At 73.7% G+C, this 57671-nt stretch carries 39 protein-coding genes, 1 pseudogene and 1 riboswitch (2 of these 41 cut by a window edge); of the genes and pseudogenes, 15 read left to right on the top strand and 25 right to left on the bottom strand.

The annotated features are described in order from the left end of the window. From IE241_RS03965 to cobN, 5 genes are all read right to left on the bottom strand, one after another. A protein-coding gene (locus IE241_RS03965) for a hypothetical protein (RefSeq protein WP_190020131.1) crosses the window boundary here: on the bottom strand, positions 1-547 show its 5' portion. Its footprint begins 317 nt before the window's first position; only the first 547 of its 864 coding nucleotides appear in the window; the start codon lies at positions 545-547; its stop codon lies off the left edge, out of view. Further along, positions 547-2619 carry a hypothetical protein gene (locus IE241_RS03960; protein WP_190020130.1) on the bottom strand — a complete coding sequence of 691 codons (2073 nt, stop codon included), beginning with the start codon at positions 2617-2619 and terminating at the stop codon, positions 547-549. The genes IE241_RS03965 and IE241_RS03960 overlap by 1 nt, the downstream gene beginning before the upstream one ends. Next, positions 2616-3482 (bottom strand): hypothetical protein, encoded by an 867-nt coding sequence (locus tag IE241_RS03955; RefSeq protein ID WP_190020129.1) that lies wholly within the window; start codon positions 3480-3482, stop codon positions 2616-2618. Before IE241_RS03955 ends, IE241_RS03960 begins: the two co-directional genes overlap by 4 nt. A 143-nt stretch (positions 3483-3625) precedes the next feature. Continuing rightward, positions 3626-4330, bottom strand: a complete 705-nt coding sequence (locus IE241_RS03950) for a Crp/Fnr family transcriptional regulator (RefSeq protein WP_190020128.1) — start codon at positions 4328-4330, stop codon at positions 3626-3628. A 57-nt stretch (positions 4331-4387) separates the two neighbouring features. Further along, on the bottom strand, positions 4388-8011 hold the full coding sequence (gene cobN / locus IE241_RS03945; RefSeq protein WP_190020127.1) for a cobaltochelatase subunit CobN: 3624 nt from the start codon (positions 8009-8011) through the stop codon (positions 4388-4390). 112 nt (positions 8012-8123) lie between these two features. Beyond that, positions 8124-8197, bottom strand: a riboswitch (cobalamin riboswitch). Between the two features lie 185 nt (positions 8198-8382). Here cobN and IE241_RS03940 point away from each other — a divergent pair. The 3 genes from IE241_RS03940 to IE241_RS03930 all read left to right on the top strand — a co-directional run bounded on the left by IE241_RS03940 (position 8383) and on the right by IE241_RS03930 (position 12069). Continuing rightward, entirely contained in the window at positions 8383-9828 is a 1446-nt protein-coding gene (locus IE241_RS03940; RefSeq protein ID WP_229898727.1) for a ferredoxin-like domain-containing protein, read from the top strand. Positions 9829-9931: 103 nt separating this feature from the next. Next, positions 9932-10558 carry a precorrin-8X methylmutase gene (locus IE241_RS03935; protein ID WP_190020125.1) on the top strand — a complete coding sequence of 209 codons (627 nt, stop codon included), beginning with the start codon at positions 9932-9934 and terminating at the stop codon, positions 10556-10558. After that, positions 10555-12069 (top strand): precorrin-2 C(20)-methyltransferase, encoded by a 1515-nt coding sequence (locus tag IE241_RS03930; RefSeq protein ID WP_190020124.1) that lies wholly within the window; start codon positions 10555-10557, stop codon positions 12067-12069. The genes IE241_RS03935 and IE241_RS03930 overlap by 4 nt, the downstream gene beginning before the upstream one ends. A gap of 366 nt (positions 12070-12435) precedes the next feature. Here the strand turns inward: IE241_RS03930 and IE241_RS03925 are convergent, their stop codons facing one another. Continuing rightward, a complete protein-coding gene (locus IE241_RS03925; RefSeq protein WP_229898726.1) occupies positions 12436-13200 on the bottom strand; it encodes a cobalt-precorrin-6A reductase in 765 nt (254 codons plus the stop codon). Positions 13201-13305: 105 nt separating this feature from the next. Here IE241_RS03925 and IE241_RS03920 point away from each other — a divergent pair, with 105 nt between their 5' ends. After that, a complete protein-coding gene (locus IE241_RS03920; protein WP_190020122.1) occupies positions 13306-14517 on the top strand; it encodes a cobalt-precorrin-5B (C(1))-methyltransferase in 1212 nt (403 codons plus the stop codon). Here IE241_RS03920 and IE241_RS03915 read toward each other — a convergent pair. The 3 genes from IE241_RS03915 to cbiE form a co-directional block, all read right to left on the bottom strand. Then, the gene (locus IE241_RS03915; RefSeq protein ID WP_190020121.1) at positions 14514-15740 is read right to left on the bottom strand and encodes a serine hydrolase domain-containing protein; all 1227 of its coding nucleotides are present in this window, start codon (positions 15738-15740) and stop codon (positions 14514-14516) included. The two genes, IE241_RS03920 and IE241_RS03915, sit on opposite strands and share 4 nt — an antisense overlap. A gap of 74 nt (positions 15741-15814) precedes the next feature. Then, on the bottom strand, positions 15815-16579 hold the full coding sequence (gene cobM, locus IE241_RS03910; RefSeq protein ID WP_190020120.1) for a precorrin-4 C(11)-methyltransferase: 765 nt from the start codon (positions 16577-16579) through the stop codon (positions 15815-15817). Beyond that, positions 16576-17895, bottom strand: a complete 1320-nt coding sequence (cbiE, locus tag IE241_RS03905) for a precorrin-6y C5,15-methyltransferase (decarboxylating) subunit CbiE (protein WP_190020119.1) — start codon at positions 17893-17895, stop codon at positions 16576-16578. The genes cobM and cbiE overlap by 4 nt, the downstream gene beginning before the upstream one ends. 121 nt (positions 17896-18016) lie before the next feature. Here cbiE and tsaD point away from each other — a divergent pair, with 121 nt between their 5' ends. Then, entirely contained in the window at positions 18017-19081 is a 1065-nt protein-coding gene (tsaD, locus tag IE241_RS03900) for a tRNA (adenosine(37)-N6)-threonylcarbamoyltransferase complex transferase subunit TsaD (protein WP_190020448.1), read from the top strand. Between the two features lie 233 nt (positions 19082-19314). Here tsaD and IE241_RS03895 read toward each other — a convergent pair whose 3' ends face one another. Together IE241_RS03895 and IE241_RS03890 are read right to left on the bottom strand one after the other, a co-directional pair. Next, on the bottom strand, positions 19315-19995 hold the full coding sequence (locus IE241_RS03895; RefSeq protein ID WP_190020118.1) for a PhzF family phenazine biosynthesis protein: 681 nt from the start codon (positions 19993-19995) through the stop codon (positions 19315-19317). Between the two features lie 6 nt (positions 19996-20001). After that, entirely contained in the window at positions 20002-21522 is a 1521-nt protein-coding gene (locus tag IE241_RS03890) for an SDR family NAD(P)-dependent oxidoreductase (RefSeq protein WP_190020117.1), read from the bottom strand. A 257-nt stretch (positions 21523-21779) separates the two neighbouring features. On the opposite strand from IE241_RS03890, the gene IE241_RS03885 reads away from it, so the two are divergent. Further along, positions 21780-22067: a chaplin gene (locus tag IE241_RS03885; protein ID WP_190020116.1), complete on the top strand. Its 288-nt coding sequence runs from the start codon at positions 21780-21782 to the stop codon at positions 22065-22067. A 351-nt stretch (positions 22068-22418) separates the two neighbouring features. Here IE241_RS03885 and IE241_RS03880 read toward each other — a convergent pair whose 3' ends face one another. Then, positions 22419-23228 (bottom strand): SigB/SigF/SigG family RNA polymerase sigma factor, encoded by an 810-nt coding sequence (locus IE241_RS03880; protein ID WP_190020115.1) that lies wholly within the window; start codon positions 23226-23228, stop codon positions 22419-22421. Positions 23229-23635: 407 nt separating this feature from the next. Here IE241_RS03880 and IE241_RS03875 point away from each other — a divergent pair, with 407 nt between their 5' ends. Continuing rightward, positions 23636-26032, top strand: a complete 2397-nt coding sequence (locus tag IE241_RS03875) for a phosphoketolase family protein (protein ID WP_190020114.1) — start codon at positions 23636-23638, stop codon at positions 26030-26032. 34 nt (positions 26033-26066) lie between these two features. On the opposite strand, the gene IE241_RS03870 is transcribed toward IE241_RS03875, so the two are convergent. The 3 genes from IE241_RS03870 to IE241_RS03860 are packed head-to-tail and all read right to left on the bottom strand — an operon-like array spanning position 26067 to position 31946. Then, positions 26067-26672 carry a hypothetical protein gene (locus IE241_RS03870; RefSeq protein ID WP_190020113.1) on the bottom strand — a complete coding sequence of 202 codons (606 nt, stop codon included), beginning with the start codon at positions 26670-26672 and terminating at the stop codon, positions 26067-26069. Further along, on the bottom strand, positions 26669-27016 hold the full coding sequence (locus tag IE241_RS03865) for a hypothetical protein (RefSeq protein ID WP_190020112.1): 348 nt from the start codon (positions 27014-27016) through the stop codon (positions 26669-26671). The genes IE241_RS03870 and IE241_RS03865 overlap by 4 nt, the downstream gene beginning before the upstream one ends. Then, positions 27009-31946 (bottom strand): HD domain-containing protein, encoded by a 4938-nt coding sequence (locus tag IE241_RS03860; RefSeq protein WP_190020111.1) that lies wholly within the window; start codon positions 31944-31946, stop codon positions 27009-27011. The genes IE241_RS03865 and IE241_RS03860 overlap by 8 nt, the downstream gene beginning before the upstream one ends. 249 nt (positions 31947-32195) lie before the next feature. Between IE241_RS03860 and IE241_RS03855 the strand changes: the two genes are divergently transcribed. From IE241_RS03855 to IE241_RS03830, 5 genes and pseudogenes are all read left to right on the top strand, one after another. Beyond that, entirely contained in the window at positions 32196-33197 is a 1002-nt protein-coding gene (locus IE241_RS03855; RefSeq protein ID WP_190020110.1) for a LacI family DNA-binding transcriptional regulator, read from the top strand. A 30-nt stretch (positions 33198-33227) separates the two neighbouring features. Continuing rightward, entirely contained in the window at positions 33228-34823 is a 1596-nt protein-coding gene (locus IE241_RS03850) for a sugar ABC transporter ATP-binding protein (protein WP_190020109.1), read from the top strand. Continuing rightward, positions 34813-36707, top strand: a pseudogene (locus tag IE241_RS33995) (ABC transporter permease/substrate-binding protein). Before IE241_RS03850 ends, IE241_RS33995 begins: the two are co-directional and overlap by 11 nt. Before the next feature lie 25 nt (positions 36708-36732). Then, positions 36733-37653 carry a ribokinase gene (gene rbsK, locus IE241_RS03835; RefSeq protein ID WP_190020446.1) on the top strand — a complete coding sequence of 307 codons (921 nt, stop codon included), beginning with the start codon at positions 36733-36735 and terminating at the stop codon, positions 37651-37653. 160 nt (positions 37654-37813) lie between these two features. Further along, complete coding sequence (locus tag IE241_RS03830; RefSeq protein ID WP_190020107.1) at positions 37814-38287, top strand: hypothetical protein; 474 nt, start codon at positions 37814-37816, stop codon at positions 38285-38287. A gap of 23 nt (positions 38288-38310) precedes the next feature. On the opposite strand, the gene IE241_RS03825 is transcribed toward IE241_RS03830, so the two are convergent. The 7 genes from IE241_RS03825 to IE241_RS03795 all read right to left on the bottom strand — a co-directional run bounded on the left by IE241_RS03825 (position 38311) and on the right by IE241_RS03795 (position 47622). Continuing rightward, positions 38311-40431 (bottom strand): SpoIIE family protein phosphatase, encoded by a 2121-nt coding sequence (locus IE241_RS03825; RefSeq protein ID WP_190020106.1) that lies wholly within the window; start codon positions 40429-40431, stop codon positions 38311-38313. Between the two features lie 222 nt (positions 40432-40653). Continuing rightward, complete coding sequence (locus tag IE241_RS03820; RefSeq protein WP_190020105.1) at positions 40654-41187, bottom strand: ATP-binding protein; 534 nt, start codon at positions 41185-41187, stop codon at positions 40654-40656. A gap of 350 nt (positions 41188-41537) precedes the next feature. Further along, positions 41538-42188, bottom strand: coding sequence for a DUF4360 domain-containing protein (locus tag IE241_RS03815; protein ID WP_190020104.1), 651 nt, complete (start codon positions 42186-42188; stop codon positions 41538-41540). Between the two features lie 668 nt (positions 42189-42856). Continuing rightward, positions 42857-44869, bottom strand: a complete 2013-nt coding sequence (locus tag IE241_RS03810; RefSeq protein ID WP_190020103.1) for an ABC transporter ATP-binding protein — start codon at positions 44867-44869, stop codon at positions 42857-42859. Between the two features lie 537 nt (positions 44870-45406). After that, positions 45407-46351 carry a D-alanyl-D-alanine carboxypeptidase family protein gene (locus IE241_RS03805; RefSeq protein ID WP_190020102.1) on the bottom strand — a complete coding sequence of 315 codons (945 nt, stop codon included), beginning with the start codon at positions 46349-46351 and terminating at the stop codon, positions 45407-45409. 257 nt (positions 46352-46608) lie between these two features. After that, the gene (locus IE241_RS03800; RefSeq protein ID WP_190020101.1) at positions 46609-47376 is read right to left on the bottom strand and encodes a CbtA family protein; all 768 of its coding nucleotides are present in this window, start codon (positions 47374-47376) and stop codon (positions 46609-46611) included. Positions 47377-47397: 21 nt separating this feature from the next. Beyond that, entirely contained in the window at positions 47398-47622 is a 225-nt protein-coding gene (locus tag IE241_RS03795; RefSeq protein WP_190020100.1) for a CbtB domain-containing protein, read from the bottom strand. A 330-nt stretch (positions 47623-47952) separates the two neighbouring features. Here IE241_RS03795 and IE241_RS03790 point away from each other — a divergent pair, with 330 nt between their 5' ends. The 3 genes from IE241_RS03790 (at position 47953) to fes (ending at position 52088) form a co-directional block, all read left to right on the top strand. Then, positions 47953-48552, top strand: a complete 600-nt coding sequence (locus IE241_RS03790) for a histidine phosphatase family protein (RefSeq protein ID WP_190020099.1) — start codon at positions 47953-47955, stop codon at positions 48550-48552. Positions 48553-48575: 23 nt separating this feature from the next. Further along, the gene (gene fhuB, locus IE241_RS03785; RefSeq protein WP_190020098.1) at positions 48576-50771 is read left to right on the top strand and encodes a Fe(3+)-hydroxamate ABC transporter permease FhuB; all 2196 of its coding nucleotides are present in this window, start codon (positions 48576-48578) and stop codon (positions 50769-50771) included. 87 nt (positions 50772-50858) lie between these two features. Then, complete coding sequence (fes, locus tag IE241_RS03780) at positions 50859-52088, top strand: enterochelin esterase (protein ID WP_190020097.1); 1230 nt, start codon at positions 50859-50861, stop codon at positions 52086-52088. 69 nt (positions 52089-52157) lie between these two features. Here fes and IE241_RS03775 read toward each other — a convergent pair whose 3' ends face one another. The 3 genes in view from IE241_RS03775 to IE241_RS03765 are tightly spaced (at most 47 nt apart) and all read right to left on the bottom strand, a layout consistent with a single transcriptional unit that may run on beyond the window. After that, positions 52158-53537, bottom strand: a complete 1380-nt coding sequence (locus IE241_RS03775) for a DHA2 family efflux MFS transporter permease subunit (protein WP_190020445.1) — start codon at positions 53535-53537, stop codon at positions 52158-52160. A 47-nt stretch (positions 53538-53584) separates the two neighbouring features. Next, positions 53585-53788: an MbtH family protein gene (locus IE241_RS03770; RefSeq protein ID WP_190020096.1), complete on the bottom strand. Its 204-nt coding sequence runs from the start codon at positions 53786-53788 to the stop codon at positions 53585-53587. A 4-nt stretch (positions 53789-53792) separates the two neighbouring features. Further along, positions 53793-57671 carry the 3' portion of a non-ribosomal peptide synthetase gene (locus tag IE241_RS03765; RefSeq protein WP_190020095.1) on the bottom strand. Its footprint extends 3327 nt past the window's final position, so only the last 3879 of its 7206 coding nucleotides appear in the window; the start codon falls outside the window, past its right edge — the gene reads right to left on this strand; the stop codon is at positions 53793-53795.

Below are 57671 nucleotides of genomic sequence, written 5' to 3'. Positions count from 1 at the left end.
CGCCCCCGCCCGCCCCCGGCAGCTCGAACGCCGGCGCCGTGGTCTCCGCGCAGCAGACCAGGCCCGTGCCCTCCAGCGGCTGCGGCCGCGACAGGTACTGGGCGACGTGGTGCGGAGTGAGCTCCTGCCCCGTGGCCCGGGCGCGCGCGGCCATCGTGTGCAGCAGGCGGTCGAGATGCCCGCTGACGGTGGCCCAGGGATCGTCCGGGCCCGGGCCGTTCAGGACCGTCTGTGCCGGGTCGGTGACCCACCAGGTGATCTCCAGCATGGCCGGCTCGGCGCCGACGGGCAGCTGCCAGACCCCGGTGCGCGGACCGGTGTCGACGAGGTACGCCTCGGCGTACCCGCCTGTCACGGCCTTCAGCAGGGACAACCGCCCCGAGGGCTCGGACCCGGCCCTCCCGCCGGTCTCGACCAGCACCAGCGCGATGTGGTCGAGGTGCGAGAGACGGAAGCGGACGAGTTCCCGGAGGGGGCTGCGCCGGGCCCGGGTCCACAGCGGCGCGGACGGGGCGGCGGCGACGGGGTGGTAGGTGGTCGTGGTCATCAGTGGCCTCTCTGTGGTGTGCCTGCCCCGCGCCACTGCGCGAGGGCCAGGCCGGCGCGTTCGGCGCCGGGGGCGGGCGCGGCGCGTTCCAGGTCGGTGAACAGCCGGAGGACCCCGCCGCGCAGGTGCGGGGCCAGTGCCTCCGTCAACCGCTCCACGACCGGTGCCCGGCGGGGATCGGCGGCCGCGCGCCGCTGCCACTCCAGGAAGGCGGCGCGGGCGGTGTCGAAGCTCGTCGGTTCCATGAGCGCGGAGCGGATGAGTTCCGCCCCCGGAGGCGCGTCCCCGGACAGCAGGTGAGTGCTCCACCACTCCCCCGGCTCCCTCGTGGTGGCCGCCGTCTTCAGCAGCTGGGCGACGGCTGCGCACGCCGTACGCCTGGCCGGTCCGGGCGGGCGCGACCACTGCAGGAGTGCCTCGACCACCCGTGGCCGGAGGGCGGGTTCGGCGAACAGCGAGAGCAGCGCCCGCCGGACCGCCGACTCGACGGCGTCGGATCCGTCGTCCCGCGCCGTCACCGTGGTGTGCAGCAGCGCCAGCGCCACCTCAGGCCGGGCCAGGCCGAACTCCGTGGCGCACGTCAGCGCCGCCGTGCAGCGCAGCGACTCGGAAGCGGCTCGGGACCAGCCGCGCAGCCGGTTCTTGACGGCGGTGGCCAGCACGGGGTCGGCCGATGCGGCGCCGAAGGCGCGGGCGGCCATGCGCCAGTCGCCGGGCCGTTCGGAGGCTGCCAGCTGTTCGAGGGGCGCCAGCGCCCGGTACCCGGAGCTCCACTGCGCGAACTGGCCGAGGATGAAACCGGCACGGTCGGCGCGACGCTGGGTGTCGGGCGTCTGCCGCAGCCATTCCACGAGCAGTTCACCGGCCTCGCGGTGCTCGCGCCAGACGTGGTCGAGTACGGCCCGGCCTTGGAGGTGCCGGGTGAAGGCCACCGGCTCGACGGCATAGCTGTAGGCGGAGTTGGCCCGTACCTCCCGGGGACCGCGGTCCGCCCCGATGGCGGCCAAGCGCTCCCTCCTGGAGCGCAGGAAGACGAATCCGGGGTTCTCCGCCGGTGTCGTGGTGTCCGCCTCGGGAGGGGCGGCGTCGAGGCGTCCGGCAGCGACTTCCAGCAGCCGCCGGGCCTCTTCCTCGATGACAGTGTGGTCGAAGTGTTCGAAGACGCAGGTGGCGAGGAGCAGGGCAAGGTCATCGGGGCTGTCACGGACGGAGTCCAGCAACTCGGGTGCGTGATCGGTGGCGTAGAGGCTCAGGTACTGGCTGATGGCCGCCGCGTCGGTCGCTCCGTCCGCGACCCGGACGATCTCGGAGACGAGCTCCACGACCTGCGACGGTCGCGGGTCACGCCGCAAGGTCTCGTCGAGGAACCCCGCGGGAAGCCCGGCGAGGACGGGCCTCCGTCGTGCCGGGTCGGGCAAAGCGGTGGCCAGCTTGGCGTCCAGGACCGCACGCGCGGACGGTGATGCCGCCCGGATGGGATCGACGTGCAGGACGCCTTTCAGGTGGGCGAGCACTTGCGTCGTCTGCTGGAGGACGATGACCAGGCAGGCCTCTGCCCGGTCGAGTTGCCTCCTCAGATTGTCCAACCCGATGCTCGTGAGGGCGAGCGTCCGTGTCTCCAGGAGGCCGTCGATCAGGTAGCCACGGGCTCCGGAGCCTCCGAGGGTCCAGGTGGCCAGTTCGACGTCCGAATCGACGGCGCGCAGGGCGAAGCTTCCGGTGTGCCGTTGCAGCAGGTTCAGCGCGGCGGTCCGGCGTCCGCTGCCCTGCTCGCCGACGAGGAAGACCACACGGCTGCGGGCCCTTTCCAGGGCTTCGGCGAACCAGTCCGGTTCGGCGAAGCCGCTCATGGCCGCGAGGGTCTGCTCGGCGGCGATGTCGCCTTCGCGGCTCTCGACCGGCTCACCGGGAGCGGCGGCAGGGGCACCCATGTGCTGACCGCCCTCGACGGTGCCCGCGACGGTGAGGAGGCCGAAGTTCCAGATGGCGGGGGGCCCGCCCATCTCCCCGAAGACCTGGGCCAGGTCCGGAGGCGGCGGGGGCTGGGCCGGGTCGCTCGGGTCCGCGTTCATCGGCCGGTGCCGTCCTGTCCCCCGGCGCCGCCGGGCCCGTGCATGTGCTGGCCGCCGCGCACGGTCTTCGCGTGGGAGAGGAAGCCGTAGTTGTTGGTCACGGCCGGTGCCGGTGCCGGTGCCGGCTCGGACTCGGGTGCGGCAGGCCGCTCCGGTTCGGCGGAGCCCGCGGCAGGCGCCTCGTCGCCCAGGATCCGCCGGTCGTAGAGGTTGCCCGAGGGGGCGGGTACGTACAGCCAGGCCCGTTGCTGGAAGTTCTTGCCCTCGACCGTGGCGGGTACCTCGATGAAGTGGTCGGGGTGGCGGCGCGTGTAGCCGGAGAGTACGGCGTCTTCGAAGACCCGCTGGGAGAGGATCGCGGCGACCTGGGTGATGCTTTCGCTCGACGCGGCCAGGATGGCCCTGACGGGCGTGGAGTCGAGGAGCCGGTGCGTGTCGTTGCGGGGCGTGCCGTTGCCGTCGCCCGGCGCTCCGGCGTCGGGCAGCGGCCCGACGTGGAGGCTGACGCGCAGACGGAGGCGGCCGGTGGCCGTGGCGTGGATGTTGTAGTCGGTGAGCAGCTCCTGCAGTTCGATCAGGAACGGGTGGATCACTCGCGGCAGGGCCGTGGGGTCGAAGCCGAAGACGAATCCGTCGCCGGTGTTGTTGGCGAACCGCTGGTCCTGCCACAGCTGCCCCAGACCGGCACGTTCCAGGGCCTGTTGCAGGAGTTGCGGGATGAGGGTCGTGATCCTGACGTGCTCGACCGCGGGCCTGCCGGTGAAGTCCTTGGCGTCCACGGCCAGAATCCCGCGGTAGGGCGGCAGGTCCCGGCTGATGCTCCACGGGGCCGCGCCGCCGGGGGGAAGTCCGGTGCTGGGCATGGGCGACTCCTGTGTCCGAGGGCTTGCCCGGCGCGCCGGATGCGCCGGGCGGGTGCCTCAGATGCTCGTGGAGCCGCCGACCGCGTTGTGCACCGCGAGTGCACAACACTTGTGTCCTGGGTCACTCACTCGCCACTCACCCGTCACTCACCCGCATCGGCTGCCACCGCCCGCAGGCCGTCGATGTCATGGATGACGATGCTCTTGCGCTTTCCGGCGACGACGCCCTCGCCGATCTCGGCCAGCCTGCTGCTGACGGTGTTGCGGGAGACGCCGAGGTACTGGGCGAGTTCGGCCCGGGTGACGGCCAGTTCCAGGCCGGTGGGGGACGGCGTCTCGCCGACGGCGGCGACGAGGGCGAGCAGCGCCCCGGCCAGGCGCCGGCAGGAGCCGCCGTAGCCGGACCGGGCGGTGTCGGACTCCGCCAGCCGGATCTGGGCGTGCTCGTGCAGGGCGGGCCACAGGCCGTGCCCGTCGACGAACTTCGTGAACCTGTCCTTCTCCACGACGGCGACCGTGCAGGCGGAGACCGACTCGACCGTGGCCAGCCGGGCGGCCCCGCTGTGGGCGGCCGCCGCCTCGCCCACCACGTCACCCGTGCCGCGGAAGGCCAGCACGCGCACCCGGCCGTCGCGCTCCACACGGGTCACCTTGACGGCCCCGCGGATCAGCGCGAGGGCGTGCGTGCCGGGATCCCCTTGCCGTAACAGCACTTCTCCGGCACGGTGCGGTCGCACGTGCCCTTCTTCGAGCAGCTCGGCCCAGGTCGCCTGCCCGATCAGCTCGGCGAAGGTCACTCCCAGGACGCGTGCCGGCCGCTTCCGTTCCTCGTGCGATTGCCCACCCATGGGGCAGCACACTAAGTGAAGCGACCGGCACGCGCCGTAGGATTGTCGGACTACTCGCTACTCGTCGCCGTCCGTCCCGCCCTCCAGATTGCCCTCCGTCTCCAGGAAGGCCTCGCGGAGGGCTGCCAGGGTGTCGGCGTCCGGCTTGGCCCACATGCCGCGGCTCTCCGCCTCCAGGAGGCGTTCGGAGATGCCGTGCAGGGCCCAGGGGTTGGCCTCCTGCAGGAAGGCGCGGTTCTCCGGGTCCAGGACGTAGGTCTGGGCGAGCTTGTCGTACATCCAGTCGGGGACGACGCCGGTGGTGGCGTCGTAGCCGAACAGGTAGTCCACGGTCGCCGCGAGTTCGAAGGCGCCCTTGTAGCCGTGGCGGCGCATGGCCTCGATCCAGCGGGGGTTGACCACGCGGGCGCGGAAGACGCGGGAGGTCTCCTCGACCAGGGTGCGGGTGCGGATCGTCTCGGGGCGGGTGGAGTCGCCGATGTACGCCTCGGGGGCCTTGCCGCGCAGGGCCTTGACCGTGGCGACCATGCCGCCGTGGTACTGGAAGTAGTCGTCGGAGTCGGCGATGTCGTGTTCGCGGGTGTCCGTGTTCTTGGCCGCGACCGCGATGCGCTTGTAGGCCGTCTCCATCTCCTCGCGGGCCGGGCGGCCTTCGAGGCCGCGGCCGTAGGCGTAGCCGCCCCAGACGGTGTAGACCTCGGCCAGGTCGGCGTCGGTGCGCCAGTCACGGCTGTCGATGAGCTGGAGCAGGCCGGCGCCGTAGGTGCCCGGGCGGGAGCCGAAGATACGGGTGGTGGCGCGGCGCTCGTCGCCGTGGGCGGCGAGGTCCGCCTGGGCGTGGGCGCGGATGTAGTTCTGCTCGGCGGGCTCGTCGAGGGACGCAACCAGCCGTACCGCGTCGTCCAGGAGGCCGATGACGTGCGGGAACGCGTCGCGGAAGAAGCCGCTGATGCGGAGGGTGACGTCGATGCGGGGGCGGCCGAGCTCTTCGGGGGTGACGGGTTCGAGGCCCGTCACGCGACGCGACGCCTCGTCCCACACCGGGCGGACGCCCAGCAGGGCCAGGGCCTCCGCGACGTCGTCACCCGCCGTACGCATGGCACTCGTGCCCCACAGGGACAGGCCCACCGACTGCGGCCAGTCGCCGTTGTCGGTGCGGTAGCGCTCCAAGAGGGAGTCCGCGAGGGCCTGGCCCGTCTCCCACGCGAGGCGGCTGGGGACGGCCTTGGGGTCGACGGAGTAGAAGTTGCGGCCGGTCGGCAGGACGTTGACCAGGCCGCGGAGGGGTGAGCCGGAGGGGCCTGCCGGGACGAAGCCGCCCGCCAGGGCGTGGACGGCGTGGTCGAGTTCGTCGGTGGTCGCGGCCAGCCGTGGGACCACCTCCGTGGCGGCGAAGGTCAGGATCGCGGCGACACCTTCACCGTGGCCGGCGGCCACGGACGCAACGGCCGCCGGGTCCCAGCCCGCTGCCTCCATGGCCTCCACCAGGGCGCGGGCCTTCTCCTCCGCCTCGTCCGCCGTCGTGCGTGTCGCCGCCGACTCGTCCAGGCCGAGGGCCTCGCGCAGGCCCGGCAGGGCGGACTTGCCGCCCCAGATCTGGCGGGCGCGGAGGATGGACAGGACGAGGTTCACCCGCGCCTCGCCGGTGGGTGCGCCGCCCAGGACGTGCAGGCCGTCGCGGATCTGGGCGTCCTTGACCTCGCACAGCCAGCCGTCGACGTGCAGCAGGAAGTCGTCGAAGCCGTCGTCGTCCGGGCGCTCCTCCAGGCCCAGGTCGTGGTCGAGCTTGGCGGCCTGGATGAGGGTCCAGATCTGGGCGCGGATCGCGGGGAGCTTGGAGGGGTCCATCGCGGAGATCTGGGCGTACTCGTCGAGGTGCTGCTCCAGGCGCGTGATGTCGCCGTAGGACTCGGCGCGGGCCATCGGCGGCACGAGGTGGTCGACGAGCGTGGCGTGGGCGCGGCGCTTGGCCTGGGTGCCCTCGCCGGGGTCGTTGACGAGGAAGGGGTAGACCAGCGGCAGGTCGCCGAGGGCGGCGTCGGGGCCGCAGGCGGCGGACAGGCCGGCGTTCTTGCCGGGCAGCCACTCCAGGTTGCCGTGCTTGCCGAGGTGGACCATCGCGTCGGCGCCGAAGCCGCCGTCCTCGGCGGAGGCGGCGATCCAGCGGTAGGCGGCGAGGTAGTGGTGCGAAGGCGGCAGGTCGGGGTCGTGGTAGATGGCGATGGGGTTCTCGCCGAAGCCGCGCGGCGGCTGGATGAGGATCAGCAGGTTGCCGCGGCGCAGGGCGGCGAGGACGATGTCGCCTTCGGGGTTGCGGCTGCGGTCGAGGAACATCTCGCCGGGCGGCGGGCCCCAGTGCTCCTCGACGGACTCGCGCAGCTCCTGCGGCAGCTTCCCGTACCAGCGCTTGTAGTCGGCGGCGGGGATGCGGACGGGGTTGCGGGCGAGCTGCTCCTCGGTGAGCCAGTCCTGGTCGTGGCCGCCGGCCTCGATGAGGGCGTAGATGAGCTCGTCGCCGTCGCCGGACTCCAGGCCGGGCACGGCCTCGTCACCGAAGTCGTAGCCCTCTTCGCGCAGGCGGCGCAGGAGCGCGACGGCGCTGGCGGGGGTGTCGAGGCCGACGGCGTTGCCGATGCGGGAGTGCTTGGTGGGGTACGCGGAGAGGACGAGCGCGATCCGCTTCTCGGCGGCCGGGATGTGGCGCAGCCGGGCGTGGCGCACGGCGATGCCGGCGACGCGGGCGGCGCGCTCGGGGTCGGCGACGTACGCCGGGAGGCCGTCCTCGTCGACCTCCTTGAAGGAGAACGGGACGGTGATGATGCGGCCGTCGAACTCGGGCACGGCGACCTGCGTCGCGGCGTCGAGCGGCGAGAGGCCCTCGTCGTTCTCCTCCCAGGCGCTGCGCGGGCCGGTCAGGCACAGGGCCTGCAGGATCGGCACGTCGAGGCCGGCGAGGGCGCCCGCGTCCCACGACTCGTCGTCGCCGCCGGCCGAGGCCTCGGCGGGCTTGGTGCCGCCGGCGGCGAGAACGGTGGTGACGACGGCGTCGGCGCCGCTCAGGGCCTCGATCAGCTCGGGCTCGGGGGCGCGCAGCGAGGCGACGTACAGCGGCAGCGCGCGGGCGCCGGCGTCCTCGACGGCGCCGCAGAGGGCGTCGACGAAGGCGGTGTTGCCGCTCATGTGGTGGGCGCGGTAGTAGAGCACGGCGACGAGCGGGCCGCCGGGGTTGTCCGCGCGCGGGGTGCGCTCCAGCTCGCCCCAGGTGGGGGCGGGGGCGGGGGGCTCGAAGCCGTGGCCCGTGAGGAGCACGGTGTCGGAGAGGAAGCGGGCGAGCTGTTCGAGGTTGGCCGGTCCGCCGTGGGCGAGGTAGGCGTGGGCCTCGGCGGCGATGCCGATGGGGACCGTGGAGGCCTCCATCAGCTGGGCGTCGGGGGCCTGTTCGCCGGTCAGGACGACGACGGGGCGGTCCTGGGCGAGCAGCAGGTCCAGGCCCTCCTGCCAGGCGCGGACGCCGCCCAGGAGGCGGACGACGACGAGGTCGGTGCCCTCCAGCAGGGCCGGGAGGTCGTCGAGGGCGAGCCGGGCGGGGTTGGCGAGCCGGTACGGGACCGGGCCGCCGTGAACAGCAGCCGCGCGGGCGCTGAGCAGGTCGGTGTCGGACGTCGACAGGAGAAGGATCACGCGGCGCTCCCCAGGGCTTCGAGGGTCGCCCGGGGTGCCCGGCACCGGAATGTGCGCATGCGGCGGCAAGCCTTCCTCGGGGTCCGCGCCCCGGGCGGTTGGAGGACGGCGGGAGTTCCTGACTCGCCCGGCGTGGGTGCCGGGCTCACAGTGGCGGGACCGTGCCGGAGTCTCACCGGCTTCCTCCCCTGTCGCCGTCGCTGGCGTTTGGCGGAGCGGCGCTCGCCGGAGCGGGCACTGTTCCACCGCTGAGCATAGTAAAGCCCTGGCAGGAGGCGGTGCGAGAGAGTGGAGGGCGTGCGGTACGGGAGAGTGCGGGGCGTGCGGTACGGGGCCGTGCGCCGGATACCGGCGTCGGTATGCTCGCCGCCATGTCCACCACCCCCGCACCTCTCCCGGACCGGGACGGCTCCGGTGCCGCCCCCGGTGCCGCCGCCGGTGCCGGTGCACCCTCCGCGGGGCCCGTCCGCGAGCGGGGCGACGCCTGCCCCGGCGCGCTGCGCCTGCATGCCGCGGACGACGGTGCGCTGGCCCGGATCCGGCTGCCGGGCGGGTTGTTGACGGTGCGTCAGGCGTCGCTGCTGGGCGACCTCGCGGAGGAGCCGGGCGACGGGCACCTCGACCTCACCTCGCGCGGCAACGTCCAGCTGCGGGGCCTTCCCGACGGCTGCGGGGGCACGATCGCCGGACGGCTGCGGGAGCTCGGTCTGCTGCCGTCGGACCGGCACGACCGGATCCGTAACGTCGCGGCCTCGCCGCTGTGCGGCCTCGACGGCCGGCGCCCGGATTCCGGTTCCGCCTCGGGCGAGGCTTCGGAAGACACGAGCGACGTCCAGGCGTGGGCCCGTGAGCTGGACGGACTGCTCTGCGCCGACGACTCCCCCAGAGATCTGACGGATCTCTCCGGTCTCTCCGGGAGGTTCCTCTTCGGACTGGACGACGGGCGGGGCGACATCGTGGCCCTCCGGCCCGATGTGACATTGATCGCAAGCGGCGCCGGGCAGGCCGTCCTGTGCTTCGGCACCGCCGGGCCCGGCCTGCGCATCCCCGCCGCCGACGCCCCGCGCGCCGCCGTACTGGCGGCGGCGGAGTTCCTGGCGGCGCGGGAGGCATCCGGCAGCGGGGCCTGGCGCGTACGGGAACTGCCCGCCGGTCAGCGGCCGACGGCCGCGCGGCTGGCGGACCGGCTCACGGCGGCGGGCATCACCTCCGCGCTGCTCCCCTCTCCCCGGATCCCCTTGGGCGAGCCGGTCGTTCCCGGCCTGGTGACGGGCCCGGACGGGCTCTGCGCCCTGTCGGTGACGGCACCGCTGGGGCGGCTGACCGCCGCCCAGTGGCGGCTCGCCACCCGCATGGCCGCTGAGAAGGGGGACCGGACGATCCGGGTGACCCCCTGGCGCGGCCTCGTGCTCCCCGGCTTCCCCGCGGAAGAGGCCCCCGGACTGCTGGCGGAGCTCGCGCACGCCGGCTTCGTCACCGCCGCGGAGTCCGCCTGGCACCGCGCGGGCGCGTGCGCCGGGCGCCCCGGATGCGCCAAGTCCCTCGCGGACGTGCGGGCGGACGCGGCCGGCTGCCTCGCGGGCGGGCAGCCTGCCGGTGCGCGGATGCTGCCGGTGTACTGGTCCGGGTGCGAGCGGCGCTGCGGGCACCCCGGGGGCGGCCCGTGGGTCGACGTCCTGGCCACGGGCGACGGCTACGAGGTCTCCCTGCGGGGAGACGGCGAGACGGACGGCCCGGTGCGCAGGGTGGCGGCCGCGGGGCTGCCCGGCGCGGTGACGGAGGCTCGGCTGGTGACGACGAGGGCGACAACGACGTAGCAGCGCACAGCGGTACGCAGCAGGACACAGCAGTACCGGCCGGCAGTACGCAGCGGCACATGACCACACGGACAGACGAAGCACCATCAGCGAGCGAGGCAGAGTGTTCGACTACGACAAGGACGGCGCGTCCATCTACCGCCAGTCCTTCGCCACCATCCGGGCCGAGGCGGACCTCGGCGGGCTGCCGCCGGACGTCAGCCGGGTCGCGGTGCGCATGATCCACGCCTGTGGGATGACCGACCTCGTCCGGGACCTCGCGTACTCCCCGCAGGTCGTGGCGCGGGCCCGCGAGGCCCTGCTCGCCGGGGCGCCGGTCCTGTGCGACGCGAACATGGTCGCCAGCGGCGTCACCCGCAAGCGCCTGCCCGCGGACAACGAGGTGCTGTGCACGCTCGCCGACCCGGCCGTGCCCGAGCTGGCGCAGCGCATGGGCACGACCCGCAGCGCCGCGGCCCTGGAGCTGTGGCGCGACAAACTGGACGGCGCCGTCGTGGCCGTCGGCAACGCGCCCACCGCCCTGTTCCGGCTCCTGGAGATGGTGGCCGAGGGCGCGCCGCGCCCGGCCGCCGTCCTCGGCATACCGGTCGGCTTCATCGGCGCCGCCGAGTCCAAGGACGCCCTGGCCGGCAGCCCGCTGGGCCTGGAATACCTGGTGGTGCGGGGGCGGCGCGGCGGCAGCGCCATGGCCGCGGCCGCGATCAACGCGATAGCGAGCGAGGAAGAGTGAGCGAGCAGCAACCGCAGACGACGGGCCGGCTGTACGGGGTGGGGCTCGGCCCCGGCGACCCGTCGCTGATGACCGTACGGGCCGTCGAGGTCATCGCGGCGGCCGACGTCGTCGCGTACCACAGCGCCCGGCACGGCCGCTCCATCGCGCGTTCCATCGCCGAACGCCACCTGCGCCCCGACCACATCGAGGAGCGCCTGGTCTACCCCGTCACGACGGAGACCACGGACCACCCGGGCGGCTACCGGGGCGCCATGGAGGAGTTCTACGAGGAGGCCGCGGCGCGGCTGGCCGTGCACCTGGACGCCGGGCGCACGGTGGCGGTGCTCGCGGAGGGCGATCCGCTCTTCTACAGCTCCTACATGCACATGCACAAGCGCCTCGCGGACCGCTACCCCACCGAGGTGGTCCCCGGCGTCACGTCCGTGAGCGCGGCGGCCGCCCGGCTCGGCGAGCCGCTGGTCGAGGGCGAGGAGGTGCTGACGATCCTGCCCGGCACCCTGCCCGAGGAGGAGCTCGCGGCGCGGCTCGCCTCCACCGACTCGGCCGTCGTGATGAAGCTCGGCCGTACCTTCCCCGCCGTGCGCGGAGCGCTGGAGCGGTCGGGGCGGCTCGCCGAGGCGCGCTACGTCGAGCGCGCGACGATGAGCGGCGAGCGCACGGGGCGGCTCGCGGACGTGGACCCGGAGTCGGTCCCGTACTTCTCGGTGGCCGTGCTGCCGAGCCGCGTGGACGCCGAGCCGGCTGCGGAACGGGGCGAGGTCGTGGTCGTCGGGCTCGGCCCGGCGGGCCCGCTGTGGCTCACGCCCGAGGCGCGCGGCGAGCTGGCGGCCGCGCAGGACCTCGTCGGCTACAGCACGTACGTGGACCGCGTGCCCGTGCGGCCGGGGCAGCGGCGGCACGCGTCGGACAACAAGGTGGAGTCCGAGCGCGCCGAGTTCGCGCTGGACCTGGCGCGGCAGGGGCGGCGGGTCGCCGTGGTCTCCTCGGGCGACCCGGGTGTCTTCGCGATGGCCACGGCGGTCCTGGAGGTGGCCTCGGAAGGCCCGTACCGCGACATCCCGGTGCGGGTGGTCCCCGGTATGACGGCCGCCCATGCGGCCGCCTCCCGCGCGGGTGCCCCGCTGGGCCACGACTACGCCGTCATCTCCCTCTCCGACCGGCTCAAGCCGTGGGAGGTCATCGCGGAGCGGCTGCGGTCCGCGGCCTCCGCGGACCTGGTCCTCGCCCTGTACAACCCCGGCTCCCGCAGCCGCGTCTGGCAGGTCGGCAAGGCCCGCGAACTCCTCCTGGAGTTCCGCTCCCCGGACACCCCGGTGGTCCTGGGCCGCGACGTGGGCGGCCCGGAGGAGAGCGTACGCATCGTCCGCCTCGGCGAACTCGACCCGGCCCAGGTCGACATGCGCACGATCCTGCTGGTGGGCTCGACACAGACCCAGGTGGTCCGCCGCACGGCGGAGGGCTCCCCGGAGGAGATCGTCTGGACGCCGCGGCGGTATCCGGAGGGATGACGGAGAAGTGACGGCGGGCCCGGCACCGCCGGGCCCGCCGTCGTGGTTACGCGCCGCGGCGGCGGATCCGAGGGCCCGGGCCGCCCCCTCGCCCCGGCGGGTAAAGGGTGGGCGGGCCTGCACTTCCTTCCGCCGCGACGGCGACCGGCCATCGCAGCGGTTCCCGGCGGTGCCGAGCTCACCTGAGGCCCGTACGGTACCTCCGGGCTCCACCCTTGCGGCTGCGCGCCGTGGCGGCGGATCCCAGAGCCTGGGCGGGCCCTCGCCCCGGCGGGTGAAGGGTGGGCGGGCCCGCACTCTCCCTTCCGCCGCGACGGCGACCGGCCACGACGTACCGGCCCGGCGGTGCCGGAGCCGGGGTGGTGGTCAGGCGCCCGGCAGGGCGAGGTGGCGGCGGAGCCACCGGACCGCATCGGCCGGGCCGCAGGCCGTCGTCACACCCGGCGGCGCCGGTGGACGCCGCACCACCACGACCGGAATGCCCGCTTCGCGGGCCGCCGTCAGTTTGGCCGCCGTTGCCGCCGCCCCGCTGTCCTTCGTCACCAGGACGTCGATGCGGTGCCGCCGGATCAGTTCGCGTTCGGCCTCGACGGTGAAGGGGCCGCGGTCCAGGAGGACCTCCATGCGCGGCGGCGCCGGCGGCTCGGGGGCGTCCACCGAGCGGACGAGGAACCACAGCCCGTCGAGGTGGGCGAAGGTGGCGAGGCCCATGCGGCCGGTGGTCAGGAAGACCCGCTCGCCCAGCGCGGGCAGCGCCGCCGCGGCCTCCTCCAGCGAGCCGGCGTCGTGCCAGTCGTCGCCCGGACCCGCGACCCAGCCGGGGCGGCGGACGGCGAGCAGGGGAACATGGACTTCTGCGGCGGCCTGCGCCGCGTTGAAACTGATCGTGCCGGCGAAAGGATGGGTGGCGTCGATGAGTGCGTCCACCTGCTGCTCGCGCAGCCACCGGGCGAGGCCGCTCGGGCCCCCGAACCCCCCGATGCGGACCTGCCCCGCCGGCAGCCGCGGCTGCGCCACGCGCCCGGCGAGGGACGTGGTCACCCGCAGCCCGGGAAGCGCATCGAGCTCGCCGGCCAGCCGGCGCGCCTCGGTCGTGCCGCCCAGGATCAGGATGTGGCGCTCGGCCCCCACGTCGTGCCTTTCTGTTCGCCTTCGGGTCGCGGCGGGTTCCACCCCGCCGGTCCCCCACATTGTGGTTGTTCGCCGTCGCGGCGGGAAATTCCTCCGGAGCGCTCCATGACCGACGTCACCGAAGCGGCCGGCACCACGACCGGCGCCACGGCCGACACCACGACCGGCAAGGCCACCGGCGGGCGCGCCGCGCAGCTGCAGCACACCGGCCTGCGCCACGGCTGGACCACCGGCGCCTGCGCGACCGCCGCGACCACCGCCGCGTACACCGCCCTACTCGCGGGCGAGTTCCCCGACCCCGTGACGATCACCCTGCCCAAGGGGCAGACGCCCGCGTTCGCGCTGGCCGCGGAGGAGCTCCGCGAAGGCGGCGACGGACGTTCCGCCATGGCCGGCATCGTCAAGGACGCGGGTGACGATCCGGACGTCACTCACGGTGCGCTGATCCGTGCGACGGTACGGATCCTCCCGCCGGGTTCCGGGGTCGTCTTCCGGGCGGGCCCGGGCGTGGGGACGGTCACGCGCCCGGGGCTTCCCCTGGACGTCGGCGAGCCCGCGATCAACCCCGTGCCGCGGCAGATGATCCGCGACCACGTCGCCGCGGTCGCGGCCCGGCACGGCGGTACGGGGGACGTCGAGGTGGAGGTGTCGGTCGACCACGGCGCGGAGATCGCGCGCTCCACCTGGAACCCGCGCCTGGGCATCCTGGGCGGCATCTCGATCCTGGGCACCACGGGCATCGTCGTGCCGTACTCGTGCTCCGCCTGGATCGACAGCATCCGGCGCGGAGTGGACGTGGCCCGGGCGGCGGGCCGCCGCCACGTCGCGGGGTGTACGGGTTCGACGTCGGAGAAGGTCGCCGTGGCCGTGCACGGCCTGCCGGAGGACGCCCTGCTGGACATGGGCGACTTCGCGGGCGCGGTGCTCAAGTACATCCGCCGGCACCCGGTGGACCGGCTCACCGTCGCGGGCGGTTTCGCCAAGCTCTCGAAGCTGGCCGCCGGTCACCTCGACCTGCACTCCGGGCGGTCCCAGGTGAACAAGGAGTTCCTCGCGGAGCTGGCCCGGCGGGGCGGCGCCGGCGAGGAGCTGGCGGCCGCGGTCGCCTCCGCCAACACGGGCCTGGAGACCCTGCGGCTGTGCGAGGCCGCGGGCGTCCCGCTCGGCGACCTGGTCGCGGTCGCGGCCCGCGAGGAGGCCCTCGCGGTGCTGCGCGGGGCGCCCGTCGCGGTCGACGTCATCTGCATCGACCGCGCGGGCACGATCGTGGGCCGCGCCGGGCCCGCGGGCCCGGGCGGCGCTCACGACCGGGGTTAGCGCAGCGTGTTGACCGCCGTCGCGGCAGCCGCCGGCTTGTCCTTCACCGGCTTGGGGAGCGCACCGCAGAACTCACCCTCGAACATGTTCTCGAACGGCGGGCTCTCGTTGAGCCAGTCGCCGTTGATGTTGAAGGTGAGCATGTGCTTGCCGTCGCGCGTGCCCGCGGACCCGCTGAGGGAGCCCCAGACGACGCCGTCGTGCCCGTACACCTGCACGCCGCAGGACAGCTTGCGGGAGATGATGCCGAGCCCGTAGGTGTAGTGCTCGCCGGTCTCGACGGTCGTGAGCATCTCGTCGAGCTGCTTCTTGGGCAGCAGCTTGCCCTGCAGCAGCGCGCTGTAGAAGCGGTTGAGGTCGCCGCTGGTGCTCACGACCTCGCCCGTGGCGCCGGACCAGGACGGCCGGTACTCGGTGGCGTCGTAGATCTCCGGGCCCGGGTTCGGCACGTAGAGCTTGGAGTAGCCGACGGGGTGCGGGGCGGGCAGCTTCGGGTCGGTGCCGGGGAAGGTGGTCTCCTTCAGGCCCAGCGGCTTGACGATGCGCCGCTCGACCTCGCGGGCGTACGGCTGCCCGGTCACCTTCTCGATGATCATGCCGCCGAGGACGAAGTTGGTGTTGGAGTAGCGCCAGCCCTTGCCGGGCTCGAAGTCCGGCCCGTACTTGATGCCCATGGCGACGATCTGCTCGGGCGTCTTGACGTCGTACCGGTGCTCGAAGAAGCCCTGGCCGTTCATCTGCTCGTTCCACTCGGGCGTGTACACCATGTCGTGCACGCCGCTGGTGTGGTTGAGGAGCTGACGGATCGTGATCTTGCTGGCGTCGTAGCCGTTGCCCTTGACGACGCCGGGGAGCCGGCTCTCCAGGGAGTCGTCGAGGCTGAGCTTGCCCTCGGCCTCCAGCTGCAGCAGGACCGTGGCGACGAAGGACTTGGTGATGCTGCCCGCGCGGAAGTGGTCGGCGGCGGTGCGCTTGCGCTTGGCGGCGGTGTCCGCGTAACCGGCGGAGCCGGACCAGGTGCCCTTGGGCGTACGGGCCTCGGCGGCCACGCCCGGCATGTCGGCGGCGACCAGGCCGTTCAGAGCCTCCTGCGTGGCGGCGTGCGCCTTGTCCGCGCCCGGCGCCGTCGCGGCGGCGGCCGGGACGACTGCCGTGCCGACGACCGCGGTCGCCGTGAGGGCGACGAGCGTGGCCCTCACGGCCTTGGATACATGCTGCGACATGCGCTTCCCCCCTGGGAAATGGTGCGGCCGGATGAGCAGCCACATGATCATTTGGGGGTAAGCATAGGCTAACCTCAGTTGGCGCAGCGGCCCTGGTGGTCCCGGTCCCGGTCCGCCGAGTAGAGGTAGCTGTCCGGGAACTGCTCCGCGGCCAGCGTGCGGCCCACGACGATGACCGCGGTACGGACCACGCCGGCCTCCTTCACCTTCCCGGCGATGTCGGCGAGCGTGCCGCGCAGGACCAGTTCGTCGGGGCGGCTGGCCATGGCGACTACGGCGACGGGGCAGTCGGGCCCGTAGTGCGGGAGGAGCTCGGCGACGATCCGCTCGGGGTAGCGCGCGGCCAGGTGCAGCACCAGCAGGGCGCCGCTGCGGCCGAGGGTCGCGAGGTCCTCGCCCGGGGGCATGGGGGTGGCCTGCCGGGAGATGCGCGTGAGGATCACGGTCTGACCCACCGTCGGCACGGTCAGCTCGCGGCCCAGCGCGGCGGCGGCCGCGGCGAAGGCGGGGACGCCCGGCACGATCTCGTACGGGATGCCCGCCGCGTCGAGACGGCGCATCTGCTCGGCGACGGCGCTGAAGACGGAGGGGTCGCCCGAGTGCAGGCGCGCCACGTCGTGGCCCGCCTCGTGGGCGCGGACGAACTCCTCGGTGATCTGGTCCAGGTTCAGCCCGGCCGTGTCGACGAGGCGGGCGTCCGGCGGGCACTCGGCGAGGAGTTCGCGCGGGACGAGGCTGCCCGCGTAGAGGCAGACGCCGCAGCGGGCGAGCGTACGGGCGCCGCGCACCGTGATGAGGTCGGCGGCGCCGGGGCCGGCGCCGATGAAGTACACGGTCATGACGGGAAGTCCCCCTCGGGAGCGGTGTGCGGGTCCGGGCCGGGGTCGGAGTTCGGGTCCGGGTCGGGATCGGGGCCGGTGGGCTTGACCGCCGACCACTGCGTCACCGGCATCGCCTGGCGCCAGCCCGTGAAGCCACCCACGGGGACGGCGTGCGCCACCGCCAGGCGGGTCAGCTCGCCTCCGTGACGCCGGTACCACTGCGTGAGCAGCGCCTCGGATTCGAGGGTGACCGTGTTGGCCACCAGGCGGCCGCCCGGGCGCAGGGCCTCCCAGCAGCCGGCCAGCAGGCCCGGCGCCGTCAGGCCCCCGCCGATGAAGACCGCGTCCGGGGCGGGCAGTTCCGCGAGGGCGGCGGGTGCGGCGCCGGTGACGACGCGGAGGGCCGGGACGCCGAGCGCGTCGGCGTTGCGGGTGATGCGGGATGCCCTTACGGGGTCGCGTTCCACGCTGACGGCTCTGCAGGTGCGGTGGGCCCGCATCCATTCGATCGCGATCGAGCCCGAGCCGCCGCCCACGTCCCACAGGAGTTCGCCGGGGGCAGGAGCCAGTGCGGCGAGCGTGGCCGCCCGTACGTGACGCTTCGTCAGCTGGCCGTCGTGCTCGAAGGCGTCGTCGGGCAGGCCGGGGGTGAGCGGGAGGCGGAGGGCGCCGGGGGCGCGGCGGCAGGCGACGGCGATGACGTTCAGGGCGTCGCCCGGCGAGTGCGGCCAGTCGTCGGCGGTGCCCTCGATGCGGCGCTCGGCCGGGGCGCCGAGCTGCTCCAGGACGGTCATCCGGCTCGGGCCGAAGCCGCGCGAGCGCAGGTGCGCGGCGACCTCGGCGGGGGTGTCCGCGCCCGCGCTGAGGACGAGCAGGTGACGGCCGTCGTGCAGGGCCGCGGTGAGCGCGGCGAGCGGGCGGCCGACGAGGCTGACGACCTCCGCCTCCTCCAGCGGCAGGCCGAGCCGGGCGCAGGCGTACGAGACGGAGGAGGGGTGCGGGAGCACGCGGAGGGCGTCCGGGCCGGCGACGTCGGCGAGGGTGCGGCCGATACCGAAGAACATGGGGTCGCCGCTGGCGAGCACGCAGACGCGGCGCCCGGCGTGCGCGGCCAGCAGGCCCGGGACGGCGGGGCGCAGCGGGGAGGGCCAGGCGATGCGCTCGGCGGAGCAGTCGCCGGGCAGCAGGTCCAGCTGGCGCGGGCCGCCGACGACCACCTCGGCGCCGCGCAGGGCCTCCTGCGAGGCCGGGGCGAGGCCGGGCCAGCCGTCGGCGCCGATGCCTACGACGGTGACGGCGGCGGGGGCGGGGCTCACGGGCTGATACCTCGGCATTCGCTGCGGGCAGGGGCACGGGAACTCTACTGACCAGCGGTGACGGGCGGACAGCCGGGCCCCGGGGCGGCTTGCTGCATAGAATGTGCAATTACTCATGGAAGGCAGGAGGCGCGGCGTGGTGCGTTCACCGGTGGTGCTGGGTATCGAGTCGTCCTGCGACGAGACCGGTGCCGGTCTGGTGCGGGACGGGAAGCTGCTGGGGCACGCGGTGGCCTCCAGCATGGACGAGCACGCGCGCTTCGGTGGCGTCGTCCCCGAGATCGCGGCCCGCGCGCACGTGCACGCCGCGGCGCCCGTGGTGCGGGCCGCGCTGGCCGACGCGGGGCTGGCCATGGGCGACATCGGCGCCGTCGCCGTCACCACCGGCCCCGGGCTCTCCGGCGCCCTCCAGGTCGGACTGGCCGCGGCCAAGGGCCTCGCCTATGCGCTGGACGTCCCGCTGTACGGGGTGCACCACCTCGCGGGGCACGTCGCCGCCGACACCCTGGAGCACGGGCCGCTGCCCGACCCCTGCATGGTCCTCATCGTCTCCGGCGGCCACACGTCGCTGCTGCTCGTACGGGATCTCGCGCGCGATCCGATCGTGCACCTCGGCGACACGCTCGACGACGCCGCCGGCGAGTGCTTCGACAAGGTCGCCCGGGTCTTCGGGCTGCCCTACCCCGGTGGGCCCGCGGTCGACCGCGCGGCGCGGGAGGGCGACCCGCGGGCGGTGCCGTTCCCGCGTCCGCTCACGGGGCCCCGTGACGACCGGTACGCGTTCTCCTTCTCCGGGCTGAAGACGGCCGCCGCCCGCTGGGCGGAACAGCACCGCACGGCGGGCCGGCCGCTGCCGGTCGCGGACGGGGCGGCGTCCCTGCAGGAGGCCGTGGCCGACGTCCTCACGCGCAAGGCCGTGGCCGCGTGCGTGGAGCACGGGGTGGGCACCCTCGTGGTGGTCGGCGGCGTCGCCGCGAACTCCCGGGTACGGGCGCTGGCACAGGAGCGGTGCGCGGCGGCGGGCGTCGAACTGCGGGTGCCGCCGCTGCGGTTGTGCACGGACAACGGCGCGATGATCGCCGCGGTGGGCGACCTCCTGGTACGGGCGGGCGCACAGCCGGCGCCCTTGGACATCTCGATCGACCCGTCGGCACCACTGGAATACGCGACGCTGCACCCGGCCGGCCGGCGGTCGGCGGCGTAACGGGCCGTCTCTCTGCACGGAACCCGCCCCGAAAATCCTCGCCGCCACGGCGAGCAACCGAGACGGCGGCATCCGGCGGTGCCGAGCCGGCCTGCCCGCCGGCTCGGCACCGCCGGACCAGCGCGTAGGGGCTGATCACCGCTGCGGCGGAAGGAGCGGGCCTCCTGCCCAAGGATCGGCGTACGCACATCCCCGCCGCCGCGGCGAGCGGACCGGCGGTGTCCCTCGATGCGTCAGCCGCCGGCGACGCGGACCCCGACGGAGTCGACCCGGCCGCCCAGGGCGACCATGTCCTCCCCCTCGTGGCGGGTGCGGATCAGGGACGCCCGGCCCTGACTGATCGTCAAGTTTCCTTCGAGCGCGGCGGTCAGGGCCAGCGCGGCCGCGCCCGTCGCCTCGTCCTCCGTGATGCCGTCGCCCCGGCGCGGGAAGCCGCGGGCGCGGACGCGGCCCGCGGTCTCGTCCTGCCAGGCCCAGGCGTAGAGCCAGCCCTCGCCGGGCGGCGGCGACGGCAGGGCGTCGACCTCGGCCGGGCTCGCGTACTGCCGGAGACGGCGGCCCGTGGCCCAGGACGACCGGGCACGGATCCACGTCACACCGTCCGCCGTCGTCCACGACGGCACGTCACCCGCCGGCGGCCGCAGCACGTCCGCCGCGTACCCGCACTGCCGCAGGAACCACGCCACGCCCACCAGCGGGTGCCCGGCGAAGGCCAGGCGCCCGCTCGGGGTGTGGATGTCGACCTCACCGCGCTCGGGATCGTCGACGAACACCGTTTCGCTGAAGCCCAGTTCCGCGGCCAGGCACTGCCGTGCCGAGGCGTCCGGAACCGCCCGGCCGTCGCGGACGACTCCCAGCGGGTTGCCGCCGGAGCCGTCCGGGCCCGTGAAGACCCGCAGGACGCGGACGTCCACGCCCGCCTACCAGCCCGCCGCGCTGTAGTCCTTGAGGAAGCAGCCGTACAGGTCCTCGCCCTGCTCACCCCGGACGATCGGGTCGTAGACCCGCGCCGCGCCGTCGACCAGGTCGAGGGGCGCGTGGAAGCCGGCCTCGGCGAGCCGGACCTTGTCCGGGTGGGGCCGCTCGTCCGTGATCCAGCCCGTGTCGACGCTGGTCATGAGGATGTTGTCGGCCTGGAACATCTCCTCGGCGCTGGTGCGCGTGAGCATGTTCAGCGCGGCCTTGGCCATGTTGGTGTGCGGGTGCCCGGCGCCCTTGTAGCCGCGGCTGAAGACGCCCTCCATGGCGGAGACGTTCACCACGTACTTGCGGCGCGCAGGCGACGCGGCCATCGTCGGCCGCAGCCGGTTGACCAGCACGAACGGCGCCGTGACATTGCACAGCTGCACTTCGAGCAGCTCGACGGGGTCGACGTCGCCGACGGCCTGGATCCAGGTGTTGGTGGCGTCCAGGTCGGGGACGAGACCGCCGGCGTCGATGGCCGTGCCGGCCTCGACGCGGGCGAGGGACGCGGAGCCGCTGGTGAGCGCGAGCTCGGTGAGGGCCTGCGGGGTGAGCGCGTCGTGCTTGCTGCCAGCGGGGGCGGGCAGCTCGGGCTGGGCGCCGCTGCCGAAGGCGCCGAAGACCTCCGAGGCGGGCAGCTCGCCGGCGGGCAGCGGGGCGGCCTCGGCGCTGATCAGCTCACGGTAGGCGGCCGGGGACCGGCGGACGGTCTGGGCCGCGTTGTTGATCAGGATGTCGAGCGGGCCCTCGGCGCTGACAGAGTCGGCGAGGGCGACGACCTGCGCAGGGTCGCGCAGGTCGATGCCGACGACCTTGAGCCGGTGCAGCCACTCCGCGCTGTCCTCCATCGCCTTGAAGCGGCGGATGGCGTCGTTGGGGAAGCGCGTGGTGATCGTGGTGTGCGCGCCGTCGCGGAGCAGCCGCAGCGCGATGTACATGCCGATCTTGGCGCGGCCGCCGGTGAGCAGGGCGCGCCGGCCGGTCAGATCCGTGCGGGCGTCACGGCGGGCACGGTTCTCCACGGCGCAGGGCTGGCAGAGCTGGTGGTAGAACGCGTCGACCTCGGTGTAGCGGCCCTTGCAGATGTAGCAGGACCGGGGGCGCTCGAGGATGCCGACGATCTGGGTGGTGGCGGTCGCGGCCAGCGGGATGCCGCGGGTCTCGTCGTCGATCCGGTCGGCGGCGCCGGTGGCCGTGGCCTCGGTGACCGACTTGTCGTGGGCGGTCTTGGCGGCCCGGCGCTCCTGGCGGCGGCGCTGCTTGACCGTGCGGTAGATGCCGGCCGTGGCCCGGCGGACGGCGATGGCATCGGGGTGGTCGACGGGCAGCTCGTCGAGCTCCTCGAGCACGCTCAGGCAGATCGCCATGCGCTCGGGATCGATGCCGGGGCCGTACTCCGCGCCGTCGCCGGGGTGGCCGTACGCTGCGCCGTTCTCCGCGCCCGCGCGGCTGTCTTCAGTGACCTCGGTGACCGTCATCGCCGCTGTTGTGTCCCAGTTCGTCTGTTCGAATGAAGCTTCCAGGGAACTGTACGTAGACAGCGGTGATGGCACCAAACCCGCAGGCTCGAGCGTTGCGGCACAGGATACGCACCCGTCACCCGCGTCGCATGCATCACATACCACTTATTGGGTCTTCCGGGTTAATTACGACCTTCAGCGTCGATATCGGGCCTTTCTCCCCAGTTACACCGGACACAATTGCCGCTCACCACCCATGAGAAAGGTTTAGAGCCATGTCGCGTATCGCCAAGGCCGCCATGCTGACCGCTGCGGCCGGGGTCGCCGTCACGGGCGCTGCCGGAGTCGCCACCGCAGGTTCCGGAGCGAACGGCGCGGCCGTCGGCTCGCCCGGCGTCATCTCCGGGAACGTCATTCAGGTCCCGATCCAGATCCCGATCAACCTGTGCGGCAACTCGATCGACATCGTCGGTCTCCTGAACCCCACCTTCGGCAACACCTGCATCAACGCCGACTCGTCGGGGCACGGATACCACCACGAGGGCCACTTCGGAGGGCACTAGCAGACCCCGCGCCCAGGTGGGACCACCGGACCCACCTGCGCGGTAGGCGCGGGAAGGGTCACAGTCAGCCGCCGGAATCCTGACCTGCGCTTTCGTGGCGCCCATCACGCTCCGTGTGATGGGCGCCATGGTCATGTCCGGCGTCCTCACCGCCCTTCCCGGCCTCCCCGCCCTCCGCCGGCGCGGGGCGGGGCCGCTGGGCTCCGGGGAGATCGGGTATCTCCACGACCGGCGGGAGGTCGGGGGTCAAGTGCGTATGCCCTGAGGTCATCGCTGGTGCCTGCCTTGTCGGAGGTCCTGGGAACAACGGGAAAGAGGGGAAAGAGGAGGGCGGGAAGAGGGGGAAGAGGGTCAGCCGGGGGCCGGGGTGCGCTGCGGGGTCCCGGCGGGCCCGGCCAGCTCTTCGCGCAGCCGCGCGCAGGTCCGGCTGAGGATGCGGGATATCTGCATCTGGGACACGCCGAGGCGCGCGCCGATCTGCTTCTGGGTGAGATTGCCGAAGAAGCGCCAGTAGAGGACGTACTTCTCCCGCTCGGGAAGCGCCCTGAGCAGGGGGGTCAGGGACTGGCGGTCGACGACGAGGTCCAGTGCCAGGTCCACGCCGCCGAGGGTGTCGGAGAGCGGGAGGTCGTCGGCGCCCAGGACCGGGTGGTCCAGCGACAGCGTGTTGTGCACGCCCTCGGCGGCAAGGCCCCGGCGCACCTCCTCCTCCGACAGGCCGCACTCCGCGGCCAGCTCGGCCGGGCTCGGCCGGCTGCGGGCGCCGCGCTGGCCGAGGGCCGCCTGGGCGGAGCGCACGGCCGTGCGCAGCTCCTGGTCCCGGCGCGGGATGTGCAGCGACCACGCGTGGTCGCGGATGTGCCGCTTGAGCTCGCCGACGATCGTGGGCACGGCGAAGGTCTCGAAGGCGTGGCCGAGCCGCGGGTCGTACCGGTCCACGGCGTTGACCAGGCCCAGCGCCGCGACCTGCCGCAGGTCCGCCGGGCTCTCGCCGCTGCTGCGGAAGCGCAGGCTGATGCGCTCCGCCATGGGCAGCCAGGCGGCGATGACGTCCTGCCGCAGCCGGTCGCGCTCCGCCCCGGCCGGCAACTGCGTCAGGCGGGCGAAGGAATCGGCGGTGTCGGGAGCGTCCCGGTTGCGCCGGCGCATCGTCTGGGCCATGGTCACGGTCCTCCTCGCTCCTGAGCAAAAGGAGTGCCTGCCGGCCTGAAGCACCTTCCGGTAGTTGCGGCTGCCCCCGCGGGGCACCTGCAAACAGGTCGGCGGAACGCCCCGGCAGTGCCGCCGGGGGCGGTGGTCCGGTCCGGCCACGCCCTTCAAGGATCACTCGGCGCGCCCGTTCCCGCGACTCGGAGCGCCGGGGGCGCCACACAGGGTGATGGTGCGCCGGGTGGCGGCGGGGCGGCAGGGGCCGGACGGGCCGCACGTCCCGCCGGACGGCCCGCGAAGCCGGCCCGGGCGGACCGCAAAGCTGGCCGGACAGGCCCTACGCGGGGACGCCGGGGTGCTGGGAGCGTTTCCCGTGCCCGGTGGCGGGTACCCGGCACCGCATCCCGAGGAGGCCGTACATGTCCGAGCACGCCGACCGCACCGCAGGGCCGCGACCGGACGGCCCCGCCGACGAGGAACTGGCGGCGCTCGACGCCCACTGGCGCGCCGCGAACTACCTGGCCGCCGGCCAGATCTACCTGCTGAGCAACCCCCTGCTGACCGTGCCCCTGGAGCCCGAGCACATCAAGCCCCGCCTGCTCGGTCACTGGGGGACCTCCCCCGGCCTCAACCTGATCCACACCCACCTCAACCGCGTCGTCAAGGCGCGGGGGCTGGACGCCGTCTGCATCTGGGGGCCCGGGCACGGCGGGCCGGCCGTGCTGGCGAACTCCTGGCTGGACGGCAGCTACAGCGAGGTCTACCCGGACGTGAGCCGCGACGCCGACGGCATGGAGCGGCTGTTCCGCCAGTTCTCCTTCCCCGGCGGGGTGCCCAGCCACGTCGCCCCGGAGACCCCCGGCTCCCTCCACGAGGGCGGCGAGCTGGGCTACTCCCTCGCCCACGCCTACGGCGCCGCCTTCGACAACCCCGGCCTGCTCGTGGCGTGCGTCATCGGCGACGGCGAGGCGGAGACGGGCCCGCTGGCCGCGTCCTGGCACGCGAACAAGTTCCTCGACCCCGTGCACGACGGCGCGGTCCTGCCCGTCCTCCACCTCAACGGCTACAAGATCGACAACCCGGCGGTGCTGTCCCGGCTGCCCGAGGGCGAGCTGGACCGGCTGCTGCGCGGCTACGGCCACGAGCCGATCCACGTCGCCGGGGACGACCCGCGGGAGGTGCACCGCGCCCTCGCCCACGCCATGGACCGGGCCCTGGACCACATCTCCCTCGCCCAGCACGTCGCCCGCGAGGAGGGCGTGACCGACCGGCCGCACTGGCCGGTGATCGTGCTGCGCACGCCCAAGGGATGGACCGGCCCGCACGAGGTCGACGGCCTGCCCGTCGAGGGCACCTGGCGCTCCCACCAGGTGCCGCTGGCCGGAGTGCGCGACGACCCCGACCACCTGCGGCAGCTGGAGCGCTGGCTGCGCTCGTACCGGCCGGAGGAGCTCTTCGACGAGGACGGGCGGCCGCGCCCCGAGGTCCTCGCCCACGTGCCGGACGGCGCACGGCGGCTCGGCGCCAACCCGCACGCCAACGGCGGGCTGCTCACCCGCTCCCTGCCGCTGCCCCCGCTGGAGCACTACGCGGTGCCCGTCGACAAGCCCGGCGCGGCGATGCACGAGCCGACCCGGGTCCTCGGCGGCCTGCTGGCCCAGATCATGGCCGACACGGCCGGCAGCCGTAACTTCCGCGTCGTCGGGCCGGACGAGACCACCTCCAACCGGCTCGACGCCCTCTACGCGGCCACCGGCAAGGCGTGGCAGGCCGAAGAGCTGCCCACGGACGAGCACCTCGCCCGCGACGGCCGCGTCATGGAAGTGCTCTCCGAACACCTCTGCCAGGGCTGGCTGGAGGGCTACACCCTCACCGGCCGGCACGGCCTGTTCTCCTGCTACGAGGCCTTCGTCCACATCGTCGACTCGATGGTCAACCAGCACATCAAGTGGCTCCGGACCGCGCGCACCCTGCCCTGGCGCCGCCCCGTCCCCTCCCTCAACTACCTGCTGACCTCGCACGTCTGGCGCCAGGACCACAACGGCTTCTCCCACCAGGACCCCGGCTTCGTCGACCACGTCCTCAACAAGAGCCCCGAGGTCGTGCGCGTCTACCTCCCGCCGGACGCCAACACCCTGCTGTCGGTGGCCGACCACGTGCTGCGCAGCCGCGACTACGTCAACGTCGTCGTGGCGGGCAAGCAGCCCTGCTTCGACTGGCTCGGCCTCGCCGAGGCCCGCGCGCACTGCGCCCGCGGCGCGGGGATCTGGGAGTGGGCGGGCACGGAGAACGGCGACCGGCCGCCGGACGTCGTCCTGGCCTGCGCCGGCGACGTCCCCACCCAGGAGGTCCTCGCGGCGGCCGACCTGCTCCGCCACGAGCTGCCCCAGCTCGCCGTACGGGTCGTCAACGTGGTCGACATGACGCGCCTGCTGCCGCGGGAGGAGCATCCGCACGGGATGACCGACGCGGAGTACGACGCGCTCTTCACCACGGACCGACCCGTCATCTTCGCCTACCACGGCTACCCGTGGCTGATCCACCGCCTCGCCTACCGCCGCACCGGCCACGCCAATCTGCACGTCCGCGGCTACAAGGAGGCGGGCACCACGACCACCCCCTTCGACATGGTCGTCCGCAACGACCTCGACCGCTACCGCCTCGTCATGGACGTCATCGACCGCGTCCCCGGCCTCGGCGTCCGCGCGGCGTCCGTACGGCAGGCCATGGTGGACGCCCGTACGCGGCACCACACGTGGATCCGCGAACACGGTGTGGACATGCCGGAGGTGACGGACTGGAACTGGCCGGGGTGACGGTGACGGCGCAGGGCCTCAAAGCCTCAGGGCCTCAGGGGCACGCCGCGACGGGCTTGACCGTGGTGCCGGGGCCCGCCGGTACGAACCGCAGTGTGCGCTCGTCGCCCGCCCCGGTCCAGATCCTCGTGCCGCGGGCCCCGCTCTCGGCGAGCTCCCCGCACGCGGTCGCGGCGCCCGTGCTCACCCGCACCAGGTGCTCCGGCGGCGCATCCGTCGCCGACCAGGCCACGCCGACGGCGCCGGCGACCAGAAGGACCCCGGTCACACAGCACACGGAGGCGGCCACCAGGCTCCTGGCCACACGGACCGCTTCCCGCCGCGTCCAGTCGCGCAGCGCCTGCCCGCCGAGGACGATCGTGTCCCCCGGCCGCCCGGACGCGGCCCGCACGGCGAGCAGCGCACCGGCGGCCAGGAGGACGAATGCGGCGGCGAGCATGCCCGTCGCGGCGTCACGGGCGGCGACGGGCAGGTCGGCGAGGTTGTCCCGGCCCTTGAGGACGACGAGCACCGCGAACAGCGCGGTGAGCCCCGTCAGCCCGGTGCGCCAGCCCTCGGCCTGCCGGCGCAGCTCGGGAAGCTGCCCGAACTCCAGCTCCCGGGCCAGCTCGGCCCACCGCCGGTCGGTCCCCGCGCTCACGGGGTGACCCGCCAGCCGGCACCGCAGCCGGTGAAGACGGCGTCGTCGGGCAGCCCGGGATGGGGGTAGCCGCACTCGCAGTAGAGCACCTCGGCGGCGAGGACGCCGTCGGCGGCGGACGCCGTCGCGGGCCGCCGCCTGAGGCGGTCGAGGACGCCCTTCGTCCCGCTGCCGGGCACACCGCGGGGGAACTCGGTGAGGGTCTTCCCGTGACAGCCGGGGCAGCGTCCTTCGACGATGACGGCACGGCCGCCGGGTGCGGTGCGCTCGGTGAAGGCGGCGGTGACCTCGCCGAGGTCACGCTCGGCGTAGGGGACGGTGAAGTCGTGGGCGGGGTCAGTCATGTTGCTCCGCATCGGAGAGGCCGGTGAGGTCGAGGGTGAACATCCGGGCGTAGAGGCGAAGCCGCCCCACGACCCACTCCTCGCTCTCCTCGATCTCGTGGGCGACGAGGCGCACGCGATCGGGATCGATCCGGCCGCCGACGGCGGGGAGTTCGCCGTCGAGGTGGAGGGAGAGGACGGCCAGGTCCTGCCAGAGGGGAAGGACATCGGGGATGTCGGGGACTTCGGGCGGGAGGGTGAGGGGCAGATAGGGCTCGATGCGCTGCCAAGTGCGGGAGATGCTCTCGCCGAGGCGGCCGGCGATGCTGACGAGGTCGAGGGGGCCGTACGGGGCGTCGGGGCCGGAGACCTTGAATTCGTCTCCGAGGGCGAGCAGATCGCGTTCGTCGGGGGAGCAGGCCCGGAGGACGTCCAGCTCATCCGCTCCCAGCTCGGGGACGAGAGCGCCCAGGGCGCGCAGAGGGACGAGGCGGTCATAGGCGGATGCGGCGTCGGTCGCCAGTCCGTGGGCGTACGACGCCAGGCGGTGCGGCGTCAGAGGCGTCCATTGCGGCGTGCCCGCCTTCTTGTTGCGCCAGGTGTTCAGCAGGACGAGCTCGTCCTTGGAGACGCGGTACTCCAGGAAATCCGCCGGCATGTCCGGCGTGCCGATGCCGAATCGCCGTGCCTCCTCACAGGCCAGCTTCCACACGTCTCCCAGAGGCTCGTGAAGGTGAGCGCAGGCGGAGAGCAGCACGGCGAGGGTCAGCACAGGAGCGGGGCACCGCAAGGCGATGCCGCCCCAGATATCCAGATGCAGAGGATCCTCGCCGCAGAATGCCACCCGTGTACGCACCGGAAGCTGTTCCCAGGCCGGCAGGAGGGCGAGGTTGTCCGGAAGCCTCACGCCTAATTGCCGCAAGTCTGCGGACATCCCGTCGAGCGCACGCGCGGTCGCTTTCAAGGACATCACGGCACTCAGGCGGACTTCTCCCTCCGCCGTGAGGATCTCTCCGTATCTGCCGGCGACTTCTGACGACGGAATCGCCTCTGCGTTGAGCGTTCCTCCCGGGACCAGCCGCTGATACGTGACGCCGAGGTGGTCGGCCCACCGCTTCACCTCGGCCTCGGCGGCGCCGAGCGAGATCCGGCGATCGGCGGCAAGGGCAAGCGCCGCCTTCCATCCCACCTCCGGACGGCCCCCTTGCGGCGTCCTCCCGTACCTGCCCAGCAGCGCGACCACCTGCGCATCCACGTCCCTCCACCGCTCCGCTTCGGCAGCGGAGAGCTCCGGCCAGCCGAGCCAGGAAAACGCCGCCATGCGTTCCAGCACGCTTTCGAGCGAAAGATTCCGGAGGTCGGCCACCTGCCGGGCCTGCCATGGACCCCGAACGGGCCGGGGGGCGAGCTTCCCGCCCCCGGGGAAGTCGAACAACAGGTCCACGTCCTCGTACGTGCACACGTAGTGCACGTACTGCTCGGGAACCCGGATTTCCGGACCACGCCAGGCATAAGCCAAGTCACGGCATTTCGCGGCGATATGACCGAGCGTCACGCCGAACTGATCCGAGATCAGCACCAGCCCCTCAAGGTCCTGGTACTCGAATCCACGGACTTCCCCGCTCAGACGTCTCCTGGCCGAATTCTGGAGGGTACGGATGATTTCCAGGTCCAGATTGTCGGGGACCCGGCCACGGTCTCCCTCGCTGCCGTGCGGTGGCGGCGTGAGCTTCCGATGGGCGATACGCATGCGCCGTAAAGCCCGCACCACCTCGCGGACCGGGAGGGGCGCCTTGGCCGCCAGGCCGACGGCCCTTTCCCACCCCGTTCCCCTGTCGTTCCCCTGCACGACGGCCGCGAAGCCGGGCTCCGGCACCGAGTAGCCGGTGAGCTCCGCCGGAAAGGCCTCCTTCTTGACGGACCGCGACTGCGCACCCCACGCCGTGAGCCGCCACGCATCGAGCAGCTCGCTCTGATGCCGTCTGCGCTGGAGCAGGCCCGCGTCGCCGCGGAACCAACCCACCGTATCCAGCGCAACGGCCGCCCCCCGGCTCCCCGCCTCCCGGGGAATCCGCAGTCCCTTGCCCCGCAGTTCCCCCCACACCACAGCGGCCACCGGCAGGCTCTTGCTCTCCAGCCCCCAGAGCCACTCCATCGTCAGACCGGGCCAGTCCGCCAGCGCGCCCGCGCCCTCCCGCAACTTCTCCCCTGCCCAGGTCTCGTCGAAGTCCAGCAGCCGGTTGCGGTCCACGCTCAGCGTGCCCGCGTGCACACCGGTGAGGTTGAGGACGTATCCGTACGGCTTCCGGTCCGTCGCGACGCCGTCGCACAGGATCGCGCCCTCCCCGTCCACCCACCACAGCACTCCCGGCACGGCCTCACACGAAGCGCGCCGCCCGCGCAGCACCCCCTGCTCCCACACTTCCCGCGCGCCGCACTCGTCCCGCGCCTCGAACCGGAAGTCGCACACCCCGATCAGTTCACGAGCCTTCGCCACGCACGACAGCCCCTCCAGCTCCTCCTCGTCCCGCAGATACAGCCGTACGCGCGTACCCCCCTCCGGAACCCCGTCCCCCGCGTCGTCGTCGTGCCGCTGTACGCGAAAGAGGCTGCCGCTGCTGGGGATGTCGACGCGCAGGGCCTCCGCCGCCACCGCGCCCGTGGGACCCACTTGGCGCGTCACGATCGTCATCTCGTCGGCCAGCATGAAGTAGCTGAGCACGCCGATGCCGAAGCGGCTGTTCGGGTACAGCCGCAGCGAGGGGTCCCGGCGCAGCCAGCTGGCCTGTTCCCGCCGGAACGCCCGGGACTGCTCGAAGCGGCTGCCCGCCCGCGTGAACGTGTTCTTCAGCTGTTCCAGGCCCATGCCGACGCCGTTGTCGCGGCACTCCACGTAGCGGCCCCGCTCGTCGCTCCCCTCCACCAGGGTGATGCGCCCGGACCACCGCGCCGGCTCCCGGCCCCGGCAGCGCAGGTAGTCCCAGCGCATCGCGCGGTAGCGGCAGGCGTCCATCGCGTTCTGGTACAGCTCGCGGAGGGCCAGGCCGGGGTCGCCGTAGAGCTGACGCCCCATCAGCAGCTCGCGGACCTCCGTCTGGGCGAGGTGGAACCGCAGCAGCGGCACCTCGTACGCCTTCCGCCCGTTCGCTCCGCGCGGGCGCAGGCCACGGGCCGTCACCCGGGCGGGCACGACGGCCAGCAGGGCGGCCTCGTCGGACGGGAGCCCGGCGGCCAGTCCGCGCGTGAGGGCCGCCAGCCGGTCGGCCCGTTCGGCGATCTCCGCGAGGGCGGCGTGCACGGCCTGGTGCGGGCAGAGGACGTCGAGGTGCAGGCCGTCGGTGTCCTGCGTCCAGTCCAGGCCGTGGCGGGCGACCTTGACGACGTCCTCCGGCAGTACGGGGTCCGTCACGGCCAGGTGGTCGGCGATGATGTCCGGGAAGGTGCGCACGTCCGCGGCCAGGGCCGCCGCGAGCCGCAGCAGTGCCGTCAGCGGCCGTACGCGCAGGGGCTGCCGGCACTCGCCCAGCCGTACCGCACCGGCCGGGCAGTCCTGCCCCTCGTCCAGCGGGACGTCGACGCCGATCCCGGCCGCGAGCGCGGCCAGTGTGGCGGAGAGCTCCTCCACGCGCGCCGGGTCGCCGTCCCCCGCGTCCAGCACCGACGCCGCGAATTCCTCGCAGAGGCTCCCCGGCACCGGCTCCTCGTCCGTCTCGAAGCGCTCCGCGATCCAGCGGTGCACCAGCCACAGGGCCAGCGCGTGCTCGTCCTCGGTGCGGCCCCGGCCGCGGCAGGCGGCCTGCTTGCGGGCGACGTGCGCGTAGTGGTCCCGCAACTGCTCCAGGTGCCTGCGCTGTTCGCCCGCGCCCTCGGTCCGCCCGGGCGTCAGCGGCCCGGCCTCCGCCGCCTGGGCCAGCCGCCACGCCCACGCGGCCTCGCGCAGGAACGGCGCCGCGATCAGCGCCGTCACCTCCACCGCGGACAGGCCGGGCGCGTGCGACAGCAGCGGCAGCAGCCCGCGCCGCAACAGCCGCACGGGGAAGTCCTCGTCGGCCCACGGGTCCGGCAGCCGCTGCTGCGCCCGGTGTGCCACCACGGCGCAGCTCTCCACCAGGACCAGCAGCGCTTCCTGCAGACGGGGAATGCACTCCTCCGCGCCGGCGAGCTTCCACAGCCGCTCGTCCCGGACGGCGTCGCGCCACTCCTCCAGCAGGCGGCGGCCGTTGCAGACGACCGCGGCGCGGGTCTCCTCCTCGCGGTCCGTGCCGTAGCGGATCCACACCCGCTGATCGAGGCCGTGGCGCCGGGCGGCCCGTTCCGTACGGGCCCGGGCGGCCTCGTACACCTTCTGGACGGTCTGCGGTGCGGAGAGCGAGCCCAGCGCGCCGGCGAGGCCGCGCGTGAAGAAGCTGCCCTCGGCCGCGTACCCGCAGCGCTGGCCGGGCGAGCAGCCCACCATCACCGCGAACCGGCTGCCGGCCGGGCCGGTGAGGATGCCGCTGCCGAAGGCGTCCTCCAGGCCCCCGGAGGGGTTGCGGCACGCGTCCACCAGCCACAGCACCGTCCCGGCCCGGGACTCCTGCAGGTACTGCCCGATGTCGGCGGACAGCAGCGTGTCCAGGTACGGCGGCTGCCACCGGCCGTCCTGCGGGGCCCTGGCGTCCGCGGGGACCAGGTAGTCCTTCCCGCCGATGCGCACGCCGTGGCCGGTGAAGTACAGCAGCAGGGTGCCGCCTTCGGGGACGCTCCGGGCCGCCTCGAAGACGCCGGTGGCCATCGCGCCGCGCCCGGGGCCGGCCAGGACGGCGACCTCGTAGCCGGACTCCTCCAGTGACGTCTGCATGGCCCGCAGATCCGCGGCGACCGGCTCGTCCAGCGGCTCGAACTCCCCGAGCGCGTCCGGTGCGGCCGGCACGCCGATCAGCAGCGCCCTGCGGGCGGGGGCATCGTCCATCGCACTCGCTCCTTGCGTGAAGCCCTCATGATGGCAGTGCACTTGGGCGCTCAGGAGCGGTTCCGCACACCTGCCCCCGGGGGCCTCCCCTTCACCCCTCTGTGGCGTGCGTCACCTCGGCGAGGTCTTGACGATCTCCCCGTGTAATCGATTACCTGAGCCCGCACGGCAGCGCGGAATCGATTACACGCACTTCGGCTGCACGCAGTTCGACTACACGCGGTCCGACGACCAGGGGAACGGGGAGCCATGGCGAACATCAAGGACGTCGCCGAACGGGCCGGAGTCTCCGTCGCCACCGTCTCCCGCGTCCTCAACGGCCGCTCCCCCGTCGCCGAGACCCGCGAGCGCGTGCTGGCCGCCGTGGCCGAGCTGGGCTACCGGCCCAACGTCGTCGCCCGCGCCCTGCGCACCGCCCGGACCCGTACGCTCGGGCTGGTCATCAGCGACCTGCGCAACCCCTTCTTCACCGAACTGGCCGACGCCGTCGAACAGGAGGCACGGCGGCTCGGGTACAGCCTGATCATCGGCAACGCCGGCGAGAGCCCGCAGCAGCAGGACGACCACATCCGCACCCTCCTCGACCGGCGCATCGACGGCCTGCTGGTCAGCTCGGCCGGCACCGGCTCGGCCATGCTCGGCGAGGCCGTCGCCGCCGGCACCCCGCTCGTGCTCCTCGACCGTACGGTGCCGGGCATCGCCGCCCCGTGCGTACGGGCGGAGGGGCGGGCCGCGCTGACGGAACTCGCCGCGCACCTGGCGGCGCTGGGGCGGCGCAGGCCGGCCGTCATCGTCGCGCCCGCCGGCACGCCCATCGGGGACGAGCGCCTGGAGCAGTTCCGGACCGCCCTCGCCCCGCACGGCATCGCCCTGCCGCCGGAGCGGATCGGCGCCTCGCCCGACCTTCGCCCGGAGGGCGGCCGGCAGGTGATGCGGCGGCTGCTGGACCTCGCGGAACCGCCGGACGCCGTGCTGGCCACCGACAACCTCATGGCGCTCGGCGCCCTGGACGAAGTGCGGGCGCGGGGGCTGCGCGTCCCCTCGGACGTAGCGCTCGTCGCCTTCGACGACGTGGCGTGGTTCGCCCACCTCGACCCGCCGCTCACCGCCGTCGCCCAGCCGACGCGCGAGCTCGGCCGGGCCGCCGTGCACACGCTGCTGGAGCGGATCGAGGGGCGCGAGGCGCCGTCGGTGCTGCTCCCCGCCCGGCTCGTGCGGCGCCGCTCGTGCGGCGAACCGGCGACCCACTGACTCAAGGAGACTCAAGGAGAGGGGCAGCGCATGACCGGCGTCGACGATGACGAACCGGGCGGCCGCGAACTGCTGCGGGTAGAAGGCGTCACCAAGTCCTTCCCGGGCGTCCGCGCCCTGGACGGCGTCTCCTTGCGCCTGCGCGCGGGAGAGGTGCACGTCCTCCTCGGCGAGAACGGCGCCGGCAAGAGCACGCTCATCAAGATGCTCTCCGGCGTCCACCGGCCCGACGAGGGACGCATCCTCGTGGACGGCCGTGAGGTGGGCATCCGCTCCGCGCAGGACGCGGAACGGCTCGGCATCGCCACCATCCACCAGGAGTTCAACCTCGTCCCCGGCCTGACCGTCGCCGAGAACATCTTCCTGGGCCGTCAGCCGCGCACCGCACTCGGGCTGATCGACAAACGCACCATGCGGGCCCGGGCGGCGGAGCTGCTGCGCCGGGTCCGGCTGGACGTCTCCCCCGCCGCGCCGGTCGCCGGGCTCGGCATCGCCCGGCTCCAGATGGTCGAGATCGCCAAGGCCCTGAGCCTGGACGCCCGCGTCCTGATCATGGACGAGCCGACGGCGGTGCTCACCTCGGAGGAGGTGGGCACGCTCTTCGCCATCGTGCGCGAGCTGCGCGACAGCGGCGTGGGCGTCATCTTCATCACCCATCACCTCGACGAGATCGCCGCGCTCGGAGACCGGGTGACGGTGCTGCGCGACGGCCGTTCGGTGACCGAGGTGCCCGCCACGACGGACGAGAACGAGCTGATCCGGCTGATGGTCGGCCGCGACATCGCCGAGCAGTACCCGCGCGAGCGGCCCGCAGAGCCTGCAGAACCCGCAGAGTCTGCAGAGCCCGGCGCGCCGCTCCTGCGCGTGCGCGGGCTGACCCGCGCACCCGCCTTCCGCGACGTCGGCTTCGACGTCCGCGCAGGCGAGGTCGTGGGGCTCGCGGGGCTGGTCGGCGCGGGCCGTACGGAGGTGGCGCGGGCGCTGTTCGGCGTCGACCGCTACGACGCCGGGACCGTCGAGGTGAACGGCCGGGCGCTGGCCCGCGGCGACGTTCGGGCGGCGATGCGGGCCGGGCTCGGGCTCGTCCCCGAGGACCGCAAGGCCCAGGGCCTGCTGCTGGACGCCTCGCTGGGCGACAACCTCACCCTGGCCCGGCTGGAGCAGGACACCCGGGGCGGGTTCGTCGACCGGCGCGGCCAGCGCCGGCGGGCGGCCGAGGTCGCCGAGCGGCTGAAGGTGCGCATGAGCGGGCTGGAGCAGACCGCGCGCACCCTCTCCGGCGGCAACCAGCAGAAGATCGTCATCGGCAAGTGGCTGCTGGCGGGCGCCCGGCTGCTGATCCTCGACGAGCCGACGCGCGGCGTCGACGTCGGCGCGAAGGTCGAGATCTACCGGCTCGTCAACGAGCTGACGGCGGCGGGCTGCGCGGTGCTGATGATCTCCAGCGACCTCCCCGAGGTGCTCGGCATGAGCGACCGGGTGCTGGTCATGACCCAGGGCCGGATCGCCGGCGAGCTGTCCGGCGAGCGGGCCACGCAGGACGCGGTGATGGAGCTGGCCGTCCGGCCGGTGAACGAGGGCAACACGTACGAAGCGAGCGCGATGGAGGGCTCCGATGTCGGCTGAGGTGCTGCGGGCGCCCGGGAGCGATCCGGGGCAGTGGTTCACGAGAGCGGTACTCCGGAACGGGCCGCTGGGCGGGCTGGTCGCCCTGGTCGTGGTGATGGCGGTGCTGTCCCGGGACTTCCTGAACGGCCAGAACCTCCTCAACGTGGGCGTGCAGGCGTCGGTGACGGCGATCCTGGCGCTCGGCGTGACGTTCGTGATCGTGTCGGCGGGCATCGACCTGTCCGTCGGCTCGGTGGCGGCGCTCTCCGCGACGGTCCTCGCCTGGGCGGCGACGAAGGAGGGCCTGCCCGTCTGGGTCGCCGTGCTGCTCGGACTCGCGGTGGGCGCGGGCGCCGGCCTGCTCTCCGGCGCCCTCGTCGCGTACGGCAGGCTGCCCGCCTTCATCGCCACCCTGGCGATGCTCTCGGTCGGCCGTGGCCTGGCCCTCGTGATCTCCGGGGGCTCCCCCATCGCCTTCCCCTCGTCCGTCGGCCGGCTCGGCGACACCCTCGGCGGCTGGCTGCCCGTGCCGGTCCTCGTGACGGTCGCCATGGGAGCGGTCGCGGCGCTGGTCCTGGCCCGTACGTACACCGGCCGCGCGATGTTCGCGATCGGCGGGAACGAGGAGGCGGCCCGGCTCTCGGGCATCGACGTCAAGCGCCGCAAGCTCGTCATCTACGCGCTCTCCGGGCTGTTCGCCGCTGTGGCCGGCATCGTCCTGGCCGCCCGGCTCACCTCCGCGCAGCCGCAGGCGGCCGTCGGCTACGAACTGGACGCCATCGCCGCCGTCGTGATCGGCGGGGCGAGCCTGTCCGGCGGCTCGGGCAAGGCGTCCGGCACCCTCATCGGCGCGCTGATCCTCGCGGTGCTGCGCAACGGCCTCAACCTGCTGAGCGTGTCGGCGTTCTGGCAGCAGGTCGCCACGGGCCTGGTCATCGCCCTGGCCGTACTGCTGGACACGCTGCGCCGCCGGAGCGCGCGGTGAAGGGGCGGGGGATCGCCATCACGGCGGCTGCGGCGCTCACGGCGGCCCTGGCGCTGTCCGGCTGCGACCGCGGCGGCGGCACCGACCTCGGGCTTGCCCTGTCCACGATGAACAACCCGTTCTTCGTCGGCATCAAGGAGGGCGCCCGGGCGGAGGCGAAGGCCCGCGGCCTGAAGATCAACATCACGGACGCGCAGAACGACCCGATCCAGCAGATCAGCCAGATGGAGACCTTCACCAGCCAGAACGTCAAGGCGGCCGTCATCAACCCCGTGGACTCCGACGCGGCCGTCCCGGCGGTCGGCGTGGCCAATCGCGCGGACGTGCCGGTGATCTCCATCGACCGCGGCGTGAACGGCGGCCGGGTCGGCTCGACGATCGCCTCCGACAACGTCGCGGGAGGGCGGCTTGCGGCGCGGACGCTGGCCGAATCCCTCGGCGGCAAGGGGAAGGTGGCGTTCTTGGAGGGGCAGCCGGGGACGTCGGCGGCGCGCGAGCGCGGCAAGGGGTTCGAGGAGGGCATCAGGGCCTACCCGGGCATCGAGGTCGTGGCCCGGCAGCCGGCCGACTTCGACCGCACCAAGGGCATGGACGTCATGGCGAACATGCTCCAGGCGCACCGGGACATCGCCGGGGTCTTCGCCGCGAACGACGAGATGGCGCTCGGCGCCGCCAAGGCGCTGGGCTCCGCGGCGGGTAAAGGCGTCCACGTCGTCGCGTTCGACGGCACGCCGGACGGGATCGCCGCCGTGCGGGCCGGCACGCTGACGGCGACCGTCGCCCAGCAGCCGAAGCTGCTGGGCCGGCAGGCCGTGGACTGGGCGGTGAAGGCCTCGAAGGGTGAGAAGCTGCCGGCAGAGGTGAAGGTGCCGGTGGTGCTGGTGGACAGGAAGAACGCGGCGGAGTTCGATGGGTGACACACAGAACGAACGGATCGAGCGGATGTACGACGTACTGGTCGTGGGGTCGGCCAACGCGGACCTGACGGTGCGGGTGGACCGCAGGCCGGGGGCGGGCGAGACGGTCCTGGGCACGGATCTGGTCGAGTCGGCGGGCGGCAAGGGCGCCAATCAGGCCGCGGCGGCGGCCCGCCTCGGCGCCCGGACGGCCCTGCTGGCCAAGGTCGGTGACGACGCCTTCGGCGAGCTGCTGCTGGAAGGGCAGCGCGAGGCCGGCACGGAGCTGCGGCACGTGCTGGTCGAGACGGGCGCCCGGACGGGCACGGCGATGATCGTCGTCGGACCGGACGGCGACAACAGCATCGTGGTCTCGCCGGGTGCCAACGCCCATCTCCTCCCCGAGGACGTCGAGGCCGCCCGGGAGGCGATCGCCGCGTCGGCGGTGGTCTCGCTCCAGCTGGAGATCCCGCCGGCGACCGTACGGGCGGCCGCCGAGACCGCGCGCGACGCCGGCACGCGGGTCGTGGTCAACCCCTCGCCGGCCCCGGACCGCCTGGATCCCGAACTCCTCGCGGCGGCCGACCCGCTGGTCGTCAACGAGCACGAGGCCCGGCACCTGACGCAGCTCGTGGACGGCACGCCCGAGGCGTGGGCCCGCTCGCTGCGCGACCAGGGCGCCCGCTCGGTCGTGGTCACCCTCGGCGCCGAGGGGGCCCTGGCCCTGGAGGCGGGGGCCGGGGAGGCGGTGGCGGTGCCGGGCGTCAAGGCCGAGGCCGTGGACACCACGGGCGCCGGCGACGCCTTCACCGGCGCGCTCGCGGCGCGCCTCGCGGCCGGCGCCTCGCTGCCGGAGGCGGCCCGCTTCGCGGTGCGCGTCGGCGCCGTGGCCGTGACCCGGCCGGGCGCCCAGCCCTCGTACCCGACGCTCGCGGAACTGCCGCCGGAGCCGGGACAGTTCACCTGATTCCGGATGTGTGACCTTCACCCGCCGGGAGGAACACCCTTCCCCGGCGGGTGAAGTCTTCGTGACGGGAATTGTGCGGGCGCCATAGGCTGGGTGGGGTGAACTCACCAGGATCGGGTACGTGGGTGCCCGACCCGTCCGTACGAGCCGGAGGTGCCCCATGCGCCTGATGCGCCGCCAAGCCGCCGTCGTGGCCGCTGCTGCCGCCGTGGCAGCCACTGCCGTCGCCGTGGCCCTGCCGTCCCCTCAACCCGCCGCGGCCGACGGGGAGAAGACCCTGGCCTGGACCGCCGTGCACCGCACCGGCAGCCCGCCCGAGCACCCCAAGGAGGGCGACACCTGGGCCGTCTACGCCGACTTGCAGGGCCCGGGCGGCGAGCCCGCCGGGGACGGCAGCGCCGTCTGCACGGTGGTGCTCACCCGGTACGAGGGCGTGGTCGCCCAGTGCCGGTACGTGCTGCGGGGCAACGACGGCACTCTGGTCCTGGAGTCCATGGAGAACCGCTTCGGGCGGGGGCCGTACCGCGCCGACGCGGCCGTCGTCGGGGGTACGGGGGCCTACGCGGGGGCCAAGGGCGAGGTGCAGCTCACGATCGAGAGCCAGCGCACGGCCTACCGCGTACGTCTGAAGTGACCTCGGAAAAGCCCTGACATGCACTACTGCCCCGGCGGGCCCGCCGCTGCGGCAGGGCTCGTCGGGACGGCCCGGGCGATGAGCAGGGCGACGTCGTCCTGGTCGTTGCCGGAGCGCAGGGAGGTCAGGAGGAGGTCGCAGGTCTCCTCGATGCCGTCGGGGGCGTCGGCCAGGACGGCGAGGAGCGCTTCGAGGCGGGTGTCGATGGACTCGTCGCGGGTCTCCACCAGGCCGTCGGTGTAGAGCACGAGGCGGTCGCCGGGCTTGAGGTCCACCGCCGTGTTCTCGAAGGGGATGCCGCCGACGCCCAGCGGGGCGCCGGCGGGGAGGTCGACGAGCGCCGGCGGGTGGCCGGGGCGCAGGACGACGGGCGGGAGGTGGCCGCCGTTGGCCACGCAGCAGGTGCCGCCCTGCGGGTCGTACACGGCGTACAGACACGTGGCGATCATCTGGTCCAGGCCACTGGCGGTCTGGTCGAGGTGGTACAGCACCCGCGCGGGGTCGAGGCCGAGCTGGGCGAGGGTGCGGGCGGCGGTGCGCAGCTGCCCCATGGCGGCGGCGGCGTTGATGCCGCTGCCCATGACGTCGCCGACGACCAGGGCGCTCTTGTCCCCGTCCTGCGGGATGACGTCGAACCAGTCGCCGCCGACCCTGCTGGCGGTGCCGGCGGGCTGGTAGCGGTAGGCGATCTCCAGGCCCGCGGGGTCCTGGGGCTGCTGGGGCAGCAGGGAGCGCTGGAGTGTGAGGGCGGTGGCGCGCTCGCGCTGGTACCAGCGGGCGTTGTCGATGGAGACCGCGGCACGGGCGGCGAGCTCGGCGGCGAGGGCGGCGTCGGTCTCGTCGAAGGGGCGCGGGTCGGTGAGGCGCTTGAGGTCCAGGGCGCCGAGCACCTCGCCGCGGGCGATGAGCGGCACCGCCATGTAGGAGTGCAGGCCGGCGCGGGCGAGCAGCCGGGCCGCCTCGTCGTCGCGGGCGATGTCCGGCAGGTCCTCGGCGCGCACGTGCGGCACCATGACCGGGCGGCCGGTGGCCACACAGCGGGCGACCAGCCGGCCGGGGTCGTACTTGGCGATCTGCCCGGGCGGGTCGGCCGCCCGCACGGCGTCCGCGGCGGCCGGGGAATCCGTGCCGCCCGCCGCGGCGACGGCCAGCGCCCGGAAGACGGCGGCCTGCCCGCCGGGGGCGGCGGCGCGGTCGGCGTCGACGACGGTGTCGAGGATGTCGACGGCCGCCACGTCGGCCAGCCCGGGCACCACGACCTCGGCGAGCTCGCGCGCGGTCTGCTCCAGTTCGAGCGTGGTGCCGATCAGCACGGAGGCGTCGGCGATCAGGGCGGTGCGGCGGCGGTCCGCCTTGTTCGCCCGGTGGCGGTCGGTGACGTCCACGGCCGAGGTGGCGACGCCGACGATGCTTCCGCCCGGGTCCTCCAGCCGGTAGTAGGAGACGAGCTGGGCCTCTTCGTCGGTGGCGGCCCCTCCGGCCCGGCCGACCCTCAGCTCGTCCAGCAGCGGGGTGCCGGTCGCCAGGACCCGGCGCATGGCGCCCTCGATGGCGTCGGCGTCCGCATGGGGCAGGGCCTCCCGGACGGTGCGGCCCACGCACGCCGCGGCGGGCAGGCCGAGCATGCGCTCCAGGGCGGGATTGACCAGCACGAACCGCAGCTCGGTGTCGAAGACGGCGAGGCCGATCGGGGACTGCTCGACCAGCCGCAGCGACAGGGCGAGGTCCCGCTCCACGCCGCGCAGGACCTCCCGGTCCGTGGCGATGCCGAGGGCGAAGAACTCGCCGTGCCGGTCCTCAAGGCGTACGTTGCGGAACTCGACCAGCCGGGTGCCGCCGTCCTTGTGCCGCGCGGGGAAGACCACGGCAAAGGTCTCCCCCTCGGTCATGACCTGCGCGAACAGCTCCAGCACCGCTTCGACGTCCTCCTCGGCGACCAGGAGGCGGGCGGCGTACTGGCCGAGGGCCTCGGCCGCGCTCCAGCCGAAGAGCTGCTGCGCCTGCGGGCTCCACAGCACGATCCGGCCCTCGCGGTCGAGGACGCCGGCGGCCACGCCCAGCACGTCCAGCAGGCCGCCGGGGACGAGGGAGGCACGGCCGGGAGGGTGGACGGGCCGGGCCCGGAACGCATCGGTCGCGCCCATCGAGGACCTCCTTCCGCCCGCCGGGGGTGGTGCGGCGGCCTCGTGCCGGCCGGACCGGCTCACCCGTCCTCGCGCCGCCGTGTCGCCGCGGCGACTTCCATGGTCTCTCCGAAACCGGTGGGTGCGCAGCCCGCGGGGCCGGGCGCGCCCGGCTGCGGGTTCACAGGTCCGGACCAGTGGCGGTGCGGTGCGGGGCAGGAGCCGGCTCCCGGGCCGGGGGCGCTAGGGGAGGCGGAGGGCGAACCAGACGGTCTTGCCGTTGCCGGAGGCGTGGTGGCCCCACTGGGCGGCGATCTGCTCGACGAGCCACATCCCGCGCCCGTTCTCGCTGTCGGGTCCGGCCTCGCCGCAGCGCGGCAGGTGCCCGCCCGCGTCGGTGACCTGGGCGACGAGGTGACCCTGGCCCCGGCTCAGCACGAGCCGGATGCCCTCGGGCGTCCCGGGGACGTGCAGCACGGCGTTGGTGACCAGCTCCGAGAGGAGGAGCGCGGTGTCGCCGGCCAGCTCGTCCAGGCCCCATTCGGCCAGCAGGCGCCGGCAGAAGCGGCGGGCGGCCGCGGCGGAGCGCTCCGTCGCCGGGAGGGAGACGGCGTGCGTGGCGTGGGCGGACGGCAGCCAGTGGGGCAGGCGTCGGGAGAGCCTGCCGTGCATGCACAGGGGGATCTGATGGCCCCAGGGACCGGGGAGCTTCCGCGGGGAGGAGGCCCAGAGGGCGACCGGGTCGGTGGCGCTGATGATGGCGTCAGCCGAATGCAAGGGACTCGCGGTGTCGCGGCTGGTTGCAAACATGTGGCTCAAGTGCAATCGGTTAGCGCGAAGGGCGCCGGACGAGAGCTCGTCCCCCACGCCGTAACGGTCCTGGGAAGCTGCGGGCCGTGGGTCTTCGCTGTGTGGTTCCCCCCACAGTCGCCTGCTTTTCACCAGAGGTCTATACCCTCTTCGTCACCGCTCCCCTGCGGAGCGCGATCACCGCAGGTGGAGGGCCATGAGGACGGCATAAATTCCCGCTGCGGCCCGGTGGCGCGGTGAGAGGCACGGAAGCGGCCGGCGGGCCCGCGCCGTTCCGCGGTCCCGCCGGCCCCTGCGCCCTCGGGCGGACGGGCCCGCTACTTTCTCGGGCACTCCTTCCAGGCCAGGTGGTAGATGGTGTTGATGTCACCATCGGTGGAGTCCATGGTCATGAAGCTGGTGGTCTTGGACGGGTCGGAGCTGCCCGCGTTGACCCGCAGCTCGGTGTTGATGTTGAAGTTGCGCTTCTCGCCGCAGGGGGCCCAGACCAGCGCGGCCACGTCGACGCGGTCGGTGGCCTGCCAGTTGTCCGCGTAGGAACCGCGGAAGACGTGGGAGCTCGGCGTGGTCGTGGAGGACCCCTGGAAGTAGTACGAGGCCTTCTGGGTGCCGGTCGCCCCGGGCTCCAGCTTCGCGTAGCCGCGGTAGTCCGCGCTCGCGATGGCGTAGGTGAAGCCCTGCGGTACGTGCACGATCAGGTTGAGCTGGCAGTTCTTGCGGAAGTCGGTCGGCTTGGACCCCACGCCGACCTGGGCGAGGTAGTCGCTGTAGGTGACCGTGAAGGCCGTGTTGTCGGGCGCGACGGCCACCGCGGCCGTCCCCGCAGGACAACCGGAGCCGTTGACCGTGGCGATCTCGATCACGATCTTGTCCGGTGGCGGGTTGACGATGATCGAGGCGTCGTACGTGGATAACGGTGTGGCGAACAGTGCCGCGAGCGCGGCTCCTGCGATAAGGGCGCCGGGCATGGCTCTCCAATCGGTTGTCCTCGGAATGAGCGGCTGCATTTCGGGCCGGGGACCCGGAGGACGCCGGACCGGAATGAGTGAGAGCGTGGATCGCTAGGGCATGGACATGCCACGCCCTGCGTCCCAACAACCCCTGGGGACGGGGAGCGTTCGAATGGTAGGAGGCGGCACCCGAGTCCGCCAGACTCCGCGTCGGACAACCGTTCCCCGGTTTTTCCGGCCGAACGGAGGCCCAGGTGACCGGGGTGGGTGCGAAGCCACAACCGCCCGGCGCCTGTAGACACTTGCTCAATACAGTGAAATGGGCGGTGTCCGAGCCTCACCCGGAACCGCGAATTCACCCCGTTTTTCCCGGCAGCCGCCTCCCGCTAAACACGGGAGGCGGCGTGATCCACACCGAAATCGGCAGCCCCGTAAGCCGTCCTGGAATTCGATACGGCTCCGGCCCGTAACCCCGGCGGCGGTTACGGCGTTCCTCTACTCACTTGGCGGCCAGTCCCGGAAAGGCCTGGCCGAGATGGACACACAGCAGGGAGATGAGAACCGCGGCCGTGATCACACCCAGACACCCCAGCACATCGCGCAAGGTGCTCGCCAGCGGACCCAGGGGATCCGGCGGCGGCACGGGCGGAGCAGTCGGCGCGGGCGGAGCGGGCGCCGCCCTGTCCTCAGGTCTGGGCGGGCTGTGCATGCGGCGAACTCTGGTGCAGAGCCGAGGAATTGGAGGAGGTGGCGGCATGGGTGGAGGCGGGCGCGCCGAAACCGTACTGGGCCGCCTGGAGCTCGTACATCGACCGGTACAGGCCGCCGTCGACGGCCATCAGCTCCTCATGCGTCCCCTCCCCCACCACCCGGCCGTGGTCGAGGACGTAGATGAGGTCCGCGGTCGCGGTCGCGGCGAGCCGGTGGGTGATCAGCAGGACGGTCGTGCCGCCGTCGGTCAGCGACCGCAGCGACTGGAACGCCTCCGCCTCCGCCTTGGGATCGAGCGCCGAGGTCGGCTCGTCGACGATCAGCAGGGGCGCGCGGCGGTAGCGCGCGCGAGCGCTGCCCAGGCGCTGCCACTGGCCGCCCGAGATCTGGGTGCCGCGCTCGAATCCCTTGACCACGAGGCTGTCCCACTGGTGCGGCAGCGAGTCGATGACGGCGGTGGCACCGGACTCGGCGGCCGCGCGCTCGATCCGGGCCTGGTCCGGCGGCGTCCCCGGGCGGCCGATGTGGACGTTGGCACGGGCCGTCATGGGCCAGCGGGGGAAGTCCTGGGACAACACGGCGACCTGGTCGAAGAGCAGATCGCGGTCGGCGTCGCGGATCTCGACCCCGTTCCAGTACAGGTGCCCGGAGGTGGGCAGGTACAGCCCGGCGACCAGCTTGGACAGGGTGGTCTTGCCGGAGCCGTTCGCACCGACCAGCGCGACGACCTTGCCCGGCGGGACGGTCAGGCTCACTTCGCTGAGCGCGGGCGCCTGTTCGCCGGGGTAGACGAAGGTGACCTTCTCCAGCCGGATCTCCTTCACGCCGCGCGCCATCGGCGTGCCACCGGCGGGGATGGCGTGCCGCTCGGCCTCCGCGCAGGCGCGCTCCAGGTCGCTGAGGTACATGGCCTCCTCGTAGAGCCGGTTGACCTGGGTGACCAGCGCGGTGAGGCTCGCGCCTGCGGCCCGTACGGCGATCACCGCGGTGCCGGCGACGGCCAGCGGCATGCCGCCCGAGGCGAGCAGCATCCACAGCGCCCCGTACACGACGAGCGCTGCCGTCCCCGAGAGCGCGGACGCCGCGGTGCGCGTGACCGCTTCGGCGCGGGCCAGGCGCTGCTGCTCCTTCTCCACGGTGGCGGCCATGTCGTCGTAGGCGCCGACGAGCATGCGGCCGGCGCCGTGCACCCGGATCTCGGCGGCGGTGTCGAGGCCGGTGAGCGTGGAGGTGATGACGGAGATGGCGCGCCGGTGCTCGATCCAGGCGTGCCGGGAGGCGTACTGCCGCCGGGCGGTGACGACCGCGCCCCAGCCCTTGGGGGCGGCCACGAGCAGCAGCATGGGCACCAGCGACGGGTGCAGCAGGGCGAGCACCCCGGCGGAGGCGGCCAGCCCCACGACGGCGTTGACGACCGTGACCGACGAGCCGATCATCAGCCGGACCGAGTCGGTACCGAACCGGCCGGCGTCGAGCAGGCGGTGGAAGTCCTTGTCCTCCAGCACCGCGAGCTCCACGCGGACCGCGCCCCGGTAGAAGCGCGCGGTGCACACCCGCTCCACCTTCGGCTCCAGCTGGCCGGCGGCCGCCACGGAGACCGCCGAGAGCAGCACGGTGGCGGCGGCGACCGTGGTGACCGCCAGCAGCGACGGCAGTGCCTCGCGCAGCCGCTCGGTGGTGGGCCCGGCGGTGAAGAGGGCGGTCAGCGCACGGTTGGCGGCAACGAGCCCGAAGGCGCGCGTCAGCCCCTGGCCCAGCTCGGCGCCGACGAGCGCGAGCAGCGCCGGGCGGTCCTCGCACCAGGCGGCCCGGGCGACGGTGGCGACCATGGCGGGAAGCTGACGGGCCATCGACCAGAACGACAGGCGCAGCAGCGGCCGTTCGTGATTGACGAAGGCCTTGTCGTGCCGCAAGGCCCCGCCGAACAGCAGGAGTTCGCTCTCCGACACGGGGATCGGGCGCGGCGGGCGCCGCGCGAAGGGCGTCATCGTCCCTCCGGTACGCGGTAGGCTCGCGGGCCGGTCACGGACGTGGGGGGAGGCGCCGCGGGGGACGCGGGGCGGGACATGAAGCCTCCTGAGGACGGTGGGGCGGGCCGGCGGGTGCGGGCAGGAGGGCGCTGATGCCTGGCGGCGAGAGGCGTCGGTGAACCGATCCGTGCCAAGGGCATGGCCGAGGAGCACGCCGTGGCTGCGGTACGCGGCGACGTGCCGTGGAGTCGGGCTGGGGTGGTGGACGGGACCCCGGCGGACGGTGGCCTGTCCGATGCCGTCGGGGTTTCCGCGGCCTTCCGGTGCCCGTTTCCGGACAGGAGGACTCTATCCGTCCCGGCTCGCGGGAAAGTTCGCCAACCCGCAGTTCCCCGCAGACTGTTCACTCGTTCAGGTATAAATCACCGCCGGTTCCTGGAAGTTGGTACAACGCGAGCCCGGACCCTGGGCGGGGTCCGGGCTCGGCGGGCCGGCGCTCCGGCGGACGTGCGGGGCGGGGCGGCGGGCGATCGTTCGGCCGGTCGGCCGGTCGGTTCAGTCCTCGTGCGCCGCGGAGGGCAGCCGACGCAGCTTCAGGGACGTGTGCTTCTTGAAGGCGTAGTCGAGCATCTCGGCGGCGTCCGGGTAGCGGTTCACGGGGTCGTTGAGGATGACGCCGACGACGTTCCGCCCGCCCTGCCGCGCGGCGAACACCAGGCAGGGCCCCGACGCCGTGGTGGTGCCGGTCTTGATCCCCGTCACGCCGCCGTACGAGCCGAGCAGCTTGTTGGTGTTGTACCAGGTGTAGAGCCGGTTGACGTTCTTCGCCTTCTGCTGGGTGTTCAGCGCGGAGACGACCGTGCGGAAGGTGGCGCTGCGCAGGGCATGCCGGGAGAGCTCGGCCAGATCCCGGGGGGTGGAGTAGTTCCTGCCGGCCGAGGAGATGCCGTCGAAGGAGTCGTAGTTGGTGCCGCGCAGCTTCAACTGCCGGGCCTCGGCGTTCATCTTGGCGATGAACGACTTCGTGCGGGCCGCCTCGTCGGGCCCCGTGCCGAAGGCGTCGGCGAGGGCGTAGGCGGCGTCGCAGCCGGACGGGAGCATCAGCGCGTAGAGGAGCTGACGCGCCGTGAGCTTGTCGCCGGTGCGGAGGTCCGCCGTGCTCGCGCCCGTCCGCTGGACGTAATCGCGGTAGGACTGCTTGATCTCGATCTGCCGCTCCAGGTCCACCCCCGGGGTGTCCAGGACCACCACCGCGGTCATGATCTTCGTGGTGCTGGCCATGGGCCGCTTGACGGTCGCGTCCTTGGCCCACAGCGGGCGCGCGGAGCGGGCGTCCATCAGATAGGCGCCCTTCGCGTCGACCGACGGGCCGGGCGCGGCGTGTGCGGCCGGTGCCGGGAGCCCGGCGGCGAAGGCCACGGCCGTCGCCGCCGCCGTGGCCGCCAGTGGCGCTCCCCACGCTCCCCGGCGGCGGTCCTGCTCTCCCCCACGTCGCTGCATCAAGGCTCCATTCCTACGCTGTCGGGTCAGGGCGAGCGGCATCGTCGCACCGTCCCTCGCACGGAAAGAAATCCGAACCACTAATGGGTGAGCGGGACTTATGAGGCTGACGGGGTGTGCGGGGCGGCGCCGGGAGGCCTGAGGGGGAGGCGCATGAGGAGACGCAATAAGGGCAAGTGGGGGCATGGGAAGAGCCCGCCCGGTTTGCCCGGGCGGGCTCTTCTCGGCGAGGGTGCGCCGGGGGCGCCGGCGTGGCCTCAGCCCGCCGGTGCCGCCGTCCGCGCCTTACCGTCCTGCACCCCGGCCCGCGGGGCCAGGAGCCGTTCGGCGAAGTGACCGAAGACGAGGCCGAAGCCGGTCCAGAGCAGGAGCTGGATCGCCAGGGCCGACAGGCGGAACTTCCACAGCAGGGCCGCCGGGAAGTCGTCGGGCAGTTCGTTGACCGAGGGCAGGAAGGCGTAGGCGAGGCCGACGGCGACCACGAAGGCCGCCCCCGCCGCGACCGTCGCGTTCCAGTTGCCCAGCCGGGGCGCGAGGCGCTTGCCGAGGATGACCGCGCCGACCGCCAGCAGGACGCTGAGCGCGATCATCAGGAAGTAGAGCGCGGTGCGCTTGCCGATGGAGTCCGGGTCGCCGACGGAGGGCGGGTTGGCCGGGTACTTCAGGAACGGCACCACATAGACGGCGAGGAGCGCGCCGAGCGAGACCAGCGCTGCCGTGGCCCGGGGGCCGAAGCGGCCGATGCGGCCCAGGGCGACGCAGAAGACGAGCGAGGCGATACCGCCCAGCGCGACGCCGTAGACGAGGATGCCGGTGGCCAGCCCTGCGGTGGACTGCATGGTGCGGCTGACCGGATCCTCACCGCCGTCGCCGTGGTCGTGGGGGCTGTGCGCCTCCTCGAAGGCGATGGCGGAGTCCACATGGGGCTCGCCGAGCAGATAGGCGACGACGAGGGCCAGGACGCCTGCGGCGAGGCCCGCGAGCATGCCGCGGACGAGCAGGGCTCTGACGGAGATCGAGTTCACGGTGGTTCCCCCGGCAGGTCGTCAGTGGCAGGGGAAGCCGAGCAGGTGGCGCCCGTCGTGGACCCACTCGTGCACGTTCTCGCCGGAGATGAGGGAGGTGGCGCCCTGCTCGGCGCCGACGAAGTACAGCAGGACCAGCATGAGGATGCCGACGAAGAGCGCCCAGGGGGCGATCTCCTTGAGCGAGATGGGGGCGACCGCGGGTATGGCGGACGAGGCGGCGGCGGGGGCGGCGGACTGAGCCATGACAGAACCTCCTGGGGAACACGCGTCCCGATCATTGGGGCCTAGGACGACAGTGCGGGGTCTGACTTCCCTGCGGGGCTCCGCCGGGTACACAGTGGCGCGACCGTGCCGGGATCTCACCGGGCTTCCGTCACACCGTCGTCATTGCCACGCGACCGTACCGCGCGCGGGTGACCTGCGCTACGGCGTGCGGATGCTCACCCCGGCGCACGGGCCCGGCGGTGCCCGTGATCTGCTGATTCGCGGCGGACGCCGCCCGCTGACATCCCGTTGGCCGACAGCCCCGTTGACAGAACTGACAGACCCGTTGCCAGAGGGGACGAGAACACCGTGACCGTCCGTGTGATGCTGATCTCACCCGCCGCCGACGCCCCCGCGCACGAGGCCCGGTTCGGCGACGACGGGCCGCTCGGCGCGGCGGGGATGCGCCGTACGCGAGCGGCGGCCGGTTCGCTGCCGGCCGCCGGGCAGGTGCTGACCGCGCCGTCGGCCCGCTGCGCCGCGAGCGCGGCGGCTCTCGGCCTGGCCGCCGCCCGGCCCGAGCCCGCGCTGCGCGACCTCGACCCGGGCCGCTGGCGGGGCCTTCCGCTCGCCGAGGTCGGCGCGGCCGAACCACAGGCCCTGGCCGCCTGGCTGACGGACCCGGGGGCGGCGCCGCACGGCGGCGAGTCGGTGCAGGACGTGGTCGCCCGGACCGGGGCGTGGCTCGACGGCCTGGAGGACGGCAGGGTGCTGGCCGTCACCACCGCGGCGGTGATCCGCGCGGCGCTGGTCCACGCCCTGGACCTGCCGCCGCAGACGTTCTGGCGGCTCGACGTGCTGCCCCTGTCGGTGACAGAACTGTCGGGGCGCGGGGGCCGGTGGAACCTGCGCTGCGGGGTTCCGCTGCCGCGGGGGTCGGCGGATACCGCCTCGCCTGCGGAAACATAAATTCCTTAGGCTAGCCTTACCTTATGACTGTGTCGCAAGTGGGCCCCCCGGAGGTGCAGCCCGCCGGCCAACAGGCCCCGGCGGGGCGTGTGCACGGCAACCGGGCCGTCCTGACCGCCTCGGCCCTCCTGGTGGTGGGGGTCCTCGTGCTGTCCGCCCTCTCCCTGTCCGTCGGGGCGGGCGAGGTCGGGGCCGGGGACGTACTGGACTACGTCCTCGGGCGGAACGGGGCCCGCGACAGCTCCCGGCTCTCGCTCGTCGTCGGCGACCTGCGACTGCCCCGGACGCTCACCGCACTGGCCGTCGGAGCCGCGCTCGGCACCGCCGGCTGCCTGCTGCAGGCCGTCACCCGCAACCCCCTCGCCGAGACGGGCCTGCTCGGCGTGAACGCCGGAGCATCGCTCGGCGTCGTCGTCGGCATCGCCTTCCTCGGCGTGAGCAGCGGCTACGGCTATCTGCTGTGGGCGTTCGGCGGCGCGGTCCTGGCCAGTGCCCTGGTGCTGCTCATCGCGAGCCGCCGCGGCGGCGGTTCCCCGATGCGGCTGGTGCTCGCCGGCTCCGCGCTCGGAGCCACCTTCGGCGGCATCACCAGCGTGCTCATCGTGAACTCCGCCGAGACCTACGACCGCTTCCGCTTCTGGGTCCTGGGCTCGCTCGCGGGCGTCGAGGGCTTCACGAAGCTCACCGGTCTGCTGCCCGTCCTCGCCGCCGGATTCGTCGTCGCGCTGCTGATCGCCCGCCCGCTGTCCGCGCTCGCGCTCGGCGACGACCTCGCCAAGGGGCTGGGGCACCGTCCCGGCGTCATCCGCGTCGTCGTGGCCGTGGCCGTCACCCTCCTCACCGCGGCGTCCGTCGCGCTCGTCGGCCCCATATCCTTCCTCGGCCTGCTCGCCGGATTCCTCGCACGGGCCGTCACCGGCCCGCGCCTCACGGCACAGATCGTGCTCGCCGGCCTCATCGGCGCGGGCGTGCTGACCGGCTCCGACGTCCTCGCCCGCGTGGTCTCCCGGCCGTTCGAGGCGCCCGTCTCCGTCATCATCGCCCTCTTCGGCGCCCCCGTCCTCATCGCCATCGTCCGCTCCCGGCGGATGGCCTCGATGGGCATGACCGACCCGGCCGCGGAGGAGAGCCCGAAGGGCGGGCGGGGTGTCGCGGCCAGGCTGCCCCGTCCCCGTAAGGGAGAGGACGACGGCGCCGGCACGCTCGTCGTCCGCAGCGGCTCCCTGTCGCTGCTCGTGCCGCGCCGGGCCGCCGTCGCGGCCTTCGCCCTCGCCGCGCTGCTCGTCGGCGCGGTCGTGCTCTCCGCGTACGCCGGGCAGAGCGAGATGAGCCTGAGCCGTACGTTCAACGCCGTCTTCGGGTCGGGCGACCGGTTCGACGTCCTGCTCGTGCAGAAGTTCCGGCTCGGCCGGATCGTGGCCGGGCTGGCCGCGGGCGCCGCCCTCGGCCTCGCCGGCTGCCTCACCCAGACCCTCGCCCGCAACCGGCTCGCCACGCCCGAGCTGCTCGGCGTCAACGACGGCGCCACTGCCGCCGTCCTGCTGTCGGCGACCCTCAGCGGAACGTTCGGCGCGTGGTGGGCGGGCCCGCTCGGCGCGCTCGCCGCCGTACTCGTCGTCACCGCCGTCTCCGGCGGCCTGGGCCAGCGCGGCTACCGCGTCCTGGTCGTGGGCCTCGCCATGTCGGCGCTGGCCTCGGCGGTCACCCAGGTCGTCCTCTCCCGCCGCTCCCTGAACTCGGCCAGTTCGCTGTACGTGTGGACGTCCGGCAGCCTCAACGGCCGCAGCTACTCCGTGGCCGTGCCGGTCCTCATCGGCCTGGCCGTCCTGGTACCGCTCGCCCTCGTCGTCGCCCGCCACCTCAACGTGCTGCGCTTCGACGACTCCACCGCGGCCTCGCTCGGCGTCGCGCCGGGGCGGGTGCGGCTGGTGTGCATGCTGCTGGCGGTCGGCCTCGCGGGCCTCGCGGTCGGCATCTGCGGGCCGGTCGGCTTCGTCGCCCTCGCCTCGCCGGTGATCGCGGGGCGGCTGGCGGGGCCGCTGCGGGTGCCTGTCGTGGGCTCCATGCTGGTCGGGGCGACGCTCGTCGTCCTGGCGGACACCGTGGGGCGCGTTGCGCTCGACGGGGTGGAGATCCCGGTCGGGATCGTCACGACGGTCCTTGGCGGACCGTTCCTGCTGTGGGTGCTGCTGGGGCGGTCGGCGGCGGCGCGGGTGTAGTCGTTCCGGGGCTCCGCCCCCGACCCCGGTCCTCAATCGCCGGACGGGCTCAGTTCTTGCCCGGACCCAGCCTTGACAAAGGAAGCCATGGAACCGCAGAGTCCCCTCCTCCGCGAGCTCGCCGCCGCCGTGCGCCACGGCATACCCGACGCCGTCGGCACCTTCTGGCGGCACGCCGCCACCAAAGGCACGCCGCTGGTCGAGCCCGACCCCGAAGGCGACCCCGCCTGGCGGCTCGTCACCTTCCTCTGGCGCGACGACCCCGCCCGCCCCGCCTCCGACGTGCTCGCCCTCCTGCACACCGTCACCGACAAGGACCGGCACGCGGGCGACCTCGCGCCGCACCTCATGGGCAAGGTGGACGGCACGGACGTCTGGGCGATCGGCCACCGGCTGCGGGCCGACCACCGGGCCTCGTACCAGTTCTTCGCGGCCCACGGCCCGCGCGAGGAGACGCTGCGCGCGGACCGCAAGTCCTGGCTGCGCGTCCTGGACTCCGCCGTGCCCGACCCGTTCAGCACGCTCCCGCAGCTGCCCTCGCGTGACGGGCGGAACCCGTCGTCGGTGATGGCGCTCCCGGACGCGCCGGTGCAGGAGTGGGCCGGCCCCCGCCCGGGGACGGCGCGCGGCGTACGGGCCGACGCCGTGGTCGACGGGCGGCGCGTCCACGTGCACCTGCCCGCCGGGCACCGGGCGGACGGCGGCCCGTACCCCGTGATCGTGCTGCTGGACGGCGAGATGTGGGGGCCGGTCCTGGACTTCGGCACCGCCCTGGACAACCTGTACGCCGACGGGCGCCTCGCGCCGGCGGTCACGCTGATGGTGGACACCATGGGCCGGGCCCGCCGCATGGAGGACCTCAGCTGCAGCGAGGAGTTCGTCGACTGGATGGCGGACGTCCTGCTGCCGTGGGCCGCGCAGGCCTACGGGGCCACGGACGAGGCGGCGCGCACGGTCGTGGCCGGGCAGAGCGCGGGCGGGCTGACGGCCGCGTTCGCGGCGTTCCGCCGGCCCGAGCGGTTCGGCAACGCCCTGTCCCAGTCGGGCTCCTTCTGGTGGCCGGACGGGACGGAGTTCGACGGCGGCAGCGAGTGGCTCACCCGGCAGTTCGCGGTGAGTGGGAAGCGGCCCGTACGCATCCGGCTGGAGGTGGGCCTGCAGGAGTGGATGCTCCTCCCGCAGAACCGCCACCTGCGCAATGTGCTGGAGGCCCGGGGCTACGACGTCGCCTACGGCGAGTTCAACGGGGGCCACGACTACGCCTGCTGGCGCGGGGGGCTCGCCGCGGGGCTGGCGGCCTTGCTGGCACCGAGGTAGGTCTGTCCGGCGGTGCCGTCCCGGGCCGCAGCGCGGTCCGACGACGGCCCCGCCGGGCCGGCCCGTGCGTCAGGCCGCGGCCTGTATCTCCGCGTCCCGCGGCTCGTCGTCGAACGACGGCGGGGCGGGGGCGTCCTTGGGCATCCGCAGCGCGACGAGCGCGCCGAGGGCGACCAGGCCCGCCGTGACCAGGATCGCCGCCCGGTACGGGCCCGGGGCCGTGTCCTGGGCATGCGAGCCGCCCCCGGCGGCGATCACCGCGGCCGTCGCGGCGATGCCCAGCGCACCGCCCAGCGTGCGCACGATGGTGAACAGGCCCATCGCCTGGCCCATCGCCGGGGGCGGGACGTCCGCGAACCCGGCGATCTGGACGGTCAGCACGGCCGTGCCGAGCACCAGGCCGACGCAGAACATCAGCGCCCGCACCGCCCAGGCGCTCTCCGCCACCCCCGGCACGGCCAGCGCGGCGAAGACCCCCGTGGCCAGGACCAGGGCGGGCACGGCGAGCAGCCGCGGGCCCAGCTTCGGCATCAGCCGGTCGGCGACCTGCGAGGCCAGCATCAGGCCGAGCGCCTCGGGGAAGACGCTCAGGCCCGCGTCCAGGGCCGAGGCCCCGAGCGCCGCCTGGTAGAGCAGCGGGAACGCGAAGAGGACGCCCATCAGCCCGGCCGAGGTGACCAGGGCGAGCACCGTGGCCGAGGCGAACACCTTGTCGGCGAGCAGCCGCAGCTCCAGCAGCGGGTTCTTCGCCCGGAGCAGGTGGACGCAGCCGGCGACGAGCAGGATCAGCCCGAGCGGGCCGGCCACGGCGACGGACGGCGAGGTCCAGCCGTGCGAGGGGCCGAAGCCCAGCGCGTACGTGAGCAGGCCGAGCGCCGGGGTGGCCAGCAGGAAGCCGGGGACGTCGAACGGGGCGGCGCCGTCCTCCGCCTCCTCCTTCTCCTCGCGCAGCCCCGCCACGCCCAGCAGCACCGCCGCCGCGCCGATCGGCACGTTGACGAAGAACAGCCAGTGCCAGGAGAAGTGCTCGGTGAGGAAGCCGCCCAGCGGCGGCCCGAGGGCCGGCATCAGGGCGGTCGGCACGATGAGGACCTTCGAGAGCTTCATCCGCTCGTGCGGCGGGAAGGCGCGGAAGAGCAGCGTCATGCCGACCGGGGTGAGCAGGCCGCCCGCGATGCCCTGCACGACGCGCGCGAGGACCAGGACCGGCAGGTCCTGGGCCAGGCCGCAGACCGCCGAGGCCGCCGTGAAGACGGCCAGCGAGCCGAGGAAGACCTTCTTGGTGCCGAAGCGGTCGCCGAGCCAGCCGGCGACCGGCAGGGCGACGGCGAGCGCCACCAGGAAGGCGACCTCCACGGTGTTGGCGGCGGAGACCGGTTCGCCGAAGTCCCGGGCGATGGTCAGCAGCGCCGGGCCCACGATGGTGGAGTCGAGGCCGTTCATGCACATCGCCGCCGTGTACACGATCACGACGGCGACGCGCGGGTTGATGCCCTTCACCCCTGGGCCGCCGGGGCCAGGTCGGTCCAGTTCTCGGTGATCCAGTCCACGGCCTGCTGCCGCTCGCAGGGGCCGTGGACGAGGCTCCAGCCGTCCGGCACGGCGGCGAAACCCGGCCAGAGGCTGTGCCGGCCCTCGGCGTTGACGAGGACGAGGAAGGGGCCGTCGCCGTCGAAGGGGTTGGCGGGTGCGTCGCTCATGGGGTCAGTTCTCCAGGTTCTGCAGACGGTCGGCGATCACGCTCGCGATGTGCGCGATCGGCTTGGGCAGGGTCATGTCCTTGTGCGAGCAGGCGACGTCCGTGTTGTCGATGCGCCCGGTCACGTACGGGGTCCAGGTGTCGGGGGTGAGCTCGTCGTCGATGGTGTCGACGGTGGCGCGGAAGAAGAGCACGTCGCCCTCGTACACGCGGTGGTCGAAGGCGCGCACCAGGAAGTTGGTGTTGAGGTAGGTGCGGTTGAGGGCCTCGATGGTGGCGTCGTCGAGGCTGGCCAGCGGCGAGCCCTCGCGGCGCAGCACGTCGGTGACGTGGGCGAGTTCGAAGGGCTTGCCCTCCAGGCTGTCCGGGCCGTAGCCGCCCATGGCGAGGAGCGCTTCGAGCGCCTCGGCCTGGTCGGGCACGGGCAGCTCGCGGAAGCCCTCGGCGGGGTAGGCGTCGAGGATGGCCAGCAGCTCGACCTCCTGGCCCAGGTCCTGCAGGCGGGTGGCCATGGCCTGGGCGATGATGCCGCCGGTGGACCAGCCGAGGAGGCGGTACGGTCCCTCCGGCTGGACCTCGCGGAGCCGGTCGACGTAGTGCGCGGCGAGCTCCTCCAGGGTCTGCGGCAGCGGCTGCTCGGCGGTGGCCGGGCCGACGCCCTGGGCCTGCATGCCGTAGATCGGCACGTCGGCGGGCAGGTGGCGGATCAGGCCCGCGTAGCACCAGCTGAGGCCGCCCGCGGGGTGGACGCAGTACAGCGGGGCCTTGTCGCCGGGCGCGGCCGGGCGCAGCGGCAGCAGGACGTCCAGCGCGTCGGTCTGCTCCGCGGCGTCGAGTGCGGCGTCCAGGGCCGCGACGGTCGGCGCCTGGAAGACGGTGCCGATGCCGACGTCGGCGCCGAGGGCGTCCTTGACGCGTCCGGCGAGGCGCACGGCGAGGAGGGAGTGGCCGCCGAGGTCGAAGAAGTTGTCGTCCACGCCGACCCGGGGCAGGCCCAGGACGTCGGCGAAGATCGCGCAGAGCTGTTCCTCGCGGGGGCCGCGGGGTGCGCGGCCTTCGGTGACGGCCGAGGCGAGGTCGGGGGCCGGGAGGGCCTTGCGGTCGAGCTTGCCGTTGGCGGTCAGCGGCAGCCGGTCGAGGAGGACGACGGCCGAGGGCACCATGTGGACGGGCAGTTCGCCGGCGGCGTGCTCGCGCAGGACGGCCGGGGTGACGTCGCGTGCCGGGACGGCGTAGGCGACGAGGCGCTTGTCGCCGGGGGTGTCCTCGCGGACGACGACGGCCGCGTCGGCGACGTCGGGGTGATCGGCGAGGACGCCCTCGATCTCGCCGAGCTCGATGCGGAAGCCGCGGATCTTGACCTGGTGGTCGGCGCGGCCGAAGTAGTCGAGGTTGCCGTCGGGACGGCGGCGGGCGAGGTCGCCGGAGCGGTACATGCGGGTGCCGCTCTCGCCGAAGAGGGCGGCGTACGGGTCGGCGACGAAACGTTCCGCCGTGAGGGCGTGCCGGCCGAGGTAGCCGCGGGCCAGTCCTTCGCCGGCGACGTACATCTCGCCGGTGACACCGGGCGGCACGGGCTGCAGGTACGGGTCGAGGACGTAGACGCGCAGGTCGGGGATGTTGACGCCGATGGTGCTGGAGGCGCCGGCGGCGGCCTTCTCCCGGTCCAGGGCCATGTACGAGACGTGCACGGTCGTCTCGGTGATGCCGTACATGTTGACGAGCGTGGGCGCGTTCTCGTCATGGCGCTCGTACCAGTCGGCGAGCCGGGCCAGTTCGAGGGCCTCGCCGCCGAAGACGACGTAGCGCAGGGCCAGGTCGCTGCCCGGGTTCTCCTTGTCGGCGGCCATCAGCTGGTAGAAGGCCGACGGAGTCTGGTTGAGGACGGTGACGGACTCGGCGGAGAGCAGGCGCAGGAAGGCGGCCGGGTCGCGGCTGACGAGGTGGGGCACGACGACGAGGCGGCCGCCGTGCAGCAGGGCGCCCCACATCTCCCAGACGGAGAAGTCGAAGGCGTAGGAGTGGAAGAGCGTCCAGACGTCGGTGTGGTCGAAGCCGAACCACTGGTCGGTGGCGGTGAACAGCCGGACGACGTTGTGGTGGGTGACGGGGACGCCCTTGGGGCGGCCGGTGGAGCCGGAGGTGTAGATGACGTAGGCGACGTCGTCCGGGCGCACGGGCCGGACGCGCTCCTCCGGGGTGAGGTCGGCGGCGCCGTACGCCTCGGCCTCGGCGCCGTCTACGAGGACGACGGGCAGGTCGTGTGCCGGGATGCGGGCCGCGGTCGCGCTGTCGGTGACGACGGCGGCGGGGGCGGCGTCCTGGAGCATGTACGCCAGGCGGTCGGCCGGGTAGTCGGGGTCCATCGGGAGGTAGGCGGCGCCGGCCTTGGCGACGGCCAGCAGGCCGGTGACCAGTTCCGGGGAGCGGGGCAGGGCGAGCGCGACGATGGAGCCGGGGCCGATGCCGCGGGCGGCGAGCAGCCGGGCGAGGCGGTTGGCGCGGGCGGACAGCTCCGCGTAGCCGAGGGAGGCGCCCTCGCAGGTGACGGCCGTACGGGCCGGGTGGCGGCGTGCGGCGTCCTCGTAGAGCTCTACGAGGGTCTGCTTCGAGGGCTCGGGGGCCGGGGTGCCGGTGTTCCACTCGACGAGCAGCTGATGGCGCTCGTCGTCGCCGAGCACCGGCAGCAGGCCGATGGGGGTGCCGGGGTCGGCGGCGGCAGCGGCCAGCAGGCGGGTCAGGTGGGCCGAGAGTCGCTCGGCGGTGGCGCGGTCGAAGAGGTCGGTGCGGAACTCCAGGAAGCCGGAGATGCCGCCGCCGGGCTGCTCCCCCGCGTTCAGGGTGAGGTCGAACTTGGCCGTGCCGGACGGCGTGGCCGTCATCGCGGCGGTCAGCCCCGGGCCCATGGCGAACGTCCCGTCGGGCAGGGACTGCCAGGCGAGCATCACCTGGAACAGGGGATGCCGGGCCAGCGAGCGCGGCGGGTTGAGCTCCTCGACGAGCCGGTCGAAGGGCAGGTCGCCGTGTTCGTACGCGCCGAGCGTGGCGGTGCGGACGCGGCCGAGGAGGGTGCGGAAGTCCGGGTCGCCGGAGGTGTCGGCGCGCAGCACGAGGGTGTTGACGAAGAAGCCGACGAGGTCGGCGGTCGCGTCGTCGTCGCGGCCGGCCACGGGGGTGCCGAGGGGGATGTCGGTGCCGCAGCCGTAGCGGGTCAGCAGGGCCGCGAGGGCGGCCTGGACGACCATGAAGACGCTGGTGCCGGTGGTGCGGGCGAGCGCCTCGACGGCGGCGTGCGCGTCCGCGCCGAGGTGGAAGGGCACGGTGTCGCCGGCGGAGGAGGCGACGGCGGGGCGCGGCCGGTCGGTGGGGAGTTCGAGCTGGTCGGGCAGCCCGGCGAGGGCCTGCTTCCAGTGCTCCATCTGGCGGTCGGCGAGCGCGGTGGGGGCGCCGGCGGTGCCGAGGAGCCGCTGCTGCCAGGCGGTGTGGTCGGCGTACTGGACGGGCAGGGGCGCGAGTTCGGGGGCGCGGCCCGCGGCGCGGGCGGCGTAGGCGGTGGCGAGGTCGCGGGCCAGCGGCGTGGTGGAGGCGCCGTCGCCGGCGATGTGGTGCAGGAGGAGGAGCAGGGTGTGCTCCGTCCCGCCCTCCGTGAACAGGGTGACGCGCAGCGGGGGTTCGGCGGCCAGGTCGAAGCAGTGCCGGACGGCGGCGGTGACGTCGGTCGTCGGCGGAGCGGTGTGGAGCTCGGGGTACGCCTCGTCCGTCGCGAGAATCCGCTGGTAGGGCTCGTTGTCAGTGGCCGGGTATACGGTCCGGAGTGTTTCGTGACGCTCGGTGAGGTCGCGCAGGGCCAGGCGCAGTGCGTCCTGGTCGAGCGGGCCGGTGAG

This window comes from Streptomyces hiroshimensis, from assembly GCF_014650335.1.
Taxonomy (GTDB): Bacteria; Actinomycetota; Actinomycetes; order Streptomycetales; family Streptomycetaceae; genus Streptomyces; species Streptomyces hiroshimensis.
The sequence above is the reverse complement of the archived record's forward strand: the minus strand, read 5'-3'. Positions and strand labels throughout refer to the sequence as shown.

Coding starts and splice junctions, on each gene's coding strand:
- IE241_RS03795 (WP_190020100.1), bottom strand. CDS start 47,622: ATGGCTCAGTCCGCCGCCCCCGCCGCCGCCTCGTCCGCCATACCCGCG.
- IE241_RS03940 (WP_229898727.1), top strand. CDS start 8,383: ATGTCCACCACCCCCGCACCTCTCCCGGACCGGGACGGCTCCGGTGCC.
- fes (WP_190020097.1), top strand. CDS start 50,859: ATGGAACCGCAGAGTCCCCTCCTCCGCGAGCTCGCCGCCGCCGTGCGC.
- IE241_RS03825 (WP_190020106.1), bottom strand. CDS start 40,431: ATGGGCGCGACCGATGCGTTCCGGGCCCGGCCCGTCCACCCTCCCGGC.
- IE241_RS03920 (WP_190020122.1), top strand. CDS start 13,306: ATGACCGACGTCACCGAAGCGGCCGGCACCACGACCGGCGCCACGGCC.
- IE241_RS03890 (WP_190020117.1), bottom strand. CDS start 21,522: ATGACGGTCACCGAGGTCACTGAAGACAGCCGCGCGGGCGCGGAGAAC.
- IE241_RS03865 (WP_190020112.1), bottom strand. CDS start 27,016: ATGACTGACCCCGCCCACGACTTCACCGTCCCCTACGCCGAGCGTGAC.
- IE241_RS03875 (WP_190020114.1), top strand. CDS start 23,636: ATGTCCGAGCACGCCGACCGCACCGCAGGGCCGCGACCGGACGGCCCC.
- IE241_RS03860 (WP_190020111.1), bottom strand. CDS start 31,946: ATGGACGATGCCCCCGCCCGCAGGGCGCTGCTGATCGGCGTGCCGGCC.
- IE241_RS03880 (WP_190020115.1), bottom strand. CDS start 23,228: ATGGCCCAGACGATGCGCCGGCGCAACCGGGACGCTCCCGACACCGCC.
- IE241_RS03770 (WP_190020096.1), bottom strand. CDS start 53,788: ATGAGCGACGCACCCGCCAACCCCTTCGACGGCGACGGCCCCTTCCTC.
- IE241_RS03915 (WP_190020121.1), bottom strand. CDS start 15,740: ATGTCGCAGCATGTATCCAAGGCCGTGAGGGCCACGCTCGTCGCCCTC.
- fhuB (WP_190020098.1), top strand. CDS start 48,576: ATGACTGTGTCGCAAGTGGGCCCCCCGGAGGTGCAGCCCGCCGGCCAA.
- IE241_RS03950 (WP_190020128.1), bottom strand. CDS start 4,330: ATGGGTGGGCAATCGCACGAGGAACGGAAGCGGCCGGCACGCGTCCTG.
- IE241_RS03955 (WP_190020129.1), bottom strand. CDS start 3,482: ATGCCCAGCACCGGACTTCCCCCCGGCGGCGCGGCCCCGTGGAGCATC.
- rbsK (WP_190020446.1), top strand. CDS start 36,733: ATGTACGACGTACTGGTCGTGGGGTCGGCCAACGCGGACCTGACGGTG.
- cbiE (WP_190020119.1), bottom strand. CDS start 17,895: ATGCCGAGGTATCAGCCCGTGAGCCCCGCCCCCGCCGCCGTCACCGTC.
- IE241_RS03815 (WP_190020104.1), bottom strand. CDS start 42,188: ATGCCCGGCGCCCTTATCGCAGGAGCCGCGCTCGCGGCACTGTTCGCC.
- IE241_RS03855 (WP_190020110.1), top strand. CDS start 32,196: ATGGCGAACATCAAGGACGTCGCCGAACGGGCCGGAGTCTCCGTCGCC.
- IE241_RS03885 (WP_190020116.1), top strand. CDS start 21,780: ATGTCGCGTATCGCCAAGGCCGCCATGCTGACCGCTGCGGCCGGGGTC.
- IE241_RS03805 (WP_190020102.1), bottom strand. CDS start 46,351: ATGCAGCGACGTGGGGGAGAGCAGGACCGCCGCCGGGGAGCGTGGGGA.
- IE241_RS03810 (WP_190020103.1), bottom strand. CDS start 44,869: ATGACGCCCTTCGCGCGGCGCCCGCCGCGCCCGATCCCCGTGTCGGAG.
- IE241_RS03850 (WP_190020109.1), top strand. CDS start 33,228: ATGACCGGCGTCGACGATGACGAACCGGGCGGCCGCGAACTGCTGCGG.
- cobM (WP_190020120.1), bottom strand. CDS start 16,579: ATGACCGTGTACTTCATCGGCGCCGGCCCCGGCGCCGCCGACCTCATC.
- IE241_RS03775 (WP_190020445.1), bottom strand. CDS start 53,537: ATGTGCATGAACGGCCTCGACTCCACCATCGTGGGCCCGGCGCTGCTG.
- IE241_RS03960 (WP_190020130.1), bottom strand. CDS start 2,619: ATGAACGCGGACCCGAGCGACCCGGCCCAGCCCCCGCCGCCTCCGGAC.
- IE241_RS03830 (WP_190020107.1), top strand. CDS start 37,814: ATGCGCCTGATGCGCCGCCAAGCCGCCGTCGTGGCCGCTGCTGCCGCC.